The sequence below is a fragment of the Texcoconibacillus texcoconensis genome (assembly GCF_014202575.1).
Classification (GTDB): Bacteria; Bacillota; Bacilli; order Bacillales; family Salisediminibacteriaceae; genus Texcoconibacillus; species Texcoconibacillus texcoconensis.
Genome location: NZ_JACHHB010000002.1, coordinates 191,219 through 248,889, shown reverse-complemented (window position 1 = coordinate 248,889; position 57,671 = coordinate 191,219). Strand labels below are relative to the sequence as shown.

General features: G+C 41.9%; 48 protein-coding genes, 1 pseudogene and 1 riboswitch (1 of these 50 cut by a window edge). Of the genes and pseudogenes, 30 read left to right on the top strand and 19 right to left on the bottom strand.

The window, feature by feature from the left end; translation table 11 throughout:
• The 3 genes from HNQ41_RS03195 to HNQ41_RS03185 all read left to right on the top strand — a co-directional run.
• Nucleotides 1-733, top strand: the 3' portion of a protein-coding gene (locus HNQ41_RS03195; protein WP_246421466.1) for a CapA family protein. The gene continues 419 nt to the left of window position 1, outside the view; only the last 733 of its 1,152 coding nucleotides appear in the window; its start codon lies off the left edge, out of view; the stop codon is at nucleotides 731-733.
• 130 nt (nucleotides 734-863) lie between these two features.
• Nucleotides 864-1,265: a GNAT family N-acetyltransferase gene (locus HNQ41_RS03190; protein WP_184663093.1), complete on the top strand. Its 402-nt coding sequence runs from the start codon at nucleotides 864-866 to the stop codon at nucleotides 1,263-1,265.
• 18 nt (nucleotides 1,266-1,283) lie between these two features.
• On the top strand, nucleotides 1,284-1,808 hold the full coding sequence (locus tag HNQ41_RS03185; RefSeq protein ID WP_184662969.1) for a M50 family metallopeptidase: 525 nt from the start codon (nucleotides 1,284-1,286) through the stop codon (nucleotides 1,806-1,808).
• Nucleotides 1,809-2,327: 519 nt separating this feature from the next.
• On the opposite strand, the gene HNQ41_RS03180 is transcribed toward HNQ41_RS03185, so the two are convergent.
• The gene (locus tag HNQ41_RS03180) at nucleotides 2,328-3,533 is read right to left on the bottom strand and encodes a CynX/NimT family MFS transporter (protein ID WP_184662968.1); all 1,206 of its coding nucleotides are present in this window, start codon (nucleotides 3,531-3,533) and stop codon (nucleotides 2,328-2,330) included.
• Between the two features lie 459 nt (nucleotides 3,534-3,992).
• Nucleotides 3,993-4,349 (bottom strand): DUF1360 domain-containing protein, encoded by a 357-nt coding sequence (locus tag HNQ41_RS03175; RefSeq protein ID WP_184663092.1) that lies wholly within the window; start codon nucleotides 4,347-4,349, stop codon nucleotides 3,993-3,995.
• A 249-nt stretch (nucleotides 4,350-4,598) separates the two neighbouring features.
• Nucleotides 4,599-4,682: riboswitch (cyclic di-GMP riboswitch) on the top strand.
• A 381-nt stretch (nucleotides 4,683-5,063) separates the two neighbouring features.
• Here HNQ41_RS03175 and HNQ41_RS03170 point away from each other — a divergent pair.
• From HNQ41_RS03170 to HNQ41_RS03155, 4 genes are all read left to right on the top strand, one after another.
• Nucleotides 5,064-5,501 (top strand): PilZ domain-containing protein, encoded by a 438-nt coding sequence (locus HNQ41_RS03170; RefSeq protein WP_184662967.1) that lies wholly within the window; start codon nucleotides 5,064-5,066, stop codon nucleotides 5,499-5,501.
• Between the two features lie 346 nt (nucleotides 5,502-5,847).
• Nucleotides 5,848-7,569, top strand: a complete 1,722-nt coding sequence (locus tag HNQ41_RS03165; RefSeq protein ID WP_184662966.1) for a sensor domain-containing protein — start codon at nucleotides 5,848-5,850, stop codon at nucleotides 7,567-7,569.
• Nucleotides 7,570-7,687: 118 nt separating this feature from the next.
• The gene (hpaB, locus tag HNQ41_RS03160) at nucleotides 7,688-9,124 is read left to right on the top strand and encodes a 4-hydroxyphenylacetate 3-monooxygenase, oxygenase component (protein ID WP_184662965.1); all 1,437 of its coding nucleotides are present in this window, start codon (nucleotides 7,688-7,690) and stop codon (nucleotides 9,122-9,124) included.
• Between the two features lie 266 nt (nucleotides 9,125-9,390).
• Nucleotides 9,391-10,218 (top strand): response regulator, encoded by an 828-nt coding sequence (locus HNQ41_RS03155; RefSeq protein WP_184662964.1) that lies wholly within the window; start codon nucleotides 9,391-9,393, stop codon nucleotides 10,216-10,218.
• Between the two features lie 110 nt (nucleotides 10,219-10,328).
• Here HNQ41_RS03155 and HNQ41_RS03150 read toward each other — a convergent pair whose 3' ends face one another.
• The 4 genes from HNQ41_RS03150 to HNQ41_RS03135 form a co-directional block, all read right to left on the bottom strand.
• Complete coding sequence (locus HNQ41_RS03150) at nucleotides 10,329-10,847, bottom strand: CBO0543 family protein (RefSeq protein ID WP_184662963.1); 519 nt, start codon at nucleotides 10,845-10,847, stop codon at nucleotides 10,329-10,331.
• A gap of 149 nt (nucleotides 10,848-10,996) precedes the next feature.
• Nucleotides 10,997-12,088, bottom strand: coding sequence for a nitric oxide synthase oxygenase (locus tag HNQ41_RS03145; protein WP_184662962.1), 1,092 nt, complete (start codon nucleotides 12,086-12,088; stop codon nucleotides 10,997-10,999).
• Between the two features lie 288 nt (nucleotides 12,089-12,376).
• The gene (mbcS, locus tag HNQ41_RS03140; protein WP_184662961.1) at nucleotides 12,377-13,975 is read right to left on the bottom strand and encodes an acyl-CoA synthetase MbcS; all 1,599 of its coding nucleotides are present in this window, start codon (nucleotides 13,973-13,975) and stop codon (nucleotides 12,377-12,379) included.
• Nucleotides 13,976-14,093: 118 nt separating this feature from the next.
• Entirely contained in the window at nucleotides 14,094-14,642 is a 549-nt protein-coding gene (locus HNQ41_RS03135) for an HD domain-containing protein (RefSeq protein ID WP_221301830.1), read from the bottom strand.
• 150 nt (nucleotides 14,643-14,792) lie between these two features.
• Between HNQ41_RS03135 and HNQ41_RS03130 the strand changes: the two genes are divergently transcribed.
• The 5 genes from HNQ41_RS03130 (at nucleotide 14,793) to HNQ41_RS03110 (ending at nucleotide 21,950) form a co-directional block, all read left to right on the top strand.
• Nucleotides 14,793-16,163: a hypothetical protein gene (locus HNQ41_RS03130; protein ID WP_425506948.1), complete on the top strand. Its 1,371-nt coding sequence runs from the start codon at nucleotides 14,793-14,795 to the stop codon at nucleotides 16,161-16,163.
• A gap of 354 nt (nucleotides 16,164-16,517) precedes the next feature.
• Nucleotides 16,518-17,924: a Na+/H+ antiporter NhaC gene (nhaC, locus tag HNQ41_RS03125; RefSeq protein WP_184662959.1), complete on the top strand. Its 1,407-nt coding sequence runs from the start codon at nucleotides 16,518-16,520 to the stop codon at nucleotides 17,922-17,924.
• 210 nt (nucleotides 17,925-18,134) lie between these two features.
• Complete coding sequence (locus HNQ41_RS03120; protein ID WP_184662958.1) at nucleotides 18,135-19,310, top strand: dicarboxylate/amino acid:cation symporter; 1,176 nt, start codon at nucleotides 18,135-18,137, stop codon at nucleotides 19,308-19,310.
• A gap of 400 nt (nucleotides 19,311-19,710) precedes the next feature.
• On the top strand, nucleotides 19,711-20,625 hold the full coding sequence (locus tag HNQ41_RS03115; protein ID WP_184662957.1) for a CBASS cGAMP-activated phospholipase: 915 nt from the start codon (nucleotides 19,711-19,713) through the stop codon (nucleotides 20,623-20,625).
• A 239-nt stretch (nucleotides 20,626-20,864) separates the two neighbouring features.
• Nucleotides 20,865-21,950 carry an SDR family oxidoreductase gene (locus HNQ41_RS03110; RefSeq protein WP_184662956.1) on the top strand — a complete coding sequence of 362 codons (1,086 nt, stop codon included), beginning with the start codon at nucleotides 20,865-20,867 and terminating at the stop codon, nucleotides 21,948-21,950.
• A 495-nt stretch (nucleotides 21,951-22,445) separates the two neighbouring features.
• Here the strand turns inward: HNQ41_RS03110 and HNQ41_RS03105 are convergent, their stop codons facing one another.
• Both HNQ41_RS03105 and ligD read right to left on the bottom strand, forming a co-directional pair.
• Nucleotides 22,446-24,182 (bottom strand): methyl-accepting chemotaxis protein, encoded by a 1,737-nt coding sequence (locus HNQ41_RS03105; protein WP_246421465.1) that lies wholly within the window; start codon nucleotides 24,180-24,182, stop codon nucleotides 22,446-22,448.
• Between the two features lie 187 nt (nucleotides 24,183-24,369).
• Complete coding sequence (ligD, locus tag HNQ41_RS03100; RefSeq protein WP_184662955.1) at nucleotides 24,370-26,175, bottom strand: DNA ligase D; 1,806 nt, start codon at nucleotides 26,173-26,175, stop codon at nucleotides 24,370-24,372.
• Between the two features lie 99 nt (nucleotides 26,176-26,274).
• On the opposite strand from ligD, the gene ku reads away from it, so the two are divergent.
• Complete coding sequence (gene ku, locus HNQ41_RS03095) at nucleotides 26,275-27,126, top strand: non-homologous end joining protein Ku (RefSeq protein WP_184662954.1); 852 nt, start codon at nucleotides 26,275-26,277, stop codon at nucleotides 27,124-27,126.
• A gap of 384 nt (nucleotides 27,127-27,510) precedes the next feature.
• On the opposite strand, the gene HNQ41_RS03090 is transcribed toward ku, so the two are convergent.
• Together HNQ41_RS03090 and HNQ41_RS03085 are read right to left on the bottom strand one after the other, a co-directional pair.
• Nucleotides 27,511-27,711, bottom strand: coding sequence for a hypothetical protein (locus tag HNQ41_RS03090; protein ID WP_184662953.1), 201 nt, complete (start codon nucleotides 27,709-27,711; stop codon nucleotides 27,511-27,513).
• A gap of 172 nt (nucleotides 27,712-27,883) precedes the next feature.
• Nucleotides 27,884-28,180 carry a hypothetical protein gene (locus HNQ41_RS03085; RefSeq protein WP_184662952.1) on the bottom strand — a complete coding sequence of 99 codons (297 nt, stop codon included), beginning with the start codon at nucleotides 28,178-28,180 and terminating at the stop codon, nucleotides 27,884-27,886.
• A gap of 102 nt (nucleotides 28,181-28,282) precedes the next feature.
• On the opposite strand from HNQ41_RS03085, the gene HNQ41_RS03080 reads away from it, so the two are divergent.
• A complete protein-coding gene (locus tag HNQ41_RS03080) occupies nucleotides 28,283-28,627 on the top strand; it encodes a hypothetical protein (protein ID WP_184662951.1) in 345 nt (114 codons plus the stop codon).
• Here HNQ41_RS03080 and htpX read toward each other — a convergent pair.
• Complete coding sequence (htpX, locus tag HNQ41_RS03075; protein ID WP_184662950.1) at nucleotides 28,624-29,541, bottom strand: protease HtpX; 918 nt, start codon at nucleotides 29,539-29,541, stop codon at nucleotides 28,624-28,626. The two genes, HNQ41_RS03080 and htpX, sit on opposite strands and share 4 nt — an antisense overlap.
• Before the next feature lie 431 nt (nucleotides 29,542-29,972).
• Between htpX and HNQ41_RS03070 the strand changes: the two genes are divergently transcribed.
• Nucleotides 29,973-30,452, top strand: coding sequence for a hypothetical protein (locus HNQ41_RS03070; RefSeq protein WP_184662949.1), 480 nt, complete (start codon nucleotides 29,973-29,975; stop codon nucleotides 30,450-30,452).
• Nucleotides 30,453-30,568: 116 nt separating this feature from the next.
• Nucleotides 30,569-30,994 (top strand): DUF4870 domain-containing protein, encoded by a 426-nt coding sequence (locus HNQ41_RS03065; RefSeq protein WP_184662948.1) that lies wholly within the window; start codon nucleotides 30,569-30,571, stop codon nucleotides 30,992-30,994.
• Nucleotides 30,995-31,057: 63 nt separating this feature from the next.
• Here the strand turns inward: HNQ41_RS03065 and HNQ41_RS03060 are convergent, their stop codons facing one another.
• The 3 genes from HNQ41_RS03060 to HNQ41_RS03050 form a co-directional block, all read right to left on the bottom strand.
• Entirely contained in the window at nucleotides 31,058-31,483 is a 426-nt protein-coding gene (locus HNQ41_RS03060) for a hypothetical protein (RefSeq protein WP_184662947.1), read from the bottom strand.
• Entirely contained in the window at nucleotides 31,480-32,472 is a 993-nt protein-coding gene (locus HNQ41_RS03055) for a ParA family protein (protein WP_184662946.1), read from the bottom strand. Before HNQ41_RS03055 ends, HNQ41_RS03060 begins: the two co-directional genes overlap by 4 nt.
• Before the next feature lie 387 nt (nucleotides 32,473-32,859).
• Complete coding sequence (locus HNQ41_RS03050) at nucleotides 32,860-34,002, bottom strand: YheC/YheD family endospore coat-associated protein (protein ID WP_184662945.1); 1,143 nt, start codon at nucleotides 34,000-34,002, stop codon at nucleotides 32,860-32,862.
• 251 nt (nucleotides 34,003-34,253) lie between these two features.
• Here HNQ41_RS03050 and HNQ41_RS03045 point away from each other — a divergent pair, with 251 nt between their 5' ends.
• The 8 genes from HNQ41_RS03045 (at nucleotide 34,254) to HNQ41_RS03010 (ending at nucleotide 40,650) form a co-directional block, all read left to right on the top strand.
• On the top strand, nucleotides 34,254-35,252 hold the full coding sequence (locus tag HNQ41_RS03045) for a WYL domain-containing protein (RefSeq protein ID WP_184662944.1): 999 nt from the start codon (nucleotides 34,254-34,256) through the stop codon (nucleotides 35,250-35,252).
• A gap of 343 nt (nucleotides 35,253-35,595) precedes the next feature.
• Complete coding sequence (locus HNQ41_RS03040) at nucleotides 35,596-36,225, top strand: DUF4352 domain-containing protein (protein ID WP_184662943.1); 630 nt, start codon at nucleotides 35,596-35,598, stop codon at nucleotides 36,223-36,225.
• Nucleotides 36,226-36,240: 15 nt separating this feature from the next.
• Nucleotides 36,241-36,543, top strand: coding sequence for a hypothetical protein (locus tag HNQ41_RS03035; protein ID WP_184662942.1), 303 nt, complete (start codon nucleotides 36,241-36,243; stop codon nucleotides 36,541-36,543).
• Entirely contained in the window at nucleotides 36,509-37,093 is a 585-nt protein-coding gene (locus HNQ41_RS03030; RefSeq protein ID WP_184662941.1) for a coiled-coil domain-containing protein, read from the top strand. The genes HNQ41_RS03035 and HNQ41_RS03030 overlap by 35 nt, the downstream gene beginning before the upstream one ends.
• A gap of 167 nt (nucleotides 37,094-37,260) precedes the next feature.
• The gene (locus tag HNQ41_RS03025) at nucleotides 37,261-38,085 is read left to right on the top strand and encodes a nitrilase-related carbon-nitrogen hydrolase (protein ID WP_184662940.1); all 825 of its coding nucleotides are present in this window, start codon (nucleotides 37,261-37,263) and stop codon (nucleotides 38,083-38,085) included.
• 196 nt (nucleotides 38,086-38,281) lie between these two features.
• A complete protein-coding gene (locus HNQ41_RS03020) occupies nucleotides 38,282-39,136 on the top strand; it encodes a transporter substrate-binding domain-containing protein (RefSeq protein ID WP_343043315.1) in 855 nt (284 codons plus the stop codon).
• 111 nt (nucleotides 39,137-39,247) lie between these two features.
• Nucleotides 39,248-39,928: an amino acid ABC transporter permease gene (locus tag HNQ41_RS03015; protein WP_246421464.1), complete on the top strand. Its 681-nt coding sequence runs from the start codon at nucleotides 39,248-39,250 to the stop codon at nucleotides 39,926-39,928.
• Nucleotides 39,928-40,650, top strand: a complete 723-nt coding sequence (locus HNQ41_RS03010; protein WP_184663087.1) for an amino acid ABC transporter ATP-binding protein — start codon at nucleotides 39,928-39,930, stop codon at nucleotides 40,648-40,650. Before HNQ41_RS03015 ends, HNQ41_RS03010 begins: the two co-directional genes overlap by 1 nt.
• Before the next feature lie 277 nt (nucleotides 40,651-40,927).
• Here the strand turns inward: HNQ41_RS03010 and HNQ41_RS03005 are convergent, their stop codons facing one another.
• The 3 genes from HNQ41_RS03005 to HNQ41_RS02995 all read right to left on the bottom strand — a co-directional run bounded on the left by HNQ41_RS03005 (nucleotide 40,928) and on the right by HNQ41_RS02995 (nucleotide 47,052).
• Complete coding sequence (locus HNQ41_RS03005) at nucleotides 40,928-41,479, bottom strand: DUF3231 family protein (RefSeq protein ID WP_184662939.1); 552 nt, start codon at nucleotides 41,477-41,479, stop codon at nucleotides 40,928-40,930.
• Nucleotides 41,480-41,676: 197 nt separating this feature from the next.
• Complete coding sequence (gene metH / locus HNQ41_RS03000; RefSeq protein ID WP_184662938.1) at nucleotides 41,677-45,156, bottom strand: methionine synthase; 3,480 nt, start codon at nucleotides 45,154-45,156, stop codon at nucleotides 41,677-41,679.
• A 45-nt stretch (nucleotides 45,157-45,201) separates the two neighbouring features.
• Nucleotides 45,202-47,052, bottom strand: a complete 1,851-nt coding sequence (locus HNQ41_RS02995) for a bifunctional homocysteine S-methyltransferase/methylenetetrahydrofolate reductase (RefSeq protein WP_184662937.1) — start codon at nucleotides 47,050-47,052, stop codon at nucleotides 45,202-45,204.
• 479 nt (nucleotides 47,053-47,531) lie between these two features.
• On the opposite strand from HNQ41_RS02995, the gene HNQ41_RS02990 reads away from it, so the two are divergent.
• The 3 genes from HNQ41_RS02990 (at nucleotide 47,532) to HNQ41_RS02980 (ending at nucleotide 50,617) form a co-directional block, all read left to right on the top strand.
• Complete coding sequence (locus tag HNQ41_RS02990) at nucleotides 47,532-48,206, top strand: MgtC/SapB family protein (protein ID WP_184662936.1); 675 nt, start codon at nucleotides 47,532-47,534, stop codon at nucleotides 48,204-48,206.
• Between the two features lie 641 nt (nucleotides 48,207-48,847).
• Entirely contained in the window at nucleotides 48,848-49,954 is a 1,107-nt protein-coding gene (locus HNQ41_RS02985; protein WP_184662935.1) for a Fic family protein, read from the top strand.
• 231 nt (nucleotides 49,955-50,185) lie between these two features.
• Nucleotides 50,186-50,617 carry a hypothetical protein gene (locus tag HNQ41_RS02980; RefSeq protein ID WP_184662934.1) on the top strand — a complete coding sequence of 144 codons (432 nt, stop codon included), beginning with the start codon at nucleotides 50,186-50,188 and terminating at the stop codon, nucleotides 50,615-50,617.
• On the opposite strand, the gene HNQ41_RS02975 is transcribed toward HNQ41_RS02980, so the two are convergent.
• Both HNQ41_RS02975 and HNQ41_RS02970 read right to left on the bottom strand, forming a co-directional pair.
• The gene (locus tag HNQ41_RS02975; protein WP_184662933.1) at nucleotides 50,618-51,109 is read right to left on the bottom strand and encodes a hypothetical protein; all 492 of its coding nucleotides are present in this window, start codon (nucleotides 51,107-51,109) and stop codon (nucleotides 50,618-50,620) included.
• Between the two features lie 111 nt (nucleotides 51,110-51,220).
• Complete coding sequence (locus tag HNQ41_RS02970) at nucleotides 51,221-52,042, bottom strand: hypothetical protein (RefSeq protein ID WP_184662932.1); 822 nt, start codon at nucleotides 52,040-52,042, stop codon at nucleotides 51,221-51,223.
• A gap of 374 nt (nucleotides 52,043-52,416) precedes the next feature.
• Here HNQ41_RS02970 and HNQ41_RS02965 point away from each other — a divergent pair, with 374 nt between their 5' ends.
• The 3 genes and pseudogenes from HNQ41_RS02965 to HNQ41_RS02955 form a co-directional block, all read left to right on the top strand.
• The gene (locus HNQ41_RS02965) at nucleotides 52,417-52,941 is read left to right on the top strand and encodes a hypothetical protein (RefSeq protein ID WP_184662931.1); all 525 of its coding nucleotides are present in this window, start codon (nucleotides 52,417-52,419) and stop codon (nucleotides 52,939-52,941) included.
• A gap of 480 nt (nucleotides 52,942-53,421) precedes the next feature.
• The gene (locus HNQ41_RS02960) at nucleotides 53,422-57,126 is read left to right on the top strand and encodes a pullulanase (RefSeq protein WP_184662930.1); all 3,705 of its coding nucleotides are present in this window, start codon (nucleotides 53,422-53,424) and stop codon (nucleotides 57,124-57,126) included.
• 260 nt (nucleotides 57,127-57,386) lie between these two features.
• Nucleotides 57,387-57,671: pseudogene (locus HNQ41_RS02955) on the top strand (hypothetical protein); the annotation flags it as partial.

Sequence of the window (57,671 nt, the reverse complement as noted above, 5' to 3'; positions counted from 1 at the left end):
TGAAAATTTACAAGGAATCACGAACGCAGGCTTTGATTTTGTCTCGCTTGCAAACAACCATACAATGGATTATCGAGAAGAAGGGTTGATGGACACGATTCATGCGCTCGACAGTTTTTCCCTTGATTATGCAGGTGCGGGAAAAAATGCAGAAGAAGCCTACGCTGCGCAAACAATCGAAATCAATGGAGAGACGATCCATTTATTAGCGTTTTCGCAAGTGTTGCCAACAACGACTTGGTATGCCGGTCCAGATAAGCCAGGTTTAGCAAGTGGCTACCAGGAAGACCGTGTCATCAATTTGATTGAAGAAGCGGAAGAAGAATCTGATTATGTCCTTGTCTATATGCATTGGGGAAATGAAGGGGAATTATATCCAGAAGATGAAACAAGAAATTATGCTGAAAACATGGTGAATGCTGGCGCTGATGCAGTCGTTGGTGCGCATCCTCACGTGTTGCAAGGATTTGAATTCTTTGATGAACAACCTGTCGCCTATTCGATCGGCAACTTCTTGTTTCCGAATTATGTAGAAGGTCCAACTGCTGAAACGGGTCTATTAAACATTGAATTACATAACGGAGATGTGAATATGAGTTTCAATCCGTGGTGGATCGAGGGTGATCAAATTATTAAACGAGAAGAAGAGGAGCAAGTAGCGTTAATGCGTTCCCTTGAAGAGCGGTCATTTGGTGTCACGATCAACGGAAATCATATTGATCCTTTGTCTTAATAAAACTAATCATTTGTGAGTAGGTTCGCTATTAATAGGAACCTGCTTTTTTCGTTTTAAAATTGTCTGAAATGGTGTTTTGATAGATATACTTATATAGTAGACATTTAGAGGAGGACATCATTAAATGATGGAGATAAAAAAGATCAGTAAACAGCAAGCGTGGGACATTCGACATGTCGTTATGTGGCCAGATAAAGATTATGAGTATATTAAGTTAAAAGATGACGACGAAGGTTTCCATTATGGGCTTTACATAGATGGGGTGCTAGTCTCGGTCGTTTCATTGTTTCCAAATGGTGAGAAGGCACAGTTTCGAAAGTTCGCTACGCTAAAAGAATATCAAGGAAAAGGTTATGGGACAAAACTCTTGCAATATGTATTCGATGAGGCGAGTCGTCTCGGGGTCAAAAAACTTTGGTGCAATGCGCGAATCGATAAGAGTGCTTTCTACGAAAAGTTTGGTTTACAAGTAACGAATTGTACTTTTGAAAAGTCAGGTATAGAATACGTCATCATGGAAAGTTCGTGATCTTTGATAATAACTTAAATGTTAAGAGGTGAAGGGGTAGCGGAAACGGCTCATTCGTTTTGGTTAGGGCAAGTGTTAACGAGTTTTGCGGGGTACCCATTTGCGTCTGTGGTGAGTGTGTCTGGGGTTTGGGCGGTTGTGAATGATTATGTGTTATATGCTGCGGCGGTATTGGGCGTTCTTTTATTGATAAATGGTTTGTTATGGGTGCGCAATCTTGTTGGTTGGTTGTGGGTAGTGATTTCATTTGTAGGGTTGGCGTGGTTAAAAGCGCAAGGCTATGATGAATGGTTTTCTTTGCTCATTCAAGCGGTCGTGATTATTGTATGGATTCAGGCATTTACAGGTTCTTTAATTATTTTCGTATTAAGTGTGAAAAGTGGTGATCGTGCTGGGGATGCGACAATATTAGCGCGCTCTACTTTTATACCTTCGTTTATTTGGGGATTTGTTTTTGCGTTGCAAGGTTTATTCTTTTTTGTTGTTGGGTTGTATTTGTGGAGTGGTGGGGCGCTAGATGATATATTCTCTTACTTTGCGTAAGATCGTTGCTTGACTGCTTACGTTTCAGTTCTTTGTAAGTTTATGTTATTCGGACAGTGTGAGGATGAAAAGCGGTAGAACTGTCCGAAAGCAAGGTTCATTCGGACAGTTTGCAGAGGAAAAGGTGAAAAGTTGTCCGAAGCCAAGTGTTATTCGGACAGTTTGCAGAGGAAAAGGTGAAAAGTTGTCCGAAGCCAAGTGTTATTCGGACAATTTGCAGAGGAAAAGGGGAAAAGTTGTCCGAAGCCAAGTGTTATTCGGACAGTTTGCAGAGGAAAAGGAGAAAAGTTGTCCGAAGCCAAGTGTTATTCGGACAGTTTGCAGAGGAAAAAGTGAAAAGTTGTCCGAAGCCAAGTGTCATTCGGACAGTTTGCAGAGGAAAGAGGGTGCCGAGTTGTGCTAAAAACCGAGTAAGCTGAATCGGCTGATAAAATTGTCGAATATTAATTATGAATAATACTGTCATTTGGTCTGCGATTTACGATTTTGCCTCACAAATAAACCTGTTACTTTGATGATCTATGCTTCTTTTGCTGGACTTCTTTTTTCCTCAAAGACATGGCGATCTTCTCCAGCCCGCCATCCAAAAGTGAAGATGACGATATTCACAGCAAATAATGTGATAAGGAATGGTTGCCACGTTTGAAAAAGGTCATACAATGTCCCCATTAAAACAGGTCCGACTGAGGCGACTAAGTAACCGAATGATTGGGCCATCCCTGACAGGCGTGAAGAATCTTCAGGTGTAGGTGCACGTAAGCCCAAAAGAGTGAGTGCGAGGCTAAATGCCATGCCTTGTGCAAAACCTAAAACAAGTACAAAAATGATAACGAGCGTTGGGTTCGTGGTTAATAGTAGTCCACTAAAGCTGACTAGGTACAGTGAACAAACGGCAGCGACAATCGGCTTTTCGTTTTTGGTTTTTGATGCAATGATTGGTACTGCAAAGTTGCCTGGAATAGAAAGAATTTGCATCCAAAACATCATCCAGCCTGCTAATGTCAAGGTTAATCCGAGGGAGTGTAGAACATTCGGCAGCCATGCGATTACGTTATAAAATAAGAATGATTGAAAACCCATAAATAAAGTGACATACCAAGCAAGCGGCTCCTTCCAAATGGAACGCGGTGTCGCATTGGATGTTTGTTGAGACGAAGCCCCTTTATCACTTCGCATTTGTGGAATCCAAAAAAACATCGCAAGAAGGGCGATGATGCCCCAGACAGCCAGAGCGTTAGACCAACCTAATCCGACTTCTTCTGCAAGGGGAACGCTAATGCCAGCGGAAAGACTTGCAAAAATACCCATCGCCGCTGTGTATAAACTTGTCATAATCCCAATCCTGTAAGGAAAAGTGAGTTTAATAATACTAGGTAGAAGCACATTACAAATAGCGATTCCTGTTCCGATGAGGATTGTACCGATTAATAAAGCTGGGATAACTTCTAGCGATCGAAGAATAATTCCTATAAACAGTGTCAAAAGTGCAGCAAATATGGTGATGCTAATACCAAAACGAATGCTAAGCTTAGGTGCGACAAGAGAGAATACCGCAAAGGAAAGGAGCGGTATCGTCGTTAACATACCAGCAAAACTGTTCGAAACACCTGTGTCTTCTCTAATCAATGGGACAAGTGGTCCGACAGCCATGATGGCAGGTCTTAAATTAAATGCGACAAATAAAATTCCGACAATGAGCCAAATTTGTTTCGTTCTTTTAGTCAAAATGCTTGCCCTTCTTTCCTGAAAAGATTCAAGTATTCACCTCAGTTATCTTATTTATCAACAGGCCTAAAACCTTCCTTGTAATGGAAAAAGGTGAGTGTTCTCCCGATAAAAGGAGAAATATTTCCTTGTTAGAATGTATTCAGTGTAAAGTTTTACGGATCAAAAACAAGATGACTTTTTTAATTTGGGTGTGTGAGAAAAAGTTATTAAATCAAGTGAAAATTAGTGAGTTATATGTATATTTGTGAATGGCCTTCAACAATATATATATATTAAGAAATATCATTTCGGAACAAATTCATTTTCAATGGAACAGGTGTTCAAAATAAGTAAATAAAGAGAAAAAACTCTCATTGTTGCGCCGCCATGACGTTACGCCAATGAGAGTTTTTTAGGTAGAACCTTTTACATATATGATATTACATGATGAAACGCGTTTCAGGACAATTGAAAATTTTAATTTTTTAATTCCTTAGATAATAGCTGTGTTGCTTTTGTTTCGACGCCTACAAATGATTCTAAAAGCGTTTGGCCACCTGCAACCGATAAAATAAAAACCAATGGTTTGATTAACTTCGGAAAGAGCATGTATCCGAGCGTCAAAATTATTGAGCTCCATATTCCTGCACACCAATAGCAGTTTAATAAGTATCCAAATTTAGAGGCAGGGACTTTTTTGCTTGTCATTTCCCCATTGTCATCAACGGTTATTTGTTTTTGCATAAAAGGTTCTCTAATAAAAGCAGTAATTTTGTCAAACACAATCAGGTGTGTGAATCTGTAACTAGCTAAAATAAGCATAAAAAAAGTCATCCAAGTTAAATTTTTAGGCAAAACGAACCCCTCCAAAAATTTCTTTTATAAGGATAGTTTGTTTTATACAGATGAGGTTATACGGGTTCGTTTTTGTTTTTTGATTAACCGTCAATTGAAACGACAAGTATATATGACTGAGATTTCCTCTGTTATTTTCTATAATTGCTTTTTTAAAGATAAGTGATTAAAATTAAGTAAAATGATATGAAATGAGTTAAAATAAAAAGTGTATTACAATAACATAAAGTTCCGAAAGGGCAAAGCTAATGAAAGTTAGTGACGCAAAACCATAGGTCTAAGGCGTGAAGCTAGGATAGCTAGGTTACCGAGAAGTTGGATTTCTAATAACATGGTTTATATCCTCTCGTTAAGACTCCGGCATCTTCCGCTATCCTCAATTTCTTTTTTCATTCCATGACCTTGATAACAGTCACACTACAAATAACATTAAGCGACCCCCTTTAATACAAGTTCGTTATGTTTTGAGAGGCGATATTTTTGTTTGACATTAAATACAAACGACTTGGAGAATGAAGTAAAACTAGACTCGAAACAAAATCTTGATCTCAACAGGATCCAATACGTCAATTCACAGTTTGTGGGGAGGCGCATGAAGAGCCTAGTTATTTGGCGTACCGATCAATGATGAAAAGTTTAAAGGAGTGTCGGAGAGACGCATGTTAAAGCCTTTAAATAAGGGGATGATGTAACTTGACTGAAAAAAGAAATTACTTCCGTATCCCATTAAACCATCCTCTTGATGCAACGATGACGATTTTGAAGATCAAAGGTGAATATGTTGACTTAGGAAAAACGAAAATTCTCATTGAGGATATTGGCCTTGGGGGAATACGGTTTATTTCGACGTTAAAGTTACCAGTTCTGCATGACGTCATATTGTATTTTGAAACGGAAATTTTAGGGCGAACGATCTCACCAGTCGGTCACATCGTTTGGAAACACGATATTGACGATGAGTTATCGCAATACGGTGTGGAATTTACGATTGAAGAAACGCATCGTGATGAAATTGCACACACGCTCAACCAATTTGCAGTAAAACTACGTAATAGACTCGGCTCTGTCCCGCCGAATACACGTTTTGTATATGAGGATCGGAAAACGTACTTAATGAAATTAAATGTATAACAGTACTCGTTTTTTCGTATCTTGTTCACAGACTGAGTGTCTGTAAGCACTGACACGAAAAAGCGAGTTTTTTATGAAAAATCAACCATTTTGTTAACAATTGTGTTGATAATTGTCAAAGATTGTTTTATTTGCTACTGTGTAGGTATAATGATCTAATTCTATAGATTCAATTGTTAACTTTATATAAATATAACTTCCCATTCATAACATACCGCCCTCCACAAACATGCAACACAAAGTATATCATTCTAAACATAATAATGATTCACATTGTCAGAACGTCTTGTCATTGAAAATCGAATCCCTTCATATGGATCGAAAATCACACTTTGGGGTGAGTATCTTGATAAGTTTCGAAAAGAAGGCGTGTAGTCTATCGGTATTGAATCAATGTAAGTTCACTCACCAGCTAGACTCCAAGAAAAACCTAGGTCTGTTTGAATCATTGTATACCCGTCACGACGATATCGTTTATATTGTTGATACTAGTAGTCTGATTCGTTACTATAATCCGAAAGCTTATGAAATATTAAATTCTCATCACCGGGTAATGGGTACTTCAATTTTTAGTCAAGTCCATCATGATTATAAAGACATAGTGAAGGTTCATTTCCAAAAGGCGACTGAAGGGATCGCTCAAAGGTTTGAAGCTGTTTTTCGCACTGTTGAAAAAGATCTATATGTTGATATGACTTACACACCCATTGTTGTTGACGAAGAAATAATTGGAATTCTCATCGTTTGTAAAGATATTACAAAAGACCGGAGAAGAGAACGTGAATATTTGAGAAGTAGTGAATTGCTGCATCAAACACAAGCGGTGGCCAACATCGCAAGTTGGGATTATGATGTCAAACAAGAGCATGCTTATTGTTCAGAAAATTTGTACGATGTTTTAGGCATTGACGGACCCCACCGTTGTTGCCCACCCCATGAGCTATTCGATATTCTCTTGCCAGCTAATGACTGTAGGTGTGTTCAACATGAGTATCAAAGATCGGTAAATGAAAAACGAGATATGCGTAAACAATTTCAAATCATTCGTCAAAATGATCGAGCAGAACGAACGATTGATTTTCATTTGAGTTGTACCGTGGATCATAACGGAAATTTAGATCGGGTCATTGCTGTTTTTCAAGATATTACGGAATTTAAAAAAATCGAAGGGAAAGTTGAAGAACAAGATTTATTATTAAAGAACATTTACGAAGGATTAGGTGTCGGTATCTGGTCGATGGACATGAAAGAACATGAAACGTTGTACTTTTCACCACGCATAACTGACATCACCGGGTATTGTTTTCAAGATTTCTATGACTTAGGAGAGCGTTGGGAGCGCCTTGTGCATCCAGAAGACTATGGTGCATTTATAGAGAGACAACCACTCCTTTATGAAGGGTACCCGCTGACTCATCAATATCGTATTATTGATAAACAAGGAGATGTAAAATGGGTTCAAGATCATACGACACCGATTTTGAATGATAGAGGTGAACTCATTCGTCTTGATGGCGTGATTTCTGATATCAGTGAACAAAAAAGAATAGAGCAACAAGTAAGACATTTAGCTACACATGATTGTTTAACGAATATTGCAAACCGAAGGCAATTTGAGAATCTATTAGATACCGTGATAGAAAAGTCAAATGCGCAGGATGAGCAGTGTGCACTGATCATGCTTGATTTAGATCATTTTAAACAAGTGAATGATACGTATGGTCATGTGGTAGGTGACGAATTGTTAACCTCTTTCACCTCAAGGGTGAGTCAGTTGCTTAACGATCGTTCCCAGTTTGCTCGTCTTGGTGGGGATGAATTTGCGATTTTAATTGAAGAAATAGAAAGTGAAGAAGAACCGGTCTCATTTGCTAAGCAACTTGTTGACCAGATGCAGAAGCCTTTAGAGCTTGATGAAATGGATTTACCTATCACTGTTAGTATAGGTATCGGTATTTATCCAAATGCCAGTGAAGATAAGCTGACGCTTTATAAACAAGCTGATGCTGCCCTGTATCGTGCGAAAGAGTCGGGGAGGAATACGTTTCAAATGTATGATCAAAAATAATTTCCCTTTGCCCAAGCTTTTTTCACCATTTGTAAGAATAATTAAAAGTTCCTTTCAATAATGTAATGAAGGTGAAACTTGCAAAAATGAACGCGATCATTCAGTGAGGTGAAAAGGCTTGGGCGCAATATCAGGTGTGGAATATATTCGTCGAATTGACCAATTGCAATCGGATGTCTGGATTCACGGAGAGCAGGTAAAAGGGAACATATCTGAACATTTTGCTTATAAAGGGGTTATAAAGAGTCAGGCTGCGCTTTATGATTTGCAGTTGGATTCTTCGCTTCAAGACGTTATGACTTATCGTTCGCCGGGGACAGGGGATCGGGTCGGGACGTCGTATATGATTCCGCAGACGAAGGAGGATCTTGAGAAGCGGCGTCTGATGGTTCAAGAGTGGGCGCGGACGCATGCTGGGATGTTGGGGAGAAGTCCGGATTATATGAATACGGCGTTGATGTCTTTTGCGGCTTCTAAGCATTTGTTAGAAGGTGAGAAAAATTGTTTCCCGGATCATATTCAAGCTGTATATGAGCGGGCGCGGGAAAAGGATTTGTCGTTTACGCATGCATTTATCAATCCGCAAGTGAACCGTTCTGCTCATTATTTTACTGAAGATGACGATGACACGATTGCAGCAAAGGTTGTCGATCGTAATGACGAGGGCCTTGTGGTTAGGGGTGGAAAGCTGCTTGCGACACAAGGTGGAATCACGGATGAGATGATCGTTTATTCGACGGCGAACGTTATGGATAAATCGTACGCTTATGCTTTTTCGATCCCTACTAATACAGAAGGGTTAAGGTTTATATGTCGGGAGTCTTTTTCTGGCAGGGAATCCACGTTTGATTATCCGTTAAGTTCTCGCTTTGAAGAGGTAGATGCGCTTGTTGTATTTGATGATGTCGTCGTTCCTTGGGAGCGGGTGTTTTACTATGACAACATTCAAGCACCGGCTAAATTAACAGGTGAGGGCTCGTTTACAAATATGGCGATGCATCAAGTTGTCTCAAGGCAAGTTGTAAAATTGGAGTTTGTGCTTGGGGTGGCGCAACAAATTGTTGATACAATTAATATTAGCGAGTATCAACATGTGCAAGAAAAGCTCGCGGAAATGATTATGACACTTGAATCGATGAAGGCTTTGTTATTGAAAGCTGAAATTGAAGCAGAAGAAGATCATGGAGTGATGATTCCAGCGTTAAAACCGCTTTATGCAGCGGTTACGACTTTTCAGCGTCAATATCCAAAAATGACAGAATTCATTCAACTTCTAGGGGCAAGTGGAATGATCTCGATTCCGACAGAAAAAGATTTTGAAGAAGTGATTCGGGGAGATTTAGATAAATATTTACAAGCGAAAACGAAAAATGCTGAAGAGCGGGTGAAGCTGTTTCGATTGGCATGGGATTTATGTATGAGTTCGTTTGGAACGAGACAATCATTGTATGAAAAGTTCTTTTTTGGCGATCCGATACGGTTAATGGGCGCGTTATATTTTAAGTATGATAAAAGCCGTTTTGTTGATCGTGTGAGTCAGTTTTTAAATAACTGATTGGAAAATAAACTACCTGAATGTTGGAGTGAATGTCTCCGATGTTGCAGGTAGTTTTTTTGTTCATTAATCTAATTAAGGTTAATGCTGCGGCTAATACGTTGGCGAAGATGGCTGAAGAATTACAAACATCAATGAACAAGTTTAAATGGTAGTTGATGAAAAGGGATAACGTGCTGTTATCCTTTTTTCTTAAAAAATATTGACGTAAGAATCATGCGTGTACACAATGGGAATAAAGACTAGATCGTTGAAGGTGGTTTTAAATGGGGACTGTCGTTGTTATTGAACCAAAACATATTGTTCGTCATTCTATGAAAAATTCTTTGATTGAAAATGGTTATAATGCTTATGATTTTGACTCGTTACAAATGTTATCGACGCAATTTGATATATTAGAGGAAACAAACCTTATTCTTCTAAGTAATTATATAGATACTGAGCAGTCGATACAATTGTTGAAAGACTTACACAAACAAAGGAATGTTCCTGTCGTTCTTATTACGGAGGGAATTACAGAAAGCCAATTTCAAGAAGCGCTCAATGTTGGGGTGATCGACTTTATTCTTCGTCCCTTTGATCAAGAAGATGTCGTCGATCGTGTGAAGAAAATACTGCCAGTATCATCGATTACGATACAGGTTGATGATTTACTTTCAAATGAAGTCGCCCGTGCCGAGCGCGGGGGCTACCCTGTGAGTATGATGCTTTTAGAGATAAGAGATGATATGAGTTATAACGAAAAAATGCAAATGATGAAAAGGTTGAAAAAGGAATGTAGGCGGCTATTTCGCAAAGTTGACATGATTTATGAATATGGCAATCGCCTCATGTTCATCTTTCCGATCACACCGAAAATTGGATCTTTAGTCGTTGCAGAAAAACTGTTACATCATATTGAACAGCATGAAAGTGTCAATCATATTCGATTAGGAATGACGACGTATCCCGATGAATGCCAAAACCACCAGGAGCTTTTAGATTTTACTTTTCGTCGCTTGAAACAAAGTGATAAGAATCCAGAGGCAATTCTTCATACGGTACAAAAGGCGTTAGAAATTCAAGAAAACAAAGTTCAGCCTTCTGAAGAATAATCAAATGACTGATACCTCCCTAGATGTGTATGTTTAAATAGAAAAAGCTTCCTTTATAGTGAAAGGAAGCTTTTTTGGATCTTTTTAACGACTCGAATAATACTGAAGGTTTATTGCTCAACATCAAAGTTTATTGACTTTTTATCAACATATACGTTTTGCAAATAAGAAGAGTATCGGATGAGCGTCATGATAAAACGAACGCTAAGGTACTTTATAAAAATCGATACATAAGTATGGTACCACTTCCACCCCATTCTCCATTGAATGAGATTTGTATTTTTTTCTAAAAAGGTTTCAAACAAAGTCATAGGTGTAATGAACAAAAATAATTTCAACACAGTCTTATGAGGTTTATCGTGATAAGTAACTTGATTATAAATCACATTCATCAAAGGGCATACGACAAAATCAAAAGTGCAAGATACATTAAAGAACCTTGGAAATGCTTTGACAGGATATCTTAAAAAGCCTTTAGCTGTAACAATGTTGTCAATAATTCCAGAAACAAACCCTACGATAAAGTAGACGATCACCCAGTCCTTCAATGGAGCTTTTCTAAAAATAACCCAAGGAAAGGCAATAATTCCTAAGCCAAACAATGCCCATAAGAACTTTTTTTCACTCATCATGGCATTCCCCTTTTTCTGTTTATTACTTCTAAATATGGTTTAACATCACCGGACGATTTATTCTTTCCGCGTGAAAGTTCATATAAAGAAATAGTTAAGGGGAAATGTCGTTATCTCCATTTGAACTGAGGTCCTTTCTGTGACCTTCAGTCATACGGAGCGTCTTGATAAAAGTAGTTAGGTGTGACAATCGAATCGTTGTATGAACGGTGAAAAATGTGTGTTGTTGCTGGTGAGACAGGAGGGATGAGCCACGTCCAGTCTCCAGTAACGTTTCGTCCTTCTTTCTTTTCTTTTTCTTCGAATTGCTTAAATTGGGAAGCGGCTGTATGGTGGTCGACAATACTCACGCCGTTTTCTTTAAAGGAATGAAGCACGGCCACGTTTAACTCAGCCAAAGCTTTGTCTTTCCATAAGGAAGAGTATTTTTTTGTGTCTAAGCCGATAAGAGATGCTACTTTAGGCAACATGTTGTAGCGACCTTCATCAGCAAAATTCCGCGCACCAATTTCTGTTCCCATATACCATCCATTAAATGGGGCGGCTGTATAATGCAAGCCACCAATTTCTAAGCGCATATCAGACACGATCGGCACACCGTACCACTTTAACTGTAAATCTTCAAATTCATTAAGTTCAGGGTGCTTGATTGGGACTTCTAAAACGATATCTTTAGGAATCTCAAACCATTGAGGGGCTCCTTGATTCATTTGAATGACCAATGGTAAAACATCGAAATGTGTTCCATGTCCTTTCCATCCCATTTTTGTACATGCGGTTGTAAAGTCAACCGAGGCAGGATCGCCAATGATACCGTCTTCAGTTTGATAACCTGCGTAGCGAATAAGTTGATAATTCCAAATGCGCACTTGTTCTTTACCTCGTATGACTGGTTTGAAGATGGTGATGGTAGGAATGATTTTTCCATCATTTGTAGCGTATTGAATGTGTTGTTTGGATGCTTCAGCAACTTCGGTTGCTGTTTCTGCATGCCTTGCATCAAATACGTGAAGACGATCCCAGAAAAGCCTCCCAATGCAGCGATTGCTGTTTCGCCAAGCCATTTTTGCTCCATGTACAAGTTCTTCATAAGTATGGTCATAATGACCAGTTTCTTCAATTTCTTTTCTTATTTGATTGATTCTAGTGACGATTTCATCTGTTTCTTTCCCAAGTTCCTCATAGCATGTATAAATAAATCGCTCAGCTTTTTGCAAGAGATTATCGTTTGTTTGCACAATAGGCACCTCGTTATCAGAAAGATCTTTTTAATGTAGTTGTAGTTTATATCATTATAACTGAGTTTGAAATCACTTACATGAAAACGCTATTCTCACGTTTTGGTTAAGGTACGTTTGATTTTTCGATCTGTACTTCGGTTATTGGTTCAATCATTTCTGATTATAATAGGACAGTGCCATGTCCATTAAACGGTACTTTACTAAAAAGAAGCTTGGTGACTTAGGCCAAGCTTCTCAGCTACTTACAGCATACTTATTTGCTTTTCCGTATGCGCAACAAGCTTACTATGCATGTTGCTCGTTTTGCGCTTCTTCCTGTAAGCGAAGTTCAATGCGGCGAATTTTCCCGGAAGTTGTTTTTGGTAATGAGTCGACGAAACTTATTTTTCGTGGGTATTTGTAAGGTGCAGTCAGGTTTTTAACGTGATCTTGGATTTCTTTCGTTAATGTTTCATTATCGTTGTGATAGTCAGGGTTTCTTAAAACGATAAATGCTTTGACGATGTGTCCGCGAACAGGATCGGGGCTTGCGACGACAGCGCACTCTTTTACAGCTGTATGTTTCATAAGTGCATCTTCGACTTCAAAGGGACCGATCGTGTAGCCAGAACTAATGATAATATCATCGCGTCGTCCTTCAAACCAGAAGTACCCGTCTTCGTCCTTTTTCGCTTGGTCGCCAGTAATGTACCAATCCCCGCGGTAAGTTTTGCTCGTTCGCTCTGGTTCATTATAATATTCTTTAAATAAAGCAGGTGTACTTTTATGGACGGCAATGTCACCGACTTCACCAAGTCCAACGGGATGGCCTTCGTCGTTAATAATCTCGACGGTGTTTCCTGGTGTCGGTTTACCCATGGAGCCAGGCCGTAATTCCATGTCTAGTAATGTCCCAACTAATAGGGTGTTTTCCGTTTGCCCGTAACCGTCACGCACATTGACATTGAAATGCTCTTTAAATGTATCAATCACTTGTCGGTTCAATGGCTCACCTGCTGAGACGGTGCTTCTTAGCTTCGGTAGTGTGAAATCTTGCAGGTTATCCAGTTTTGCCATGAGGCGATATTCTGTTGGCGTACAACATAACACATTAATTTCATGATCCTGAAGTAACTGCATATATTGTTTCGGATCAAACCTTCCGTTATAAACAAAAGCAGTTGCGCCCATACCGATCGTTGATAAGAAGGGGCTCCAAATCCACTTTTGCCAACCAGGCGCGGCTGTTGCCCAGACGGTGTCTCCTTCTTTAACATCGAGCCACATTTTTGAAGCGGTGCGTAAATGAGCAAACGCCCATCCGTGTGTATGAACGACGGCTTTAGGGTTGCCTGTCGTTCCTGAAGTGTATGGTAAAAAGGCCATGTCGTCTTGTTTTGTTGTCGCTCCTTGGTAGGAGGTGCTTTCATTTTTTGCTAGATTTGTGAGGGACGTCCATCCTGGTAAGTCATCGCCGATCGTAAACTTTTCCTGTAAGTTAGGGAGTGGAAGGTCGATTTGGTCGAATTCCGACGTACAAGCTGAGTAAGCAATGACTGCGCTCGCTCCTGAGTGGGTCATTCGGTATTCTAAGTCCTTCGCTCGCAACATTTCTGAGCAAGGGATGACGACCAATCCAGCTTTAATACAAGCTAAGTAAGTAACATAGGCTTCAGGTAGGCGTGGTAAAATGACGAGAATACGGTCGCCTTTTTGAATGCCTTTTTTCAATAATGTATTTGCATATTGATTGGCTTGTTCGATGAGTTCAACATAGGTCATGGTCCGGTATGTTCCATCGTCATTTAGCCATTTAATGGCTAAGCGTTTTGGGTCGTCGGAAAACTTTTCTACTTCCTCAGCTAAATTATAATACGCTGGGGCAAGTAATGCTTCTTGTTTCATCATTCCACTCCTTCAATATGTTCAATAATATTTCTTTTTATCATTATACAGAAAAATCAGAACAGATAGAATCATTTATGTAATCAAAGTTGAATGAACTTTTGTGCGTCTATTTTCTTCACTTCAATTGCTGCCTCGTCTCACAGTCAACATGTTCACGAATACGTTTTACTATAGGGGCGATATCAGCGTGTTTTTTCCCATACTCTAGGTTGAAATGATAATCAAAGTTTTTTGGGAGTGCTCCTTGATTATGTTGAATAATCGTTTCGATTTTGTCGAGCGCCTTTACAAGTTTCGCCTCGTTTGTTTCACCTTCTTGATACTCGTACCATAATGAAAGGAAACGTTGTTTTGTTTCTTTAGGAAGCTGTTCGGTCAAATGTAACATCGCTTTTTCTTCGCGTGCAAATTTATCCTCATGGTCGATTTCAAACTTTGCAGAAGTATCTCCCTCGTAGACTTCCCCTAGGTCGTGAACAAGCGCCATTTTGATTGTTTTATTCATGTCAAAATCAGCGATGTCTTCTTCAAGTGCGAGAAGAAACATCGCAAGTCGCCACGAGTGTTCGGCGACTGTCTCTTGAGTGCCAGAACTTGTCCACGCTGTTCTTGTCTGTTCTTTCATTTTTTCAATGTCTTTAATAAAAGAAATCAGGTTGTTCATGTAGGTCACCCTTTTCAAAAATGAACTCACTTTATCATAACATTGGAGATAGATGATTTTGAAACGGATAAAAAATAGTACTAAAAATGTTACAATTAAATCATATGAAAGTTTCGAGTGTCGAATAGTTCTGCAAAGGGGATGAACGAATTGATACGTTCTGTGCAGCCTTATTTATATGTGATCTATTCACTGATCCTAGGGCTTTTTATCGTGAATACGTTTGTCGGTAACGATGTCGTTGAATATATCGTCGGGCTGTTAGCGATTCCGATGCTCGGTTTATCTTTTTATGGTGCGAGCCGTTTGTTTCGGATTTTAGGAAGTATATTTATTGTAGTTGGGTTATCGATGTTTATGTTAGCAGGTTTACCTTGGACGCAAATTCCTTATCATATGACATCGACATTGAATCTGCTCGCTTTTTTAACCGTACTACCATGGATCAATAGCGTCGTGCGGGCAGGTCTTTACGACCGACGGATTAATGATTTGATGAAGGGAAACGTCGATCATTTAGGTCAACTTTATATGCGAAGTTCACTGACGACTTACATATTATGCACGTTTCTAAACTTATCAGCGATATCTTTATCACAAGGTGTACTCCTTGAAAATTTGAAAAATATGAAGAAAAGAGTACGAGATTCGTTTATTAGTCGGACGACACTACGCGCATTCACCCTCGCGCTCATTTGGAGTCCGATGGAAATTATGGTTGCTCTCACTGTTGATATAACTGGTGTGAGTTACTTGGTGTATTTACCGTGGTTACTGTTAACCTCCTTCATCGTTCTTGTTATCGATTGGTTGTGGGGAAGAAAGACGTTTTCAAATGTGGAATATGAAGGGAATTCAGTAATGAGCACTGAATCCATTGAATTGCGCAAAGTTGCCACCCCTATTATCCAATTGTCCATTGCGCTAATGACCTTTTTATCCGTCGTTGTGACGTTTGGAAATACCTTTGATTTAGATTTCATTTTGGCGGTCACACTCGTTATTCTTCCATTTTCTTTTGCGTGGGCATTAATGATGCGTAGGGTTCGTCGATTTGTCCAGATCGGGTGGAAAACATGGAAGTTGCGCACAAATGGCATGCAAAACTTTGTCGTCTTGTTTGTATCACTGGCGTTCTTTTCTAATAGTTTGAATGAAACATCATTCCTTGGTGTGATTCAAGAACCATTTTTGTATGTGAGTGACACGCCTCTTCTTATTTTAATTTTAATTCAGCTCACTTATTTATTGATGAGTATGATTGGCATGCACCCAGTTGCGACGATTGCGATTTTAGGTGAAATCATCCAGCCATTGCTTGAAATCGTCAATCCACTAAGTATCGGGATTGTCCTCATAACAGGTGCACTTGCGACTGCAAGTGTTGGAACATACGGTGTTACTGTCACGATGACATCGATGAATACTGAGGAAAATCCTTACCGAATTACGTTAAGAAACATGCCGTTTTCTCTGATGTTTGGGGCCGTTGGTGTACTGGTGGCGTTCTTGTTGTTATAGTGTCGATTGAACGACATATAGCGACCATTCCCCTTCTATCATCTGAGATTTAGGAGGGAGAGGTTCACTGGATTCTATAGTCGTTGAGGAGGATAAGCGGGCATACAATGTTCGCATAAAGTCATGCTTGCCTTCCCCTTGACTTCTTAACGATAACCCAGTAAAATTTTTATCACAACCAAACGCTTTAGCACTTAAAAGCGTTTAAGCGTTTAAGTAGTTAAGTGTTGTCTGCGATTACTTTGAAAATGTGAAATACATCTAACACAATTTAGGATATGAAAGTAAATGGTAAAGGAAATGCTAAGCTGAAGTTGCAGATTTCTTTTCTTTACAAATAAGGGGGATGAAGAAATGGGTCATGTCGATCAGGAAGACCGACCATCAAATGGAGAAAAAGTGGTGATGGGTGGTCGTGAGGCGCTGTTTGTGATTGCGTCTGTGCTTTTTATTATCGGTACGTCGTTGATGGTATTTGAAGCCCAACCACATGTACCGCTGTTTTTATCAATTTCTTTTTTAGCAATCTATAATGCTTTGAAACGCCAGTCATGGTCAGTTGTGGAACGAGGAATCATTAAAGGAATTCAGTCTGGTATTGTGCCGATTATGATTTTTATGCTTATAGGGATTTTAATTGCTGTATGGATGAAGGCGGGGACGCTTCCGACATTAATTGCGTACAGCTTTAACATGATTTCGCCGGCACTGTTTTTACCAAGTGTGTTTCTTGTGACGGCAATCATTGGGATTTCCATCGGCAGTTCCTTTACGACGGTGTCAACGGTCGGGATTGCGTTTATGGGGATGGGGACCGCTTTAGATGTCAATTTAGCAATGGTCGCAGGTTCCGTTGTTTCCGGTGCTTTACTTGGAGATAAGATGAGTCCGATGAGTGATACGACCAATTTAGCGTCATCTGTGTGTAAAGTTGACTTATTTGAGCATATCCGTCACATGTTGTGGACGATGGTGCCAGCAGCAGTGATCACGATGGTGTTATTTTTCATTATTGGCAGTGGCCAAGAAACAGCGCCGACAACAGAAGTGGAGTCTTGGATGGCTGCATTGCGTGAGGCGACCCACGTCCATGTTCTAGCACTGATTCCTGCCGTTGTTGTCATTATCTTGGCAGCAAAAAGAGTACCAGCAATTCCAACAATGCTAACAGGGATAGGCGTTGGTTTTCTCACAGCCGTCGCGTTTGAAGGGCAGCTGGCGGTCAATGAATGGATGCCGTTAATTCAAAATGGCTTTGAGATTTCAAGTGGCAATGAACAAGTCGATGCCCTCGTCAATGGCGGTGGCATCCAAAGCATGATGTGGGCGGTATCACTATTGATTTTAGCGCTTAGCATGGGCGGCATTTTGTCTACACTCGGCGTCATCGAAGCGTTGATGAATAAACTGCGCACATGGATGACGACATCAGGACGCGCAGTTGCAACACCTGTTTTGACAGCGATGGGGCTTAACATTAGCTTAGGTGAACAATACATGTCCGTTGTCTTAACCGGTGAGGCGTTTTCAGATCGTTATCGGGAAATGGGTTTGCAGGGCAAAGATTTATCTCGTGCGTTGGAATCTGGTGGTACGGTCATTAATGCATTGATTCCATACGGTGTTGCGGGTGTATTTATGTCGAGTGTCCTTGAAGTTTCTGTACTAGAATTTTTACCGTATGCGTTCTTTTGTTTGCTGTGTCCATTGATTACAATGTTCTACGGTTTTACTGGTATCGGAATGGCTAAAAAAACATAAAAAGTTAATTTCTGGCAGATCTCACCGTCTATAATGTGAGATCTGTCTTTTTATTATGGACAAAAATCCATATAGTGAATAATGTCTATAAATAGGAGACAATTTTCCTTTGTGAGAGAATTTTTTCTTGGCTTTTTCGACACAGGCGTGCATAATATGAAAAGTATAAAACAGCGAAAGGCGTTAACAGCTTGAGGAGGAGAAACAACAATGAAACTTATTCTTAAATTGGTCGCAGGAATTATTGCAGGTATTCTTATCGGTCTTATGAACATTGACTGGGTCACGCAGTTTTTCGTGACGGTCAAAGAAATTTTCGGTGAATTTATTAATTTTGTTATTCCATTTATTATTCTATTTTTCATCGTTGCAGGGGTGTCCAAGCTCGGTAGTCAGTCTGGGAAACTCGTTGGAGCAACGGTTGGTACGGCTTATGCATCAACGATTCTCGCTGGAATCTTTGCTTTCTTCGTCGCAGTGACGGTGATGCCGATGATCAGTGCAACAGAGCAACCTGTTTCTGAAGGGGAAGGAATAACAGGTTTTTTCCAATTAGAAATTGAACCACTCATGGGTGTTGTGACGGCGTTAGTGATGGCATTTATGTTCGGTATTGGTATCGCAAAAACGAACAGTCAAATGTTAATGAACGTGTTTGACGAAGGGAAGAAGATCATCGACTTGGTGATCCTGAAAATCATCATTCCATTTCTACCAATCTATATTGCGGGGATTTTCGTAGAATTAGCTGCAGAAGGTGCAGTATTTGATACATTGCAAGTTTTTGGTGTCGTTTTACTCGTTGCGATTTTGTCCCACTGGGTGTGGATGACGTTACAATTTGTAACGGCTGGGACGCTCACGAAACAAAATCCATTTAAGCTCATGAAAAATATGTTGCCAGCATACTTCACAGGAATAGGGACGATGAGTAGTGCAGCGACAATTCCAGTAACGTTAAAACAGACGAAACGTAACAACGTAGATGATAAAATCGCGAACTTCGGTGTACCGCTCTGTGCAACGATCCATTTATCCGGTAGTGTGATTTCCATCGTTGCCTGTGCAGTTGCTGTCATGTCGGTGTTAGGTGAATATACAATGCCGACATTTGCTGAAATGCTTCCGGTCATTATGATGCTTGGTGTGATTATGATCGCAGCACCTGGTGTTCCAGGAGGCGCGATTATGGCTGCTATGGGTGTATTAACATCCATGTTAGGTATGGGGGATGCTGCAGTCGGTCTAATGATTGCTTTATACATGGCTCAAGATAGCTTCGGAACAGCGACAAACGTCACTGGAGATGGTGCAATCAACTTAATTGTCAATCGATTTGCGAAGGAAAAAGGCGTCGCAAATGGAGGCAGTGAAGAAGTCGCATAGCTAGCATCGTGTTAGATTCTGACTTTGAAAGAAGGACAGGAAGAGCGCGGACATAGGTTCCGTTATTTGAATGAAAATAAGCGTTTTGAGCGTTGTTGCGGACATGTGTTCCGTTACTTGCTACAAATCACTTGTTTTTAGATGTTTTAACACCAATTAACGGAATGAATGTCCGCGACCCCCTTCAAATCATACTTTTTGCCACAAATAACGTACCTCATGTCCGTTCGTTCTCCAAACCATCATTTCCTAGCTCTCACAACAACAATATTGTACCCCTCCCACAAATGTCCAAATTTCGTTGGCCACGACATGTATCATTTTCACTTTATCATTTCCATATCATGAAAAAATGGTCTAAAATGGTAAATATATCATAATAAAGAATAGGTGAATGTTCATGAGGATGCTTTGTATTGATGGTGGCGGCATGCGCGGCGTATTCGCTGTTTCCATCTTGAAGGAAATCGAAAAAACATATGGAAAGCCTATCGGCGAATATTTCGACGTCGTGGCAGGGACGAGTACAGGAGCCATCATCGCCTCCTCAATCGCTACGCATAAGTCAATGAGTAATGTACTGGACGGCTATTTTCATTTTGGGGAGAAAATATTTGCTCGACAAGCAAAAATCGGGTTATTAAAAAGTATGTACAGTCACCGGGGGTTGCGCCGTTTTTTTAAGTATGTGTTTGGTAATGTGACACTCGCAGATATCGATAAACCCCTTCTTTTGACGGCGTCTGATGTGACGAACGCCGAACCGTATATTTATCGCTCGAACTTCGGTCATCCCGATGCCGAAGACGACCTATCATTAAAACTTTCTGAAGCGGTTATTTGCTCTAGTGCGGCACCGATTTATTTCCCACCAAATATTATGGAAGGCGACTTATTGTCGGTTGACGGTGGTTTGTGGGCGAATAATCCATCCTTTGTTTGTTTAACAGAAGCGGTTGATTTTTTTGAGAAGCCGATGAGTGACATTGAAATTGTTTCTATCGGTACAGGGGAACAAAAAATTGATTTTACGGTTGATGAAGACGCCTCTTGGGGGTTAAACAGGTGGCTTCCAGTCAATGTACCGTCAATGAAAGTGACGCCGAAACTGATTGACTTAATGCTCCATTTGACATCAGAATCCGTTTCATATCAATGTCAGCAATTACTAGGTAAGCGGTACATGCGTTTAAACAAAAACCTCGGTAAAGAAATCCCCATTGATGATGTCGAGTCGATGGAAGAAATGACGGAATTAGGAAAGCAATTGTTCCATGAGCGGAGAGAAGAGATTGAAAAGTTTTTAGGAGTCTAGTTTCGGAAATATAAAAAATGAGGCGCCATTTCTGTTGGCGTCTTGTGTTTTGAAACGTTTTGTCATGAGCCAATCACGGAAAGTGAGGTGGATGTTTACAACTTCTTTTCTTCTATAAATGTTTTACAAATTTCGTCAAAATTTTGTTTTAACCAACATTTTTCTGCACAAAGGCAGGGGTTTTCGTGTATGATAGAAGGAAGGGAGTTTTGAAAACGCATTATGAGGAGTTTGGTTGAATGAATATTTTTATTACAGGTGCAGCAGGTTTTTTAGGTTCACGTTTTGTGAGGAGATTGCTTGACGAGGGGCATCATTTATTCCTTTTGGCACGTACGAAGAGCAAAATGGACAAGTTGATTGATTCGCTGTCGTTGCGTGAACAAGAGCAAGTGACCGTGCTAGAAGGGGATTTGACGCAGGATGGCCTTGGTTTATCGGAGCAGTCTCGTCATGATATAGATGGCAATATCGATGTGGTTTATCATAGTGCGGCGTATTTGTCGTTTGATGATCGTGATCGTGAGAAGCTTTTCCATGTCAATGTTGAAGGGACGAGACGCCTTTTAGCGTTTGCAAAGGAGATTTCTGTTAATACGTTTATTCATGTAAGTACAGCATATACGCTAGGAGATCGTCGTGTAGGGCGTGAGGCGTTGTATTCACCGGAGGATACGACGTTCGTGAATGCTTATGAGGAAAGCAAGTGTCATGCGGAGCAGTTAGTCATGTCATATCAGGATGATTTCCGTGTGATGGTGATGCGCCCAGCGATCGTTGTTGGTGATTCGAAAACAGGTGAGGCTGATACGACATTTGGCCTTTACGGGGTTATGAGAACGATTGAGCTTTTGAAAAAGCGTTATTCACGTGCGAAAGGTGCTGAGCGTGAAAGAATTGAAGCGGGAATGAAGATTCTCGTTGAAAAAGATGAAACGACGCAGGTTGTTCCAGTTGATTATGTGACGCAAGTGTTGGCGTGTGTATTGAATTATGGTGAGGCAGGTAAGATTTATCATATTGCCAATCCGAACCCGCCGACCAACGATCAGTTAAACAATGTGATTAGGGAAAGTTTTGATTTTCCATATGTTGAGCTTGTGTCATATGAAAATGTAGGGAATCTTACTGAGGAAGAAATCCGCTTGAACCAACCGTTGCAAGTGTTTCAATCGTATATGAACCGCTCGATCACGTTTGAAGATGAAAATACGCAAGAGATGTTAGCTAAAGCTGGAGAAGAGCCGGTGTCGATGGATGAAGCCATGTTACACCGTATTGTTAATGCGTATCGTGATCGTAAAAACACATCGAATAGTATTTGATAAAAGGATATTCGTAAGTGAGCTCGGAGAAGCAAAAGGTGGATACGCTAAGTTGGCTAAATGCGGTCATCTTCACTGTTTCGTTTTCAGCCGGACATTGATTCCGTTATTTACTTGAAAAAGGCTGTTTTTGAGCTTTCTTCGGACATGAGTTCCGCTATTTGCAAAAAATCGCCCTTTATGGCCTCCAAAAGAGAGGATTAACGGAACATATGTCCGTCCGATCCCTAAAAATGGCGTATTTGTCTGAAATAACGGAACGTATGTCCGCGAGCCGCGATCCATGAACCACGCCGCGATCCATATTCACATGAGGTTCAAATCATCAACGTCCCCAGTGTGAACGGATTCTTAAAAAGCAACAATCTAGCCTTAATAAAAGGATATTCGCGCAATAAAAAACAACTTTAGAGATTCTAAAGTTGTTTTTTGCGTGGTCAAAAGTTGACGTCCATGCAATAAATTTGTGTGCTTGTTTATTGCATGGACGATTAATTAAAGTTTGAAGTTGTTTACCGATTGTTGTAGGTCTTCGGCCATCTTTGCAAGTGAGTTAGATGCAGCTGAGATTTCTTGCATAGAGGCGTTTTGTTCCTCTGCGGAAGCGGCTACGTTTTGGGTGTAACCCGCAGTTCTTTGTGCGACGCTTGTCGTTTCGTTCATAGACTCGACCATCGTTTCTGTGCTTGCAGTAATTTGTTGGACGGCAGCTGACACTTCTTGGATTTGTGTGGACACATCATGAACGGTATGTGTGATCTCAGAAAATGAGTTGCCGGCTTGGTCGATAAACGACATTCCTTCTTCGACGGCGTCTTTTCCTTCTCCCATCGATTGTACCGATTGTTGAATATCGCTCTGGATGTCTTGAATCATGCTGTTAATTTGTTTTGCGGATTCACCGGATTGCTCGGCAAGTTTGCGGACTTCATCTGCAACAACGGCAAACCCTTTGCCGTGTTCGCCTGCACGTGCTGCTTCGATAGCTGCGTTTAAGGCGAGTAGATTCGTTTGTTCAGCGATATCAGTAATTAACGAAACGACATCACCAATTTGATTGGATTTGGTACCTAATTGTTCGATAAATTGTGTCGTCGTATTCGTCTTTTCTTGGATCGTTTGCATTTGGTTAATGGATTGATCAATGACTTGTTTACCATCAGAAGATTTTTTCGCTGATTCAACGGATGATTCATTGACGGCTTGTACATTATGAGCAATGTCTTGCATACCTGATGATATTTCTGCGGTCATATCTTTTGCATTTTGCGTGTGTTCTAACTGTTGATCAGACCCAGAAGCGACTTCTTGTATAGACTCGGAAATTTGATCGGTCGCTTTCGTCGTTTCTTCGGCGCTTGCTGTTAGCTCTTCTGAGGATGAAGCGACTTGGTCAGAGGATGAAGCGACTTTTTTGATTAATTCATTTAAGTTATCTTTCATTTGGTTATAGCTAAGCGCCAATTGACCTAATTCGTCTTGCGCTGAGTCCGTGACGTTTGCTGTGAAATCACCTTGCCCGGCAAGTTCAAGGGCATTCGTCACTTTTGCTAAACGCTTTTTAAAACGTAGTGTGAACCAAAGGACGACTGAGATGGCAATCGCAATGACGACAGCTAAAACGATAAAGAACCCTTGCATAACGTCGGAGATGGTTTCGTTAATAAATTCTTGTGATGCACCGACATACCACATACCAATCGGTTCACCATCGGCATTATAAATCGGATCGTAGGCTGTTTGAAATTCTTCACCAACGACTGTAGCCGCGCCTGTATATGTATCTTCCTCATATAGGACAGTTTGGATGACTTCATCTGATGCTTGTGTACCAATTGCTCGATTTCCTTGTTCATCAATGACGTTTGTTGTTACGCGCGTGTCATCGAGAAAGATGGTCACTGTGCCCTGCATCATCTCACCGATGTCGTCAACGAGATCAATGTTTTCATTGATCTGCGTATCCCCTTTATACAAAACGTCCCCTTCAACGCGCCACTCCCCAGGCAGCCGTTGATCAATGTAGTCAAACCCTAAATGTAAGTCGGATAAAGCTTTATCCCGCGCAGATTCTTCTATACCTTGAGTTACCTGGCTGTTCACGACGAAACCAAGAATCGCAGAAAAACCGAGCAAAATCGAAATGACGAGAATGTTTAACTTCGTGCCGAATTTGAGTTTGCTTATAAAATTGTTCATGTTCCCCTCTTTTTGTTCATTTGAAACTTTCATGCCAACCCCCCATGTTTTTAGTTTCTAATTCTTCTATTTGGTGCTTAGTGCTCCCCCTCCTTATGAGATTGAGTTGTCTTTATTATAGAGAATGATCGAACAGATGAAAACAATTTTTGACACATTTCAAAAAATTTCGAGGGGGAGACGGTAGATGCGGCCAAAGTACAATGTAATCGCTGAACTTCTATGATTTAAACGACTCGAAGTTTTTAGGTTGTAAACGCTTTACTTCTTCGATATGTCTAAACGGACAGCCGGTTGACGTGACACGTTCGAGCACATGATCGATTGTAAATTGTGTGCGCTCAAGCGAGTCATTGACTTCTTCCCAAAATAGAGGGCAGGCAACAAGGGGGTCCGTTTTTCCTCGTAAAGAGTATGGCGCTATGATCGTTTTTCCTTCGCGGTGCTGTGGAATATCGAGATACAATTTGTGCCCACGTTTTTTCTTCAAACGTTCCATTGTAAAAAGATCAGGGTGATTATCCGTTAAAAAGGTGCCGAATGTTTCGGTCACTTTCGCTGTGTCTTCCCACGTATAGGTGTCTTCAGGGAGTGGGATATACACTTGAAGGCCTTTGTTTCCTGAAAACTTCACGAAAGAATGAAATCCTAAAGAATCACACAGTTCTTTTAGCAAAAGAGCACCTTTAATAGCTAAATGAAAATATTCCGCAGATGGTGGGTCTAAGTCAAAAACAATGTCATCGACGTATTCTGTTTGATGACGTTGAAAGGGTATGTGCCATTCGAGTGCGAGCTGATTGGCAAGCCAGAGCATCGTCTCAATGCGGTTACACAATATAAATTCAGTATCCTCAATAGCAGTCGTTTCAACAAATTCAGGTGCGTAATCAGGACATTCTTTTTGGAAAAAACCTTCTTCCATCGTTCCGTGCGGAAAACGGATGACGGTGAGAGGGCGATCTTTTAAAAATGGAAGCGCGAACGGCGCTATGAAACGTACGTAACGAAGATAAGTTCGTTTATCGACTTGGTTATTTGTCCAAAGCGGCTTTTCAGGATTTGTGATTTTAACTGTACTTGGGAATCTTAGGTCTGCCATTTGAAGTTGTGCTACTGTGCATGAGCTAGCAGGCGTTTGCAACTTTAACTGAGCAAACCGTGGTTCACGCAGTTCGTCGTTTTTCCGTGTTGTATAGGCTACTTCTGTTACGATCGAAGGTTCGATTTCGTAGACATTGTTCGTCTCATTCCAATCTCCATTTTGTTTAATAATCGATGTGACCGCTTCTTTCTCCGCTTCTGAAAAGCCGTGCGCACACTTACCGATAGAGGCTACACCTTCAGTGTGATTAAACACGCCGAGGCGAAAATACTCGTTACTCGGTTCGTAAGCAGTGATAAAGCAATTGACTAAATAAGGCGTTTTATATTTTAACCAATTGCGTGTTCGTCCTTTTTCATATTGCGCGGTAGCTCGTTTCGCTATGATTCCTTCACTCCGACAAACCATGACCTTTTCTAAGATGGCGGAAAGGTCTTGTGTTGAGGGGAGAAACTGCACGCGGGATGTGGCGTGCGGGTCTGGGTTGATCGGAAGTTCACTGGAGAGCATCATTTCTTTTAAAAAATGCTTGCGGTCTTGCCATGGTTTCTTCAAAAGATTTTCGCCATTGATCGACAGGATGTCGAAGGCGAGGAAGGTGGCGGGGCGGGTTTTGGATTCGGTTTGGATGGTGCGTTGGTTTCGTAGTCTGTGTCGGCGTTGAAGGGTGTAAAAGTCGGCTTTGCCTAGGTTGTCTAGGATGGAGAGTTCGCCGTCGAGTTCGAAGGTTTTGTCGGTTGGTAGGTCTTGGGTGTTAATTTCTGGGAATTTGTCTTCGAGGGTGTGGCCGTTTTTGCTTGTGATGGAGAGGGATTTTCCGTCCCATGTGAGTTTGGCGCGGTAGCCGTCGTATTTGATTTCGTAGTGCCATTGATCGCCTTTTGGCAGTTCGTCTGTGCGTGTTGGTTTCATCCACTGCATGTTCATGACTCCTCTATGCGTGATTATCTAAGATTTAGTATGAATGAGAAGGTGTGTCGGCATGCACAATATAAAAAAAGGATTTGAGGAGGATGTAGCATGCATACGATGTGGAAGGGGAGTGTGCAGTTTGGTCTTGTGAGCATTCCGATCAAAATGTTCGCTGCTACTGAGGATAAGGATGTGTCGTTTCGTACGCTTCACGAAAAGTGCAGCACGCCAATTAAATATGAAAAGGTGTGTCCTGTTTGTGAGGAGAAGGTTGAAAATGATGATCTTGTCAAAGGCTATGAGACGACGAACGGTGATTTTGTGATTGTGAGTGAAGAAGAGATGAAGTCGTTGCAGCAGGAAGCGGATGAAAAAGCGGTTGAAATTATGGATTTTATTGATATCGATGAAATTGATCCGATCTATTTTAACAGAACGTATTATTTAGGGCCTAATGAAGGTGGTTCAAAGGCGTATGCTTTGTTGCGTAAGGCTTTATCGGATACAAGGAAAGTTGGCGTCGCGAAAATGATGATTCGTTCCAAGGAGCAGTTGGCTTTGTTGCGCGTTTATAACAATACGTTGCTCGTTGAGACATTGCACTATCCAGATGAAATTCGGGCTGCTGAAGATGTGCCAGGGGTACCGAGTGATGAAAATATTTCTGATAAAGAGTTGAAAACGGCGGAGACATTGATTGATCAACTATCAACGGAGTTTGAACCGCAGAAATATGAAGATGAATATAGAAAGAAGTTGCTTGAATTAATTGAGGCGAAGGAAAAGGGCAAAGAAGTTGTCACCGCCAAAGGCGAGCCGAAGAAGGACAATGTGACAGACTTGATGGAAGCTTTGCAAAAATCGGTTGATAAAAATAAGAAGAAAACAAGCGGGAAAAAGAAAACGACGGGGGCCAAATCGACGGCGTCTAAAACGACGAAAAAGAAGAAGACTGGATAAGTGTGTGGATGTGAATGTTGTGGTGACGCTACACTTGAAAGAAAAAACACCCTGTTTGACTAAGGGTGAAAGAAGTTAAATATACGATATCTTTGTGTATGATCAAGCGAAGCGTTGGTGTTTGTTTAGCACTGACGCTTGTTTTATTACCTGAATAAATTTCATAATGCCGTTTTATGATTATTTCATATACGGATGAAAAAAGGTGGCTGAAACGAAACACTGCGACTCCCAGAGGATAAAGCGCAGTCTGAAGACCCACTTATGCGAGGCTTGGCCGAGCGTAAGTTAGCTGAAGACAAGCTCACGGAAAAGCGTCCGTCTGAAATGGAGCCCCATTTATTATTCGTCATTCAATATCTTATTTCGAATGATGAAATTCAATCACCTAACTATAAAAAGGTAAAAAGTTAAAATAAAAGCAGGAACGAATGTGACGATGTAAATCGATGTCAAATTGACCATTCTTCTTGTCGTTCGTTTTGCGTAGTTTTTCTCAAAAGGATTCAACCCGACAATGATCGTACCGACTAACGAAATGATACAAATGATTGCAGCGGCAATCATTAAGGCATTATATGGCAACTCCTTTTCCCCCTTTACCATCATGGTTACTTTATTTACTATAACATATTTCCTTGTTTGTTCCGAGTAATTGGAATTGTTTAGGGGAAAAAGGATGTCCTCCTTAAGTGTTGGGGGTCTTAAGGAGGACGTGTTATATGTGATGGAGGGGTCAATAAGCGTTTCTTAAGAACTAGGAAATAAAATGAATGTCTCCGTCCTCAGTAATTTGTACCGTTGAATAACTTTCGAATGTTTCCATATTGGTAATTTCATGACCTTCTTGTTCTTTCGCAAAGCTTTCCATGTATTGTTCATATTGATCGGGGTGTTTGATGAGGTGATAGTAATATACCTTTTTGCCATCCTCATCGTCACTACTTCTTAAAGAAAAGCGCTCGTGAAACTGATTTTTAAACCATTCTCTAGCTTCTTCATGATTATGAAAGTCAGGCATGTCTTGACTGAGTGATGTGATATCGATATCCATGAAAATACACTCCTTTCTATCTAAAGGATAGTGTGTCCTCTTTTTGATGTGTCATGCAAATAATGTATTTATGAACGAAATTTTATTTTTACGAACGGAAAAGTGATTCACCTGAAGGGAAAACAGGTTCAGCTGAAGGGAAAATCGTTTCACCTGAAGGAAAAAGTGATTCACCTGAAGGGAAAATCGGTTCACCTGAAGGAAAAAGTGATTCACCTGAAGGGAAAATCGGTTCACCTGAAGGGAAAACCTAAGTTTACGAACGGAATTTCAGTTTTACGAACGAAAAATCAAAGTTTACGAACGGAATTTCAGTTTTACGAACGAAAAATCAAAGTTTACGAACGAAAATTAAGTATTTACGAACGATTTGGGACTTACGACCTATCCTTCACTTCAAAAGAAAACCAGTCGTACTCTTACGACTGGTTTCAGGTTTATTATTAGCGTTGTTCTAAACGGGCGATTCGTTCATCTAAATCCGGGTGAGATGAAAACAGCTTGGCCATGCCGCCTTTGCCGTTAATTTTCATCGTTTGGATTGCTGAATCATCGGTGCGTTGATTTTCGACATTGGCACGATCAACATATCCTTTTAAGGAACGGAGTGCGTGCGCCATTTTATCACGTCCAGCGAGGTCTGCACCGCCTCTGTCGGCGTGGAATTCGCGGTACCGTGAGAAAGCCATGACGACAATACTTCCGAGAATGGAGAACAAGATTTGGAAAATAATGATTGCCGCAAAACGGACAATTCCTTGCATTTCAGGTTTTACCATACGCGATGCGAGGATCGCGGCAATTCTTGAGAAGAACACGACGAACGTGTTGACGACCCCTTGTAAAAGTGTCATTGTCACCATGTCTCCGTTTGAAACGTGTGCGACTTCATGGGCGATAACGCCTTCAACGGCATCATCATCCATCGTGTTGAGTAAGCCTGAGGACACAGCAACGAGCGACCGTTTCTTCGTCGGGCCTGTCGCAAAGGCGTTTACTTCAGGAGATTGGTAGATGCCAACTTCTGGCATATGTGTCAATCCAGCTGCTCGAGACAGACGGTGTACTTTTTCAACAACTGTACGTTCATTTGCGCTTAATGGGCCGTTTGGATCTAATACTTTGACGTTCATCATTTTCTTTGCCACAAAGCGTGACATCGCAAGGGAAATAAATGATCCCGCGAAGCCGACAAGTAAGCTGAATACGGCTAACGCTTGCAAGTCAATGCCTAATCCAGCGCCTCCAGTATCAAATGTCGTTCCGATATCGGTAAATGATGTAATCAGTGACCAGACAATGATAATCGTCGTCATGACGAGAATGTTTGTTAATAGGAAAAATAAAAATCGTTTACCCATTCCTCCACCTCCAATTTCGTTGATAACTACTCTATTATACATAATCGAAAGGCTTCTGTCACAAATTCGAGTAATTGGGAAGTGGCAGAATTATGTGTAGCAATTAGAGATTTTTTGTCATATTATGGTTGTTTCGTATGCTAGAATCGAAGGGCTGTGTTTATTTTTTATTAACGTACGTTCAAATAGATGGAACGGGGTGGCTATGTCTCGGACATATGTTCCGTTATTTAGGTGAAAATCGATGAATTTAGCATGTTCGCGGACATATATTCCGTTATTTTCAAAAAAACTGCCGATTTGAAACGTTTTTTTGATGAATAACGGAACACATGTCCATAACAACGCCAAAAAAACCTATGTTTCATCATATAACGGAACACATGTCCACACCGCCTCCAGACGACGACCTCAAAGAAAGGGGGAGATCGATGATGAACGCACCAAAATGGTTTCGTATCGTGTTGCTAGCGGCTACCTTTCTCTTTTTAGTGATATTTCCAATGCGTGTGGAATTTGCTCAACCGATCTTTTATTACGTTGGCATCGTATTCATATACTCATTTTTGGGTTATCTCATATTACTGGGGGGAGACAAGCGATTTGACGAGCGCTTTCACGAAAAATGGGTAGTGAGACGCCAGCAACCAAGGTGGAAAAATACATTAAGGATGGGGGTAAGGTGTGCCGTCATCATTTTGGCGGTGGTTTCCTTCGGTCAATTTGCCGCGAATGGTATGACACCCGTAGATATTTTCAATGAACTTTCCCTAGGGATTTTAACTTTCCTATCATTTTTCATCGTTGCGATAAGTTGGGTCGCTGGATACGCTTCTTGGTATGAAAACGAAAAGCGTTACGACCGTATTGATTTGCAGAAACAAAAACAACAGCATGAAAAATCACATTAATCATGATGAATTGTTCTATGTCCGAACACGAAACAAAATGTCGCAATTCATGAAGTACTCGATGTAACAGGGCACATTCGCTTCTTGTCTCATTAAAAGAAAAGAAGGAGGATTTTATGAGTTCGCCAATTCCAGTTAAAGATAAACTCATCGTTGCGATAGGGTATGCACTACCGATCGTTTTTCCAATACCGTTATTTACGATTTTATTTGTCTTTATTTATTATTATTTTTTAGGTGACGAGTCTCGATTTGTTCATCATCACCTAAAGCAAAACTTTAATGTTGTCTTAAGTTATCATTTATATATGGTCGTGTTGCTTTTGGTGATTTTTTTGTTTTCAATCTTTGAAAATGTTACGGCAATCATTATGGCGTATATTCCGTTTTTAGGGTTGCTTGTGGCGATGGGAGGATTTTTTAGTTTCTTCATCCTTATTCTTTCTTCATTCATTCTTATCGGGGTTTTAATTGTGCTCATTATTCTGGCTGCGTGTGGGAAATGGACGCGTGTTCCATTAATCATTCGGTGTATCAAATAACCTAAGCAAGCAAAGAAAAAACATGCGCGTCTCAGTGAAGACGTCGCATGTTTTTTTGTCTGTCTAATTAAATATTTTCTGGTCAACTTCTCGGTTGGCGATTTTTTTATTTAGTTGGATGAAACTAAAGTGGTCGGCAATCGCTTCAATTAATAGAGCCTTTTTATCGCGTTTTTTTAAATGAAGGCCAATTTCTTTGCCAATCGCAATGAGTTCGTCTTTTTTATATTTATGTAAGTATTGTGTGATGTCATCTTTATCTAACGTTTCGATCGCTGAAATGATGTTGGCACAATTGATGTCAGTGTTAGTAGTCGTTTTTTCCGTTGTTGTCGTATGAGGTTTAGGTTGAGACGGCTGAGAAGGTTGAGGATCATTTTTGACCTTCTTGTAAATATCATCAAGCATGTCATGTACGTGGACATTTTCATATTCTTTTAAAATCGGGAGAAGTTTTTCCATTGTATCAATCATGTCTTTAACTTTCATACAGATGGTGAAACTCCTTTCCTATATCTCTGCAGAAACTCCTTAACGATATTTTGAGCTTGAAGGCATTGTTTTTGTGTCGTTTGGTTCGTATTTTCTAAGGCAAATACAGGGTAACCAGAAGCCGAGGCTTTCGATATCCCATCACCATAAGTTAAGTAATTTTCAAACACTTCCCCACTATGAAACGCAGCCTTAAGTTTATTTAAAACTTGAGCCTGGGATTCTTTTGGTTGATTACGGTGTTCGCGAATGTTATTGGCGACAATGCCAATCAAATGAGTGTTCACATAATCTCTCACTCGCTGAGCAAACAGATTATTCAGTTCGTTGACTTTATGGCTAATGGAAATAATGCCGTAAGAAGAAAGCGTATCAGGGATCGTAGGAATTAAATAGTCGTCACTAACATACAAGGCATTTTGCGTAAGATAATGTAGGTTCGGCGGACAATCGATAAATATGAAGTCGTACGTTTGTTTCAGCGGTGTGAGGATTTCATCTAAAATTTGAAACTTATAAATGTCTGATCCGAGTAGATTATCTTTGAAGCTCGGTTGTTTTGAGTAGACAGCAATATTCATATCTGTATAAATGAGATCCGGGTGTGAAAGAATCATGTCGATGTTTGTGTAAACTTTCTGATCATCGCTTCGCACAATTTTTTTTAAGATAAAATCGTCAATTTCACTTGTCATCGACTTTCGTTCAATAAACTCATCGACTAAATCTCTCATTGTCGGTAAAGGTTCTTCATTACGAAAAACTTGATTCTCAAACTGATTCGCCGTTAAACATGAAATCGATAAGTTACATTGCGCGTCAGCATCAACGAGTAACACTTTCGGAAAGCGGCGCTCCCCCAATAATTTTTCGAGATCATCAAGAGACAAATGCTGTAATCCTGTAGCCAAATGGTGGGTCAGCGTCGTTTTCCCAACACCACCTTTCCAGTTAATAATACTGATGACCTTTCCTTCTCTGTTCATATAGATCCCCCAATTCTTGATCGTCACTCTTTGATGGTTATTCAATATAAATGGTGAAGATACACAATTTTTGCAAAGACATCTCGCGCTGAAGATAAAGTTACGATGCACCTAACAAAAGAAAAACGCTAGGAGGATGTCCTAGCGCTTACCATCAATATTCATGATCACCAATGGCCCATAAATATGCCGCATAACCAAGCGGGTTGCGGAATGCTCGGCGAATCGTCTCCTCATCTTCTGATTCGCAGATTGATCAATACGGTAATGTTCTTTTCCAAGGTGGAGTTTTGTATCGCACGTTTGTGAGTACAAACGCCTCGACACGCACCCTGGGCGTTCAACGTGATCACTCCGTTTTTCAAGAAGGTCTGCCCTATTTTGGGGTCAGACCCCTGTTAATTGTTGTTGTTTTTGTTGTTGGTGTAGGAGTTTTGCGTATTCTAATAGATTTACAAATGATTGATCGATGGTGTCTTTGTCATAAGCGTTTAAAAAGGATACTTTCGCTGACCTCGAGTTGGCTTCAATAAACCATAGTTTCCCGTTTTGATCTAATGCAAAGTCAATACCGATTTCCCCTGTTTGCCCGTAAAGGTATTCAACGCATTCATAGACATCAAAGAGGAAATGTTCGATTTCTTCCCTTAGTGCGGCAATTTCTGATTGTGAGTAATCTAGGAATTGTTCGAAAAAGTATTCAAACGTATAGCTGTCGGCGTGCGTTGTGATCGGCGAGCGCTTTTGAGAACGTCGGACAGGAAGGGCGGCAATCTCTAACTCACCTTTTCCGTTACGTTGCACTTCCGCACGCATATCAACGATTGCCTCTTTAAACGTCAATAAGTGGATCGTTTCTTGAATAAGCAGTTGACGCCTACCAAATAATTTTTTCATATTATGATAAAGTTCTTCAGCTGATTGTACGCGCTTTGTGCGCAAATGGCGTTTGAAATGTCGGTATTTTAATGAGCCATCTGCTTGTTTGTTCACCCGAACGACTTGCATCCCTCGTCGTCCTTTTGACGCTTTTAAATAAAATGTGTCGTAATTCTTAAGCCAACTTTCTAATGTTTCTACAGAAGACATAATTTCCGTCTTCGGTAAATGGCGGTTCACTTCATCGAACGTTTGCAAACATTCATTGATTTCCCACTTGTTGTATGACTTCTTAGAGTTTAAATAGTGGGTTCCCATATCTTCTAATTGCTTGCGAAATGTTTGGTACTTTTCCTTGTACTTTTTACCACCACCACCGCCACCACGCTTATAGATAACGTTTGGATAAGGAAAATCACCTTTTTTCCATAGGTCATCTTCAGGGTCTAAATAGACACCATTGATTCGCTGCTGATCTGTGTCAATGTCCCTTGTAGCAAAGAAATAAAGGAGAGTATTAGCTTGGGCATTTGCACTGTTTAAATTCACCGTTTTTCGACTAGGCATTTGCTTTAACAGCTTGCGAATTGACCGTTTTGATAAATGCACACCAACGACTGTCTTTTCTTGCTCAGCAAGTTGAGTTTCCATTCTATATTCACCACGCTGTTTTATATGCTAGGAATCGCTCTGTGCCAGTATATGTGACGTGGACCACTCCTGTGCTGGTCACGAACCTACCAACCAAGTATTTCGGATCTAATCAACGAATGACATGTATAAAGAATGGGGACTTCTTTTCTATCAAAAAACAAAAAAATGTCAATTTGTTGAAGTCCCGCACAATTCGTAGGCGTACTGGTAAAATGATGGTAAATACTTACTGTTAGGGAGGGTTTCTAGTGGTTCGTGATCATGATTTGCAGCGGAAGGGATTAAAGCCTGTAGAGCGGTTGTTTTATATTTTACGTTATTTGCACAAAAATGACTGGGTGACAGCGGGGGAATTGGCGGATTTGTGTGGGACGAGTGAACGGACGATTTACCGGGATATGCAGACGCTTGAGAAGAACGGATTTTACTATACGCAAGGAAAGAACGGTTACCAACTAATAGAAAATGTGATCCCAACGACATCGAATTTAAATGAGGACGAGTTTCTTGCGATCGCCTTGTCACCGCTGCTTTCACCGATGACCCAGCAAACGCACTCGTTCTACAGCACATATCACAAAGCGATGAATAAAGTGCAGACCCTTTTAAAGCAAGGCACCGACTTGTCACGAAGCTTCCCACACATTGGTGAACGCATCCGAATCCATTCACAGAAAATGAGCGACGAACATTTGCACAATATGCAAACAATGATCGAGGCGATTACTTTAAATCGAAGCTTGGACTGTACATATCACGCCATGTTTCGCGATGAAGACACCGAGCGCACGATCGATCCATATTACCTTGTCCCGCGCGAAGGCCACCTATACGTCATCGCCTATTGCAACTGGCGCGAGACGATTCGCGTCTTCCGACTTAACCGCTTCAAGCGCATGTCACTCACCGACAAAACCTTCAAAATGCCAGAGGACTTCAACATCGACGACTACCTCGCCAACCGCTGGTCCATCATCGCTAGCGACGAAGCGACCACATTCTGCATCCACTTTCACCACGACGTCGCCCGCTACATCAAAGAAGCAGACTACTACGTCGACGCTCGTATCGACGACCAACCCGATGGCAGCATCCACTTTTTCGTCACCGTCAAAGGCGCCGACGAATTCCTCCGCTGGCTCAAACAATTCGGTACAAGCGCCGAACTCCTATCCCCAACCGAATACCGAGACCAACTTCTTTTTGAATACGAGCAGTTAGTGGACATGTACAAGAAGTATCCATGATTTCATCTTCGTAAAAGTCAATCAAGGACAATTTTTCGCTCGAACTGCTGTTCTCTGACATCCTGTGGCAAAGCTCCCGTTATGATAAAGAGGAACAATCAAGTTCAAAAGGGGAAAGCTGCATCATCATGTAGTCGAAAAACAGGAGAAAGGAGGAAAGCGTAAACACCCGTTACTCTCGAAGCCCGGATTCATCATTACCATTATCTTTTAGCTTAACGACATTCATTTTTAAAACGTTCATGCATGAAATTGGAATGCTTGTTTTGACATTTTTCGTAATGAAAACGCGCAAAAAGAAAAACAATAACAAAAAAGAACAGAGAGAGAGAGGGAATGACGGATGAAAAAAATACTCAAGTTTATTATGTATGCATTTTTAGTGTTGATAGGTATAGGAATCCTTTCGGCTATCTTTGGTGGAGGTGATGAAGAGACCACTGACCCAGCACCGGACACAGATGAAGAATTGGTTGAAGAAGGTATCGAAGAAGAAGCACCCGAAGAGGAGGCACCTGAAGAAGAAGCACCAGAGGAAGAGGACGTTGATGAAGTTGCAGGGATCGGCGATACGATCGAACTGGAAGAAATGAGTTATACCGTACATGGTGTAGATAAAGCAACGCAAGTCGGAGAAAATGAATTTCTGACTGAGGAAGCTGGTAGCGGCGCAATTTTTTATGTGATTGATGTCGAAGTTCACAATGGTGGAAGTGAATCAGTCACAGTTGACAGCAACTTATTTAGCCTTGTTACAGAAGATGGAACAACATATGATCCTGATTCAATGGCAACGCAATATGCAAATGAAGGTGGAGCAGCATTTTTCTTAGAGTCTGTAAACCCCGGTCTTTCTTTAGAAGGGAACTTAGTCTTTGAAGTACCAGAAGGTTTGCAACAAGATGAGCTTAGTCTAAACGTTAGAGAAGGAATCTTCAGTACAAATGAAGGATTAATCCGTCTTTCTGAATAAAAAGGATGCCACTCTTTGAGTGGCATCTTTTTTTGGTGCGCAATTATTGAAATTGGTTCACCTGAAGGAAAAATTGGTTCACCTGAAGGAAAAATCGGTTTACCTGAAGGAAAAATTGTGTCACCTGACGGGAAAATCGGTTTACCTGAAGGAAAAATTGTCTCACCTGACGGAAAAATCAGTTCAGCTGAAGGAAAAATTGTCTCACCTGAAGGAAAAATCGGTTTACCTGAAGGAAAAATTGTCTCACCTGAAGGAAAAATCGGTTTACCTGAAGGAAAAATTGTCTCACCTGAAGGGAAAACTGTCTCGACCTGATCGAAAAATCGGTTCACCTGAAGGAAAAATTGATCAACCTGATCGAAAAAACGGTTCACCTGAAGGAAAAATCAGTTCAGCTGAAGGAAAAACTTTCTCACCTGAAGGAAAAATCAGTTCAGCTGAAGGAAAAATTGTCTCACCTGAAGGAAAAGTCAGTTCAGCTGAAGGAAAAAATGATCAACCTGATCGAAAAAACGGTTCACCTGAAGGAAAAATCAGTTCAGCTGAAGGAAAAATTGTCTCACCTGACGGAAAAATCGGTTCACCTGACGGAAAACTGTCTCACCTGACGGAAAAGTCGGTTTACCTGAAGGAAAAACTGTCTCACCTGACGGAAAAGTCAGTTCAGCTGAAGGAAAAACTTTCTCACCTGAAGGAAAAATTGTCTCACCTGAAGGAAAAGTCAGTTCAGCTGAAGGAAAAATTGTCTCACCTGAAGGAAAAATCGGTTCAGCTGAAGGAAAAACTGCCTCACCTGAAGGAAATCACCTCACGTCAACGAAAAACGGTCCCGCCAACCTCACGACCAAAGATGAGCACAACTTAAACGACCGAAGAGGAAATACGAGATACAAGCAGAATACTTTCGTGACAACGAAAAAATTCGGTGAGGTGACCAAATTAAACGAAAATCAAAAAAATATTGCCAAATTTCCTTCTTCTCACGTATAAATAAAGTAAGGAATCAATTTTAAAAAACGGGAGGGGAAGGGAATGTTTCATGTTGCGGCGATTCAAATGAGGTCTGAGATGGCGAGTGTGCGTGAAAACCGGGTTAAAGCTGTGAAGTATGTTCGTGAGGCGGCTGAAAATGGTGCGCGATTGATTGGTTTGCCGGAGTTGTGGGTGTCTGGGTATCATTTGCAGCCGGAGATGTTTAGAGCGATTGCGGAAACGGCGCAGGGGGAAACGGTCCAATTGTTTCAACGGTTAGCGCAGGAATTACATGTCGTCTTGGTCGTTCCTTTCCCTGAACGTGAAGTAGATGGGGCAGATGAAAACATTTACGTTTCTGTCGCGGTCATTGATACGGATGGAAGGTTGTGTGGTGTTTACCGAAAATCCTTGTTATGGGGGAAGGAGCAGCGGGCGTTTGCAGCTGGGGGGAAGCACTATCCTGTGTTTGAAACGGCGTTAGGGAATATTGGTGTACTCATTTGCTATGATATTGAATTTCCAGAGCCTGCGCGGCTCCTCGCTTTACAAGGTGCGGAACTGGTCATTTCTCCTTCTGTCTGGAGTTTACAGGCGGAGAAGCGTTGGGATATTCAACTTCCTGCTCGAGCGCTCGATAACACGTATTACGTATTAGGTGTGAATACGGTAGCAGATGGGGCGTGTGGGAAAAGTAAATTGGTCGACCCGCGTGGGGAAGTGTTGAACGAGGCTTCACCTGGGGAGGAAGAAATTTTATATGGCGTCGTCGATGTGGATGAGATACGTAAGGCGCGAGAAGATGTGCCTTATTTAGATGAATATCCTCACGAACTCACGCCGGGCGGGTCTGAAAAAATGCGAGAATACATTCAAGGTGCATAGAAATGATAGTGCCATATGAAAAGAATGAAAAGAGAAAGCTAGCATGCGTGCTAGCTTTTTTTGTGCTCGATATTCTCAATAACAGATCGCAGAGGAGATGAAGGTTTCTGTCAATTTATGTAACAAAGTTGTACACATAAATTTGAAAATGCTTTAATATTCTATCTCAAAGACAACTAAACGAGGGGGAAAATTCGTGAAAAAATCTTATTTGTCACTTGCAGTCACGTTAGGGGTTTCAATGTCATTGCTTGCCGCTTGTGGAGATGCTGATGAAGCTGAAGAAACGCCGGATGAAAATGGAGAAGTAGAGGAAGAAACGACAGAAGATGAAGAAGCTACCGATGAAGAAGAAACATTGGTCGTTGCCACCGATACCAACTACGTACCGTTTGAATTCATGAATGAAGAAACAGGCGAGATGGAAGGCTTTGATATCGACTTGATTGATGAACTTTCCGATCGTGTTGGGTTTGATTATGAACTAGAAGTAGTAGAATTCGATGGAATTGTTGCTGGTATGGGCTCTGGGCGTTATGACATCGGGATTGCCGGTATGACGATTACTGAAGACCGTGCCGAAGAGTTTGATTTTTCAATACCATATTATGATGCAGGGCTTATCTTAGCCGTACATGAAGATAACGAAGACATTCAATCCATCGATGATATCGACGACCTAACGGTTGCAACGAGATCTGGTACAACGAGTGAAGACTTCTTGCATGAAAATACAGAAGCGAATGTGCAAGTATATCCACAAATTTTAGAAGCGTATATGGATGTGGAAGCAGGCCGTGCCGATGCCGCTTTTTATGATGTGCCAAACGTACGTTACCATGCGGATACAGAAGGTGAAGAATTGAAGACCGTCGGTGACATAGAACAAGGTGAAGTTTATGGGATTGCCTTTGAGCAAGATTCAGAATGGGTTGAACCTGTGAATGAAGCTTTAGAAGAAATGTTTGAAGACGGCACTTACGGTGATTTTTATGAAGAATGGTTTGGCGACCGGGTAGAAGAACCAGAAGGTGAAAGTCCACTAGACTAGTTGATGAATATAGACGTTCGTTGTAAAAGAAATCAACTAAAAAGCGTAACAGGCCTAGCTTGTTGCGCTTTCGTTTTAAGATTCTATGGAATATTGAAATGAGGGTGAGATATGCATGATTTGATAGAACACTTGATGGAGTTGACGACGAGTCCACATTGGGGTGGCGTTTTACCTTACCTCATTGAAGGTATTCAAATCACATTATACATCACGTTTATAGGTGTGTTTTTCGGTCTTATATTAGGGATAGTAACGGGTTTAGCTAGACTTTCAAAAAGTAAAATCATCTACGGTTTAGCAACTTGCTATATTGAAGTGATACGCGGCACGCCGATTTTGGTACAAGTATTGTTTATTTATTTCGCTTTAGCTGACTTTTTTGGAATTACATTTGACCACTTAACGGCTGGAATTATTGCGATCGCGATTAATGCCGGTGCTTATGTTGCTGAAATTGTACGTGGTGGTGTTGCATCCATCGACAAAGGTCAAATGGAAGCGGGGCGCTCGATCGGTTTAAGTTCATTCCAAACGATGCGCTACATTATATGGCCGCAAGCGTTGAAAAGAATGATTCCCCCATTAGGGAACCAATTTATCATTAGTTTAAAAGACACGTCATTATTTGCAGTGATTTCAACAGGCGAAGCAGTATTTATGGGCCGCCAATATGTAGCTACAACAGGTGTTTATTTTGAACCGTACTTTATGATGGGGCTCGTGTACTTGTCGATTACAATCCCGTGTATGATTATTTTGCGGGCATATGAAAGGAAGTTGGATGTGTGATGATACAAGTCAAAGATTTATATAAATCATTCGGCGATCTGCAAGTTCTTAAAGACATTAATGTGGAAGTAAAAGAGCAAGAAGTGGTTTGTGTCATCGGACCTTCAGGTTCTGGGAAAAGTACATTTTTACGTTGCCTCAACTTACTTGAGGAAGTCACCTCCGGGGAAGTGTGGATTGAAGATGAGAATATTGCTGATCCGAGCGTGAACATTAACCAATTGCGGACAAAGGTAGGGATGGTTTTTCAGCATTTTAACTTATTTCCACATAAGACTGTGCTAGAAAATGTGACGATCGGGCCAATCAAAGTAAAAGGGGAAGCGAAAGAAAAAGCCGATATAGAAGCGGTTTCTTTATTGGAAAAAGTCGGACTTGCTGATAAGGCCAATGATTATCCGCGTAGCTTATCTGGTGGTCAAAAACAACGGGTTGCGATTGCGCGCGCATTGGCGATGAATCCACGCGTCATGTTGTTTGACGAACCAACGTCCGCACTCGACCCAGAACTTGTCGGGGATGTTTTAGCTGTAATGAAAGATTTAGCTAAAGAAGGGATGACGATGGTCGTTGTCACCCATGAAATGGGCTTTGCCCGTGAAGTCGGTGATCGGGTTATTTTCATGGATGAAGGATATATGATCGAAGAAGGCGACCCAGAACAGATTTTCAACGATCCCCAACATAGCCGAACACAAGCATTTCTAAGCAAAATTTTGTGATCAACGACTTGTGTGGAGATGGTTTATGAGTAAAACAGACTAGTTACGAACGAAAATTATTGGTTTATGAACGAAAATTGCCAGTTTACGAACGAGAATCGTTGATTTACGAACGAAAACCACTCCCTTACGAACGAAATCAACCATTTTACGAACGAATTAGGACTTTTCACCTACGCGCCACACAACCAAAAATCGAACGTGGAAACTTCACTCAACGTCATCTCAAAAAATCAGCCGTGATGATTTCAGTCGCGGCTGATTTTAATGACTTCCGCTATTCTTTTTGTCGATTCCCGGAAGGTTGATAATAAGGTGGCACCTTAACCCAACCTCGGTGTTTCATCAAAGACTTTAATGTTGTACTAAAAGTAAGCATTTCAGATTGCATTTTCGCCCACATCATGCCGAGGTCTGTGCGGATGGCTTGTGATTGTCCAGTTGCAGACTCGATGATAGCGGCGGCTACTTTAATGGACACGCCGTTGGCTAATTCATCGTCTGATATGTGTATGCCAGCTGGGATATCGCTAAGCGTTTGCTGTGGTTTGGGTGCTGGCGATTCTGGCATTTGCACACCCTCTTTAATGAGAAACGCTTCCATTTGTTCGGCTTGGGATTGGCACAATTTATGAGCGTTTGTCAGCATGTCCCGAAGTTCCTCATCAGATGTCATATTGAGGCCAGCCTCTTCGTAACGAAGCATTTCTTTCATCATCGCTAAGTATGTCCAACAATTCATCACTTCCCCGACGTGCATAGGAGCATCTACGTCACTATCGGTCATTTGTTTTAAGCTTTGCCAAAAGGCTTCAAAGGGATTTGGCATCATGTCACCTCCTATTGATATTACTGTCCTTCAAAATTAGGTGGATTATGTAACATTCTCGTCTTACTAATGAACATGCCATTTGAGTGATTGAGAAGAAGACAAGCACTGCCACCTCATCCGTTTCTAGGTTATGTAGAAGACACAACCAAAAAAGCGAGCCTGAAGTGTAAACACCTCAGGCCCGCTTGCACACGTCACACACTAAAATAGCGCCCCTCCGGATGAGCGAACACCATCGCCGTCACACTCGCCTCCGGTTCCATCATATATTCATCCGTCAATCCAACCCCGATATCACGCGGCTCAAGCAAACGAAACAGTTTCTCCTGATCCTCCAAATCCGGACAAGCAGGATAACCAAACGAGACGCGAATCCCTTGATAGCGTGCCGAAAAACGATCTTGCATCGTCAAATCCGCCGAATCAGGAATGCCCCACTTATCACGCATCAACTGGTGCACCCGCTCGGCAAAGGCTTCCGCGAGCTCGAGCGCAACAGCTTGGATCATATGACTCTCAAGAAAATCTCCTCTTTCTTTCGCAGCTTCCGCCAGCTCGCGGACCCCTTTCCCCGCTGTCACCGACAAAAACCCGACACTATCCATCTCGCCACTCTCAACAGGACGAAGGAAATCAGCTAAGCACATAAAAGGGGCCTCACTTTGGCGCGGAAACGAAAACCGCTCCAACACCTTCTCCCCAGGCGCCTCTGGATCATAGACGATGATATCATCACCATCCGATTGGGCAGGGAAAAACTGATAAAGCCCGTCCGCACGTAAAAATCCTTCCTTCTCCCCCCGCGTAATCATATCGTTCACTTGTTCGAGCAGGCGACGCGCCCGCTCGTCACCACGATCCAAGGCCCGCTGAATGTTACCACGGACACCGAGGTGACTTCCGATTAACGACTGCATGTTCACATACGGCTGCAAATGCGTCAAATTGTAATTGCGTAGCACATGCTTTTCAAAATCCTCCGGCTGGTAAACCGGCACATCTTGAGATACGCTCGTGCGCACTTTTTCCTTTGTGGCCGTCGCTGTGGCCGCTTCGTTGTTGCCGGCGCCTCCACCTGCGGCTGCTTCAGCTTCCGTGCGCGCCCGTTTCTCGAGTTTTTCTTGCACATTGTCAGCAAGCACTTCCCGTTTTTTGGGGTCGGCAAGCTGATTGGCAATCTCTAGACCATTCATCGCATCCTTTGCATAAAGAACGAGCCCGTTGTACTGCTTCGTAATCTTCGTTTCTGTAAATTTTCGCGTCAACGCCGCCCCACCGACGAGCATAGGAACATCAATGGCCCGCTCGCGTAAATCATTTGCCGTTAAGACCATTTGTTGCGTCGATTTGACGAGAAGACCAGACAACCCAATCGCATCGGGCTTCTCACGTTCGACCGCTTCGATCAGTTCGTTTGACGTCACTTTAATGCCGAGATTCACGACTTGAAAGCCGTTGTTACTTAAAATGATATCGACAAGGTTTTTACCGATGTCATGCACATCGCCCTTCACCGTTGCGAGCAAAATCTTCCCTTTACCGCGATCATCCCCGTCCTCTTTTGCTTCCATATGTGGCTCTAAGTGAGCAACAGCTGCTTTCATCGCCTCTGCCGACTGCAAGACTTCCGCAACGATCAGCTCGTTGTCGTTAAACAACTTTCCGACTTTATCCATCCCGTTCATAAGTGGTCCGTTAATGATACTAAGCGGGTCATCATAAGCTTCTAACGCTTCATCGAGATCTTCATACAAGCCATCCTTCGTTCCCTCAACAATGTAGAGCGCAAGCCGTTCCTCTAAAGGAAGGGAAGACGATTCTACCTTTGCTTCAGGCTTTTTCTCACGGTAAAACGCTGTGAAAGCAGCGAGCGTGTCATCGTTCGTATCAAAAAGCAGTTTGTCAGCGAGCTCTTTTTCCTCATCAGGAATTGAACCATAACGTTCGAGTTTTTCAGTGTTAACGATCGCGTAATCGAGCCCTGCTCTCGTACAGTGATACATATACGCCGCATTCAACACTTCACGCCCAAGCGGTGGAAGACCGAAGGAGACGTTACTGACACCGAGAATCGTCATACACTCAGGCATCTCTTCTTTAATGCGACGAATCCCTTCCACGGTCGCTTCTGCGGACCCGATGTACTGCTCATCACCCGTACCCACAGGGAAGACGAGCGGGTCAAAAATAATATCCTGCGGCGCGATCCCGTACTTATTGACGAGCAAATCATAAGAGCGACGCGCGATCTCGACTTTGCGATCGGCACTGACACCCATCCCTTGTTCATCAATCGTTCCGACAACAATCGCCGCACCATAACGACGCACAAGCGGAGCGATCGCTTCAAAGCGCTCTTCACCATCTTCTAAATTGATCGAATTGATAATCGCTTTTCCTTGCGAATACGTAAGCGCACGAGCTAAGACGTGCTCATCTGTCGAATCGAGCATCAGCGGTGCTTTCACCTTATTAACGACATAAGAAAGGAACTTCTCCATATCTTCCATTTCGTCACGGTCAGGATCGGCGAGACAGACATCGATAACTTGCGCCCCCTTTTTCACTTGCGCACGAGCAATCTCTGACGCCTCTTCAAACTTATCTTCCGCGATCAACCGCTTAAATTTCCGCGAACCAATCACATTTGTACGCTCACCGACGAGGAGCGGCCGCATCGATTCATCATAGACGAGCGGCTCGATGCCAGAAACAGCATGAGGGTGCCCGCCATCCACTCTACGCGGTGGGTAATCCTGGATCACTTCCCGGATCGCACGAATGTGTTCAGGCGTTGTCCCACAACAACCACCAACAATATTGAGCCAGCCTTTTTCAGCAAAGTTCTCAAGTTTTTTCGCAAGCGATTGCGGCGTTTCATGATAATGACCTTCTTCATCAGGAAGCCCCGCATTCGGATAACAGTGCACATACGTCGTTGATAATTCAGAAAGCGAGCGCAAGTGATCTTGCATAAACTCCGGCCCCGTCGCACAGTTGAGGCCAACGACCGTCGGATTCATATGCTCAAGTGAAATATAAAACGCCTCAATCGATTGCCCGGCAAGCGTTGTCCCCATCGGCTCAATCGTCCCGGAAACGATCAGTGGCATGTGAATCCCTCGTTTTGTCGTCACTTCCTCAATCGCCACGTACGCCGCCTTCACGTTCCGCATATCTTGGCTCGTTTCCAAAAGCAGCACATCGACACCACCGTCAATCAGCCCCTCGACTTGCTCCGCATAAGCCTCCGCTAACGCTTCAAACGTCGTCCCACCAGTCACCGACAAAGACTTCGTCGTCGGCCCCATCGCACCAGCAACAAAACGTTGCCGATCTCTCGAACTAAACTTTTCCGCTTCCTCCTTCGCCACAACAGCCGCAAGCCGATTCAGCTCATACGCCTCATCTTGCAAATTGTAATCTTCCAACACAAGACTCGTCGCCCCAAACGTATTCGTCTCAATAATATCCGCACCAGCAGCCAAATAATCATGATAAATCTCCCTAATCACATCAGGCGACACCTCATTCAACTTCTCATTACAACCTTCCAACGCCTCACCGCCAAAATGCTCCGGCGATAAATCCGCATTCTGCAACATCGTCCCCATCCCACCATCAAGAATGAGAATCCGACGCTCAAGCGCCTGTTCAAAAGCTGATTGACCCATGCTGTACAAACCACCTTTCCCTTTATGAAAATATGAAATCGCGCGTTACTGTACCGTCATTTCGTTGTCATATTCCTTATTCAAGGCATATGCCGTGAGTTCAGCCGTCATTTGATAACGGAGAAACGGTGTAATCAAATAGATGCCATTGAAATATTCCTGCGCCGCATCAAGCAAATCTTTCGCCATCGCAAGGCCTTCACGTTCAGAGGCTTCACGGTCGCCAGCAACCGCCGCCATGCGATCGCGCACCTCATCGGTGAGTGAAATCCCAGGCACCTCGTGATGGAGAAATTCCGCATTACGCGCACTGACAAGAGGCATAATCCCAATGAAAATCGGAACAGGCAAATGTTTCGTCGCTTCGTAAATCTCTTGAAACCGCTCAGGGCTGTAGACGGGCTGACTCATAAAATAATCGGCCCCAGCTTCAATTTTCTTCTCAAGACGTAACACTTCACGGTCGAGTCGGCGCGCATTCGCATTGAACGCAGCCGCGACAGAAAATGACGTCTTTTCACCAATATCCTTCCCTGAAAAGGACACCCCTTCGTTCAACTGATTGACAAGCTTCATTAAATGTTGCGAAGACATGTCAAAAACCGAGGAAGCCCCAGGGAAATCGCCGACTTTGGCTGGATCTCCAGTAATCGTTAAAATATCGTGAATCCCCGCAGCGTGAAGCCCGAGCAAATGCGATTGTAAACCGATCATATTTCGATCACGACAGGCGAGGTGTAAGAGCGGGCGCGCGCTCGTTTCTTGTTTCATTCGCATGCCAAGTGAAAAGTTATCAATTCGCGCTGAAGCAAGCGAGTTATCGGCGAGCGTAACAGCATCAGCCCCAGCTTTAGCGAGCACTTCAGCCCCTTCCATAAATGAAGGGATTAACGAGAGGGACTTTGGTGGGTCTAACTCGACGATCACCGATGTACGGGTTTTCGTAATCTCAGGAATCGGCTCATCTTGTCGCGGAGCCGCATCCATAGCCACAGGTTGTCCTTGGCGCTTTTGCACGTTTTTCTCCGTAATAGGCGTCAACCCCGCGACGTCGACAGCTTCGCGAACCGAACGAACGTGCTCAGGGGTCGTCCCACAACAACCCCCGATGAGTCGAACCCCTTCACCGACGAGCGGCTTTGTCATCTCTTTAAAATAAGCAGGGTTGGACTGATAGAAGAACCGTCCATCACGCACATTCGGAAGACTCGCATTTGGATAAACAGATAAATGTGCATGGTCCAACAGTGGCACTTCCTCTAACGATTGCAACATATGGTGCGGGCCCATTCGACAGTTGACCCCAGCGACATCAGCGCCAGCTTTCTCAATTTGCTTTAAGCCGTCTTCAAGCTTAACCCCACCTTGTAAAACACCGATATCGCCCATAGAAACTTGCGCAATGATCGGTTTATCCGTACGTTCGCGCAGAAACTCAATGAGCAAAGTCAGTTCTTCTAAATCGTAAAACGTCTCCAGTAAAAAGCCGTCAACGTCCTCATTAAGTAAAGTGGATGCTTGCTCTTCAAGGCTTTGGCGCATCTCATCAACGTCAAATTCATTTTGAAAGGCGTTGCCGATCCCGCCAATCGTCGCAAACACAAACACATCTTCTGGAGCGACTTCCTTTGCTATCCGAACTGCCTGTCGGTTGATCGCTTCTGTTTGTTGTTCAAGACGATAGCGGCTTAGCTTTAATGAATTCGCAGCATATGTATTCGTCTGAATGAGATCGGCCCCAGCATCGATATATTGTTGATGGACAGCGCGAATTTGATCAGGTGCTGTCACGTTATATTCCTCAAAACAACCTTCCATTCCGTCTTGGTATAAGAGCGTCCCGATTGCTCCATCTCCAACGAGAATCCGCGATTCAATAACATCTCTAAACCCCATGGAAAAACCCCTTTCATAACAAGAAGTCCGTTTCTGTCATTACGCTGGAACCTATCCTGAAAATACATTGAAGAACAACAACAAACCCCACCAAAAACACTTTTGGTGGGGCTCATCTTTTCTAAGGATGATTCAGAATGACCGAAAACCCCTATTTTCAATGTATGATCGACGATTATGCAGTTGCCAATATATTCTGACTATTATAACTTAAATTCTTCTGAAAAAGAAAGTATGCGTGTAATATATCACAAAATTCTTACAATTATCAATTGTCAAGCCTCAGGGATTTCTTCCAAGTTTCATGAGATCGTCACCTTCATTCAAGGAAACATGATCAAAAAATGATAAAAACGGGTACATCATAAATAGGAAATAAATTTTCTTGTTTTTGAATATCCTTTAATTATATACTAATAGTCACGATTAAAAGAACGAATATTCAGTAAAGTGAGTGATGAAGCAAGGGAGGGAGAGAGATGGAGGAATATTACGTAAAAATAGGGATCACAGCCTTGCTAGCCTTTGCCATCGGTATCGATCGAGAAATCAAGAAGAAAGGTTTAGGACTGAAAACATTACTGACCATTTCTATTACAAGCTGTCTGCTTACAATCGTATCCATTGAAGCGAGCTACATCTATACCGCAACAGATTTAAGAATTATGGACCCAGGGCGTATTCCAAGTTACATTATCTCAGGTATCGGCTTTTTAGGCGCCGGCGTCATCCTACGAAGAAACAATGACGTCATCTCAGGGCTGACAACCGCCGCTCTCGTCTGGACATCAGCAGGCATGGGCATTGCCATCGGCATGGGTTTTTATAGAGAAGCCGTCGTCGCGATCGTCATCATCATGATCAGCGTCAACTTCCTCCCATGGCTCATCAAAAACTACGGTCCAGCAAAACTTAATGAACGAAAGATTAAAATCAAAATGATCGTAGAATATAACGGTGGCGTAACCAAAATCCTAAAAGACATGAAACAAAACGGCATCACAACCCACCACGTCAAAGTCAAAGACATCAACGAACAACAAAAACAAATGGACATCACCGCCTTCATCAACGAAAAAAGATACACCACAGACGTCTACGAAAACATCAAAGAACTAGACAAAGTCGTAAGCGCCGAAGTCGAAGGGCTTTAGAGAGTGAAGGAGGGGAAGCGTGGGTGAAGCGTGGGGACGGATCTCGTTAGCCGAAATTGTAATGAACATGTAATAAAACTTGAGAAGAGATTACAGGTCTCGCGGCCACGGACATACGTTCCGTTATTTCAGCCAAATACGCCATTTTTAGAGGTCGAACGGACATGTGTTCCGTTAATCCCCTCTTTTGCATGCAATAAAGGGCGATTTTTTGCAAATAGCGGAACTCATGTCCGCAAAACGCTCAAAATCAGCCTTTTTCACGTAAATAACGGAATCAATGTCCGCAGCATCAGAAGCATACACAGAATCCGAATCCGCAGAAAACCACAAGAGAACCCCGACGAACGTGCCCACATCTCGTCGACCTATCATCATCATACGTTTTTCTCGAGCTACGAAAACAGCCACAGTGCCAAACCGCACTTATCTATCCGCTAAAACATAAACGTGCCCCTGAAGTGACCCATTCATCTCTAATCACCTCAGGGGCTTTTCGAGTCTACGGAGATAAAGCCTACTTTGGAAAGATCCGAATTGTTTTATTACAACAAAATAACCTTAAATAATATCGTAATATCGAGATATGATGTATGATAGATAAATAAACGGTTAAAAATTGTTGTAAAGGAGGCTGGAAGATGAAAAATCCATATCATTTACCGATGCTTCCTGTCACGTTCGATACGGAAACTGAACTTGAATTTTATAAAGAAGTTGTGGATGCCACAGCCAAGCTTGAAAAATTAAAGCAAAAAATACGATATTCGCCTGTCAATGAATCCTTTCTTCAGTTGTTAACACTTCATGAATCTGTTCAATCAACAAGGATTGAGGGGACTCAGGTGACCTTTAGTGAGATGCTTGAAGATAGTATTGATGAGAGAGACGATTGGGAAAGGATTGAAGTTCGAAATTACCAAAAAGCGCTAAGGGTTGGTGTTGAATCCATTCAACATGGGTACCCATTAACGCAGCGTTTAATCCGTGATATGCATCGTTCGTTAATGGAGGATGCTAGGGGATCGGCAGGAGGGTCGGGAGAATATCGAAAGATCCAAAACTTTATAGGTCCGACAAAGGATATGAAAGACGCTTCTTACATTCCACCTGAACCTCACCGTATGGATGACTACATGTCTAACCTTGAACACTATATCAACGGTCATCCTTACAAAAAAGAAAGTGACGAAAAGAAATTACACCCATTAATAAAAACGGCCGTTATTCACGCGCAATTTGAATCGATTCATCCTTTTTTAGATGGAAATGGAAGGTTAGGGAGAATATTAATTGTTTTATATCTCCTTCAAACAGATATTATTAACTCCCCATTCTTTTTCTTAAGTGAAGAATTAGAGCGTGAAAGGTTTAAATACTATGCATTACTAAATGGAGTACGTTCCATCGGCAAAAAAGAACCCGACTGGAGAAGCTGGATTCTCTTCTTTCTTGAAGCAACAAATCGAATGGCTGAAAAACAATTTAAGAAACTAGACGCAGCAGAAGAGTTATTTGAAAAAGGAAATCGTAAATTAGAGCAACCATCAACACAAAAAGTATGGGAAGCCCTTTTTAGACAACCGATTGCCAATGTGCATCAAATTCAGGAAATAACCAAAATGGCACCAACGACCATTCGTAAAAGCCTCCGTGACTTAGAGCAATTAAATATGATTTTCGGTGATGACCGCAAACGAAACCGTCGATTTTATCAGTATGACCTTATAAGAATTATGAGTGATTAGATTAAGGAAGAGAGGAAGCGTGGGGACGGACCCCGTTAGCCAAATTTGTAATGAACATGTAATAATACATGAGAAGAAAACAAATCCTGCCACCACATCCGTGCTTAGGTAGAATTGAAACAGAACAGAATTTGCAAGTTGCACGGAAAAATGCGGTTCATCTATCCGTTTATTGCTGGGGTACGTAGGATTTTTCTCGCTTAAAACGATAAAAGTAATGAGGAGAATATTATGAACGAAACGATGATACACGATGCTCAATGGTTTAAAGAAGTGCTGCCTTTATCGTTTGATCAATTCGTCATACAAAGTACGGCAGGTTACTTAACGATGATCCCTTTCCTGCTCGTAATGACCGTTATTCCAATCTATGTCGCGACGATAGCTTTTAAGCTGATTCTTTTCAACTCGACAGTGAATAACTTAACAATGAAGGACGAACCAATGACAGACGATGATGCCGACAAATTTTATAAGTGCATTAAGAGGTCATTCCCTAAAAGTCCGGAAATATTGGACAACCTCCGCAGCATCTATGAGGACATGAACACGAGTGAACATGTTTCATTAGACTATAAGGAAGAAATCTATGAGAAGCTTGTCAAAAAAGGCATCCAAGACATTGAAAAACCGCAAATTGATCGAAAAATTGGTGAGCGATAATCATTGCTCACCAAAAAATGCTGGTTTTTCCGCAACTGTACATAACCCGAGAGCACGGTTTTGCCACAAAACTTCTTCTACTTTTCCCGCTTTCTCCTGGTCGCATTCAATAATCAACACCACTTCCGTATGTATATCCCCTTTACGTTTCTGACGATCGCCTTGCTTCTTTTTATAGATGAAGAGGTCGATCGAAAAACCAAGCAGCGCGCCAACGACGAGACCAATTAACCCCCATATAATCGGACCGAGATATAATATGAAACCATAAATACAACCGAATAACATAAAAATTGTGCCTAAAACCGTAGCTAAATTAAATAAACTCACCCCATCTGAATGGTGAATCGAATCAAACAACTTCCCTGTTTCTACTCTTTTATCTAGAGGGAAACCAAGGATATTTTTCTTTGCAACGCCATGTCGTTCTAATTCATTCAATGCTAATTCTAATGATGTTGAATATTCAAAAGAAGCAATAATGTGCATCATGTTCACCACTTGTCATTTTTTAACGTTAAGAAAGCATAAAATTTTATCAAGGAAGATGTTCGACGTAGTAAAAATTTTGAAGTCTTAAGTATAAGTGCAACTACGCCTCTGTCATCGCCTTAAAGGATCGTCAATCGGCGATTTTTCTTTAAGGGTCGTAAGCATTTTGGAAGGATTCTGCTGATAATGTTTCTTTAAAAAATTAGACTGTTCTTTTTCGAAAATTTTATTTAATTCAACGGTGTAACTGTAGCTATCATAGATACTAAACAAGTAGATAGAAGGAATGAAAAAGAACCATTGTGGATCAAGGGTCTGTATAGCCAGTGCAAAATTCCCGATCATTGTATGAAGAATGGCAGTATGAAAACCAGAAAAATAAACAATGACAATCCACCAGATAATCGTATAAACCGCACTCGGGGTACGGTCGACATAAATGTAACCTAAACCAGGAGAAATAGCTGAAAAAATCGCCGCCATACTTGGATGTTTTTTATCTAAATAGTTAACTTCAAGTGCAGTAATTTTAAATGGCGCTAACGGACTGTTTTCTGTATAGGCGAGCACATATAATTTATTCATCTCAACCGTCCGCCGGTAAGCATCCCAAATATTAAAAATATAAATCCCGACATACATAATTGCCCAAACAGGGTCGAGAACGTCTCTCGCTTGATCGAACTCTCCGATAAACGAATAAAAGATCGCTTGATTGAGTCCACCATTAACATTCACAAAAATTTCCCAACCAAACAGGATCATTCCCATTATGAATTTACACAACATAAAATGACCAAGCCCAGGTAAAGCCGCAGCCCACCACGCAACGACCCAAGGATTTCTGTATGTAATCAAATTATTATGATAAGAAGCCGAGTGATGAATCGTTCGACGTTGAGACTTATTTCGAACCAAATGTTTAGATTCCATAACCAATGACCTCGCGTACCAATTTTAGTATGTTTATTATGACCAAAATGAAAAGGAACATACAGTAGGGATTGGGAAGGACATTTCATATTTATCGGATAGGAATAGAAAGGAATCATTCGAAGCAAAGAAAGTGGTGAGACTTTCGTTCGTTTAGCGAAAATTATGTAAGTGCCCTTGTAACCAGCGTGCAGGGCGCTTTTTTATAATCGCTTCACCTGAAGGAAAAAATGGTTCAGCTGAAGGAAAAGTTGTCCAACCTGAAGGAAAAAACGGTTCAGCTGAAGGAAAAGTAGCTCCTGAACGAAAAATCGGTTCAGCTGAAGGAAAAGTTACCGCACCTGAAGGAAAAAACGGTTCACCTGAAGGAAAAAATGATCGCACCTGAACGAAAAAACGGTTCAGCTGAAGGAAAAGTTGTCGCACCTGAAGGAAAAATGGTTCAGCTGAAGGAAAAATTGACTTACATGAAGGAAAAATCGGTTCACCTGAAGGGAAAGTTACCGCACCTGAACGAAAAACAGGTTCACCTGAAGGGAAAATCGGTTCAGCTGAAGGAAAAGTTGTCGCACCTGAACGAAAAATCGGTTCACCTGAAGGAAAAGTTACCGCACCTGAAGGAAAAGTTACCGCACCTGAAGGAAAAATCGGTTCACCTGAAGGAAAAAATGCCGCACCTGAAGGAAAAATTGGTCCACCTGAAGGAAAAATTGCCGCACCTGAACGAAAAAATGATTCAGCTGAAGGAAAAGTTACCGCACCTGAACGAAAAACCGGTTCACCTGAAGGAAAAATCGGTTCACCTGAAGGAAAAGTTGCCGCACCTGAAGGAAAAAATGGTCCACCTGAAGGAAAAGTTGTCCAACCTGAAAAAAACAGTCCACCTGAAGGAAAAATGAATGAACCTTAACGTGACACACACTGAGAAAGAACAATTCGCCCCTTTCTATATATGTATCACTATTACGATAATGTCGGTAGTGAGATTAAATTCGATTTGAAAGAGATTTAATAGGGGCGCTCTCTTTGTTGGGAGTGGCTATATCCACTTCCATATTCAGGTTTTTCATGGCAATTATGTAAAATCTATTGATCTATCCTTTCAATGGTTGTAAAATTTAATTAGTGAAAGCGTTTGCAATATAAGTTGAAACAATTCAACTATGGATGTGTTCATATTTTACAGCTATTTGTGCAAACGATTTCACCGATCGCTAAGCGCTAGCAGTTGGTCACTAACCGCCAACCACTGACCACTAACCGCTAGCGACTCCCTGCTAACCGCTACCCCTGAATCTAACCTGAAAGCTTGAAAGGAGGGAACCTTTAGTCAGTTTACCGCTTCGATTTCAATGTTTGAAAGGAGAGGAGAATACTTGGTGAAAAGAGAAATGAAAAGAAAATCATCATTCTTAACAGTAGGTGTATTATCACTAGGCATTGCTTCCTTGTATGCGACACCTGACCAAGTGGAGACAGCGGCTGCATCCAATGGCGGCGACGACATTCCAGATGACACCCTCCGCGTCCATTATGACCAAGGAAATGACGATGTATCTGACATAGGTCTTTGGCTATGGGAAGATGTTGAGACCCCATCAGAAGATGAAGGGGATTGGCCAGATGGCAAGTCCTTTACTGAAGATCAAAAGACCGATTATGGTCCGTACTTAGACATTGCGCTTCAAGATGATGCTGAGCTGGTAAATCTTCATGTTTACAGTGAAGAAGAGGAAGATGCAATTACAGATGACGTTGATATTGAGATACTCTCTGAAGACATGAACGAAGTATGGCTATCTGAAGAAGGAGACCTCTATCATTATGAACCTGTTGAATTAGAAGACAATAAAATCCGTGTTCACTACTACAGTGAAGACGAAAATTACGAGCCTTGGGGCCTTTGGACTTGGGAAGATGTAGCCGAGCCAACTGAAGAATGGCCGATGGGTGCACACCCATTTACAAGCGATAACGTAGGACCGTATGGCTCATACGTAGACCTTGAAGTTACAGAAGACGCAGAAGAAGTCGGCCTATTACTGGTGGAACGTAATGAAAATCCTGATGAATCTGATGATATGTTCTTCAGAGACTTTGAAAACCATGACCAAGTTTTCTTGAAAGAAGGGGAAAATGAAGCTTACACAAACCCTTATTACGTTCAAGGTCACCAAATTGAATATGGGCAAGTGAAAGAAGAAGACCGTATTGAACTAGGGTTTACAGCAACTGAAGGAATGACAACAGAACAGCTTGGAGAGGAACTAGACATCGTTGACGCGAACGGAAACGAGGTGTCCTTTGACGAAGCGGTCGTTGAAGATGAACAAACGGTATCCGTTTACGGTCAATTTGACCATGAAGTCGCACCATTTGACGTTTCTTATGGTGATCAGTCTACATCAGCATTTATCAGTTGGCAGCTCAAAGACGAATTGTATGCGTATGATGGGGACCTTGGTGTTGACCTTCACGACGATGGTTCAGCAACACTCAAGCTATGGTCGCCAAGTGCGGATAACATTTCGATCATCCTTTACGACCGCGACGACCAATATGAAGTGGTTGTAGACGATGTCGACATGATACGTCAAGATACGGGTGTATGGGAAGTGACGCTCGATGAGGAAAACACCGGTGTCGAAGACTTAACTGGCTATTATTATCACTATGAAATTGAGCGCGATGGTGAAACGGTGAAGGCGCTTGATCCATATGCAAGCTCGATGGCGACATGGGATAGCAGCCGTGAAGATGATGGGGAATTTCACGTCGGAAAAGCAGCGATTGTCGATCCATCTTCCATCGGACCTGAGCTTGACTATGCTGATATTGAAGGATTTGAAAAGCGTGAAGACGCGATCATTTATGAAACACATGTCCGTGACTTTACAGTAGATCCAACGATTGATGAGGAGTTAGAATCTCAGTTTGGTACGTTTGCTTCGTTTGTAGAAAAGCTCGACTACATGGAAGACATGGGTGTCACGCACATTCAACTTCTCCCAGTGATGAGCTATTTCTTCGCTGATGAATACAACAATGACGAGCGTTTAATGGATTACTCGTCTACACAAAACAACTATAACTGGGGTTATGACCCACATAGTTACTTCTCGTTAACGGGCATGTACTCGGAAGACCCAGATGACGCTGAAAAGCGCATTGAGGAATTCAAGAAATTAATTGATGAAATTCATGACCGAGGTATGGGGGTCATCCTTGATGTTGTATACAACCATACAGCACGCGAACACCTCTTTGAAGACTTAGAGCCAAACTACTATCACTTCATGGACGCAGATGGTACGTCCAGAATTAGCTTCGGTGGTGGTCGATTAGGTACGACACACGAGATGGCGCGACGTATCCTTGTAGATTCTGTCATGTATTGGGTTGAGGAATTTAAAGTCGATGGCTTCCGTTTTGACATGATGGGCGACCAGGATGCTGAAACGATTCAAAAAGCTTACGACAAAGCGAAAGAAGCGAACCCGAATATTGTGATGATTGGTGAAGGTTGGCGAACTTACGTCGGTGACGAAACCGATCCTGATGTTCAACCGGCAGACCAAGACTGGATGCAAGATACGGAAAGTGTTGGATCCTTCTCTGATGATTTCCGTAACGAATTGAAATCCGGATTTGGTTTTGAAGGGGAACCTCAATTTATCACAGGTGGAGAGCGCGATATCCAGCAAATTTACGACAACGTAACAGCCAATCCACACAACTTCAAAGCCACTAACCCTGGAGATGTTGTGCCATACGTGGCAGCACACGATAACTTAACGCTTCACGATGTGATTGCTTATTCCATTGAAAAGGATCCCGATTATCATCAAGAAGAAATTCATGAGCGGATCCGCCTTGGAAACTTGATGACACTCACTGCACAAGGAACACCATTTATCCACTCTGGCCAAGAATATGGCCGTACAAAACAGTTCCGCCATGATGACTATCAAGAGGAAGTCGATGAACCACCTTATGCGTCCACATTTATGACAGATGAAGACGGTGAACCATTTAAGTACCCATACTTCATCCATGATTCGTACGATTCTACGGATGCGGTGAACTTATTTGATTGGGAAAAAGCGACAAATGAAGAAGCGTACCCAATAAATGTAGAAACGCGTGACTTCACGCGTGGAATGATTGAACTTCGCCGTTCGACGGATGCGTTTAGACACGGAACAATGGAAGATATCGACGAGAATGTTTCGTTTATTGACGCACCAGAAATTGACGAGGAAGACTTAATCATTGGCTACAAAGCCACGTCATCTGACCAATCTGAATCTTATTACGTTTTTGTCAACGCAGATGACCAAGAGCGTACATTAACGCTTGAAGATGCAGACCTTACTGAAGGAACAGTCATTGTTGATAGCAATGAAGCAGGTGTGACAGAAGTAGAAGATCCAACTGGATTCGAACTCACACAAGACGACATCACGCTTGATGCGTTAAGTGCGGTTGTCGTTCAAAAAGATGAAGAATCCGCACAACCAGAAGGCGCATTCGAAGACGTTGATTCAGGGTTCTGGGCTGCTAACTACATTGAACGCCTAGCTACAAATGACATCGTCAAAGGCTACGCTGACAATGTTTACTTCAAACCAAGCGAGCAAATGAGTCGCAGTCAGTTTGCGGTTGTATTAACACGTAGCTTAGACCTTTCAACCTCTGAAACTTACAATAACCAGTTTCCGGATGTTGAAGGCAGTGAATGGTTCGTTGAAGAGCTGATGCCAGCCTATGAAGTAGGCATCATCCAAGGTCGTGATAGCGGTGAGCTCGCACCAAATGAAAACGTCACGCGTGAAGAAGCTGCAGTGATGGTTGCACGCGCGATGGAGCACATCGGCCACGAGCCAAAGCTAGATGAAGACAACCATGTCACAGACTTAGAAGACACAGCCAACTTTGCCAAGAATGACGTAGAACAAATCGTTCAAGCAGGCATTATGCAAGGGAACAGTGACAACGAGTTAAACCCTAAAGATCCGACAACACGTGCACAAATGGCTGCCATCGTTGACCGCTTCTTACAAGAAGCGAACGTCCTCGATTAAGTCGCACAAATGAAAGTAAGTTTAGGCGCTCTCTTAGGTGAGAGCGTCTATTTTAATGTTAGATAGATACCGAGAAAGACAGCGTCTCGATTTTGTGGAGCCCCTTTTGGGAGTGAAGAAGTGGATTGGGTTTTTGTATTACATTTTTTTACCTCTTTCATTTATCATTACGGAACAAAAACATTTAAAAATGAAATCGAGACATCACCGATCTCTTAAAAGGGACATTAGGACAAATTCTATTTCACCTGAAGGAAAAGTTGTCGCACCTGAACGAAAAAACGGTCCACCTGAAGGAAAAATTGTCCAACCTGAATGAAAAAACGGTCCACCTGAAGGAAAAGTTGACTCACCTGAACGAAAAAACGGTTCACCTGAAGGAAAAGTTACCGCCCCTGAACGAAAAAACGGTCCACCTGAAGGAAAAGTTACCGCACCTCATCGAAAAAACGGTCCACCTGAAGGAAAAGTTACCGCACCTCATCGAAAAAACGGTCCACCTGAAGGAAAAGTTACCGCACCAGAACGAAAAAACGGTTCACCTG

Bases quoted from the DNA above. Each gene is read 5' to 3' on its own strand.
- HNQ41_RS03190 (WP_184663093.1), top strand. From the start codon at position 864: ATGGAGATAAAAAAGATCAGTAAACAGCAAGCGTGGGACATTCGACAT.
- HNQ41_RS03185 (WP_184662969.1), top strand. From the start codon at position 1,284: ATGTTAAGAGGTGAAGGGGTAGCGGAAACGGCTCATTCGTTTTGGTTA.
- HNQ41_RS03175 (WP_184663092.1), bottom strand. From the start codon at position 4,349: ATGACTTTTTTTATGCTTATTTTAGCTAGTTACAGATTCACACACCTG.
- HNQ41_RS03155 (WP_184662964.1), top strand. From the start codon at position 9,391: ATGGGGACTGTCGTTGTTATTGAACCAAAACATATTGTTCGTCATTCT.
- HNQ41_RS03150 (WP_184662963.1), bottom strand. From the start codon at position 10,847: ATGAGTGAAAAAAAGTTCTTATGGGCATTGTTTGGCTTAGGAATTATT.
- mbcS (WP_184662961.1), bottom strand. From the start codon at position 13,975: ATGAAACAAGAAGCATTACTTGCCCCAGCGTATTATAATTTAGCTGAG.
- HNQ41_RS03135 (WP_221301830.1), bottom strand. From the start codon at position 14,642: ATGAACAACCTGATTTCTTTTATTAAAGACATTGAAAAAATGAAAGAA.
- nhaC (WP_184662959.1), top strand. From the start codon at position 16,518: ATGGGTCATGTCGATCAGGAAGACCGACCATCAAATGGAGAAAAAGTG.
- HNQ41_RS03120 (WP_184662958.1), top strand. From the start codon at position 18,135: ATGAAACTTATTCTTAAATTGGTCGCAGGAATTATTGCAGGTATTCTT.
- HNQ41_RS03115 (WP_184662957.1), top strand. From the start codon at position 19,711: ATGAGGATGCTTTGTATTGATGGTGGCGGCATGCGCGGCGTATTCGCT.
- HNQ41_RS03110 (WP_184662956.1), top strand. From the start codon at position 20,865: ATGAATATTTTTATTACAGGTGCAGCAGGTTTTTTAGGTTCACGTTTT.
- HNQ41_RS03105 (WP_246421465.1), bottom strand. From the start codon at position 24,182: ATGAAAGTTTCAAATGAACAAAAAGAGGGGAACATGAACAATTTTATA.
- ligD (WP_184662955.1), bottom strand. From the start codon at position 26,175: ATGCAGTGGATGAAACCAACACGCACAGACGAACTGCCAAAAGGCGAT.
- ku (WP_184662954.1), top strand. From the start codon at position 26,275: ATGCATACGATGTGGAAGGGGAGTGTGCAGTTTGGTCTTGTGAGCATT.
- HNQ41_RS03085 (WP_184662952.1), bottom strand. From the start codon at position 28,180: ATGGATATCGATATCACATCACTCAGTCAAGACATGCCTGACTTTCAT.
- htpX (WP_184662950.1), bottom strand. From the start codon at position 29,541: ATGGGTAAACGATTTTTATTTTTCCTATTAACAAACATTCTCGTCATG.
- HNQ41_RS03070 (WP_184662949.1), top strand. From the start codon at position 29,973: ATGATGAACGCACCAAAATGGTTTCGTATCGTGTTGCTAGCGGCTACC.
- HNQ41_RS03065 (WP_184662948.1), top strand. From the start codon at position 30,569: ATGAGTTCGCCAATTCCAGTTAAAGATAAACTCATCGTTGCGATAGGG.
- HNQ41_RS03060 (WP_184662947.1), bottom strand. From the start codon at position 31,483: ATGAAAGTTAAAGACATGATTGATACAATGGAAAAACTTCTCCCGATT.
- HNQ41_RS03055 (WP_184662946.1), bottom strand. From the start codon at position 32,472: ATGAACAGAGAAGGAAAGGTCATCAGTATTATTAACTGGAAAGGTGGT.
- HNQ41_RS03050 (WP_184662945.1), bottom strand. From the start codon at position 34,002: ATGGAAACTCAACTTGCTGAGCAAGAAAAGACAGTCGTTGGTGTGCAT.
- HNQ41_RS03040 (WP_184662943.1), top strand. From the start codon at position 35,596: ATGAAAAAAATACTCAAGTTTATTATGTATGCATTTTTAGTGTTGATA.
- HNQ41_RS03025 (WP_184662940.1), top strand. From the start codon at position 37,261: ATGTTTCATGTTGCGGCGATTCAAATGAGGTCTGAGATGGCGAGTGTG.
- HNQ41_RS03015 (WP_246421464.1), top strand. From the start codon at position 39,248: ATGCATGATTTGATAGAACACTTGATGGAGTTGACGACGAGTCCACAT.
- HNQ41_RS03010 (WP_184663087.1), top strand. From the start codon at position 39,928: ATGATACAAGTCAAAGATTTATATAAATCATTCGGCGATCTGCAAGTT.
- HNQ41_RS03005 (WP_184662939.1), bottom strand. From the start codon at position 41,479: ATGCCAAATCCCTTTGAAGCCTTTTGGCAAAGCTTAAAACAAATGACC.
- metH (WP_184662938.1), bottom strand. From the start codon at position 45,156: ATGGGTCAATCAGCTTTTGAACAGGCGCTTGAGCGTCGGATTCTCATT.
- HNQ41_RS02995 (WP_184662937.1), bottom strand. From the start codon at position 47,052: ATGGGGTTTAGAGATGTTATTGAATCGCGGATTCTCGTTGGAGATGGA.
- HNQ41_RS02990 (WP_184662936.1), top strand. From the start codon at position 47,532: ATGGAGGAATATTACGTAAAAATAGGGATCACAGCCTTGCTAGCCTTT.
- HNQ41_RS02985 (WP_184662935.1), top strand. From the start codon at position 48,848: ATGAAAAATCCATATCATTTACCGATGCTTCCTGTCACGTTCGATACG.
- HNQ41_RS02980 (WP_184662934.1), top strand. From the start codon at position 50,186: ATGAACGAAACGATGATACACGATGCTCAATGGTTTAAAGAAGTGCTG.
- HNQ41_RS02975 (WP_184662933.1), bottom strand. From the start codon at position 51,109: ATGATGCACATTATTGCTTCTTTTGAATATTCAACATCATTAGAATTA.
- HNQ41_RS02970 (WP_184662932.1), bottom strand. From the start codon at position 52,042: ATGGAATCTAAACATTTGGTTCGAAATAAGTCTCAACGTCGAACGATT.
- HNQ41_RS02965 (WP_184662931.1), top strand. From the start codon at position 52,417: ATGATCGCACCTGAACGAAAAAACGGTTCAGCTGAAGGAAAAGTTGTC.